Origin of the sequence: Gordonia sp. HS-NH1 (assembly GCF_001418765.1) — a bacterium.
Taxonomy (GTDB): Bacteria; Actinomycetota; Actinomycetes; order Mycobacteriales; family Mycobacteriaceae; genus Gordonia.
The window spans coordinates 1-57,671 of sequence record NZ_LIYC01000003.1 but is presented as its reverse complement, the minus strand read 5'-3'; the positions used below and the strand labels follow the sequence as shown (position 1 = coordinate 57,671).

The 57,671-nt window shown below is 68.8% G+C and carries 46 protein-coding genes, 1 tRNA gene and 1 rRNA gene (1 of these 48 running past the window's edge); 21 read left to right on the top strand and 27 right to left on the bottom strand.

What is annotated here, in order from left to right:
• Positions 1–7,778: the 5' portion of a type I polyketide synthase gene (locus tag AMD30_RS03655; protein WP_055474731.1), read on the bottom strand. It extends 1,492 nt beyond the left edge of the window; 7,778 of the gene's 9,270 nt are visible here — the first part of the coding sequence; its start codon is at positions 7,776–7,778; the stop codon falls past the left edge of the window.
• 566 nt (positions 7,779–8,344) lie between these two features.
• On the opposite strand from AMD30_RS03655, the gene AMD30_RS03650 reads away from it, so the two are divergent.
• Positions 8,345–8,770, top strand: coding sequence for an HIT family protein (locus AMD30_RS03650; protein ID WP_010841677.1), 426 nt, complete (start codon positions 8,345–8,347; stop codon positions 8,768–8,770).
• A complete protein-coding gene (locus tag AMD30_RS03645; protein ID WP_010841678.1) occupies positions 8,767–9,576 on the top strand; it encodes an SIR2 family NAD-dependent protein deacylase in 810 nt (269 codons plus the stop codon). The genes AMD30_RS03650 and AMD30_RS03645 overlap by 4 nt, the downstream gene beginning before the upstream one ends.
• 35 nt (positions 9,577–9,611) lie before the next feature.
• Here AMD30_RS03645 and AMD30_RS03640 read toward each other — a convergent pair whose 3' ends face one another.
• The 3 genes from AMD30_RS03640 to AMD30_RS03630 form a co-directional block, all read right to left on the bottom strand.
• Positions 9,612–13,805, bottom strand: coding sequence for an AAA domain-containing protein (locus AMD30_RS03640; RefSeq protein WP_010841679.1), 4,194 nt, complete (start codon positions 13,803–13,805; stop codon positions 9,612–9,614).
• Between the two features lie 103 nt (positions 13,806–13,908).
• Positions 13,909–14,241: a rhodanese-like domain-containing protein gene (locus tag AMD30_RS03635; RefSeq protein ID WP_014926391.1), complete on the bottom strand. Its 333-nt coding sequence runs from the start codon at positions 14,239–14,241 to the stop codon at positions 13,909–13,911.
• 192 nt (positions 14,242–14,433) lie between these two features.
• Positions 14,434–16,206 carry a DEAD/DEAH box helicase gene (locus tag AMD30_RS03630; protein ID WP_010841681.1) on the bottom strand — a complete coding sequence of 591 codons (1,773 nt, stop codon included), beginning with the start codon at positions 16,204–16,206 and terminating at the stop codon, positions 14,434–14,436.
• Positions 16,207–16,442: 236 nt separating this feature from the next.
• On the opposite strand from AMD30_RS03630, the gene AMD30_RS03625 reads away from it, so the two are divergent.
• The 3 genes from AMD30_RS03625 to AMD30_RS03615 all read left to right on the top strand — a co-directional run bounded on the left by AMD30_RS03625 (position 16,443) and on the right by AMD30_RS03615 (position 20,726).
• Positions 16,443–18,230, top strand: a complete 1,788-nt coding sequence (locus AMD30_RS03625; RefSeq protein ID WP_010841682.1) for an AMP-dependent synthetase/ligase — start codon at positions 16,443–16,445, stop codon at positions 18,228–18,230.
• Between the two features lie 70 nt (positions 18,231–18,300).
• Complete coding sequence (opgC, locus tag AMD30_RS03620; protein ID WP_010841683.1) at positions 18,301–19,557, top strand: OpgC domain-containing protein; 1,257 nt, start codon at positions 18,301–18,303, stop codon at positions 19,555–19,557.
• A gap of 8 nt (positions 19,558–19,565) precedes the next feature.
• Complete coding sequence (locus tag AMD30_RS03615) at positions 19,566–20,726, top strand: trans-sulfuration enzyme family protein (RefSeq protein WP_051129770.1); 1,161 nt, start codon at positions 19,566–19,568, stop codon at positions 20,724–20,726.
• A gap of 19 nt (positions 20,727–20,745) precedes the next feature.
• Here the strand turns inward: AMD30_RS03615 and AMD30_RS03610 are convergent, their stop codons facing one another.
• Both AMD30_RS03610 and AMD30_RS03605 read right to left on the bottom strand, forming a co-directional pair.
• Positions 20,746–22,299: a DUF7782 domain-containing protein gene (locus tag AMD30_RS03610; RefSeq protein WP_051129766.1), complete on the bottom strand. Its 1,554-nt coding sequence runs from the start codon at positions 22,297–22,299 to the stop codon at positions 20,746–20,748.
• A 46-nt stretch (positions 22,300–22,345) separates the two neighbouring features.
• Complete coding sequence (locus AMD30_RS03605) at positions 22,346–23,155, bottom strand: HNH endonuclease family protein (RefSeq protein ID WP_010841686.1); 810 nt, start codon at positions 23,153–23,155, stop codon at positions 22,346–22,348.
• 130 nt (positions 23,156–23,285) lie between these two features.
• On the opposite strand from AMD30_RS03605, the gene AMD30_RS03600 reads away from it, so the two are divergent.
• The 3 genes from AMD30_RS03600 to AMD30_RS03590 all read left to right on the top strand — a co-directional run bounded on the left by AMD30_RS03600 (position 23,286) and on the right by AMD30_RS03590 (position 25,879).
• The gene (locus AMD30_RS03600; protein ID WP_152467722.1) at positions 23,286–24,971 is read left to right on the top strand and encodes a hypothetical protein; all 1,686 of its coding nucleotides are present in this window, start codon (positions 23,286–23,288) and stop codon (positions 24,969–24,971) included.
• Positions 24,972–25,083: 112 nt separating this feature from the next.
• Entirely contained in the window at positions 25,084–25,443 is a 360-nt protein-coding gene (locus AMD30_RS03595; protein WP_193748558.1) for a histone-like nucleoid-structuring protein Lsr2, read from the top strand.
• Positions 25,444–25,597: 154 nt separating this feature from the next.
• Positions 25,598–25,879 (top strand): hypothetical protein, encoded by a 282-nt coding sequence (locus AMD30_RS03590; RefSeq protein WP_010841689.1) that lies wholly within the window; start codon positions 25,598–25,600, stop codon positions 25,877–25,879.
• Between the two features lie 7 nt (positions 25,880–25,886).
• Here AMD30_RS03590 and AMD30_RS03585 read toward each other — a convergent pair whose 3' ends face one another.
• The 3 genes from AMD30_RS03585 to AMD30_RS03575 form a co-directional block, all read right to left on the bottom strand.
• Entirely contained in the window at positions 25,887–27,218 is a 1,332-nt protein-coding gene (locus tag AMD30_RS03585) for an outer membrane protein assembly factor BamB family protein (RefSeq protein WP_231632636.1), read from the bottom strand.
• 54 nt (positions 27,219–27,272) lie between these two features.
• Complete coding sequence (locus tag AMD30_RS03580; RefSeq protein ID WP_010841691.1) at positions 27,273–28,616, bottom strand: hypothetical protein; 1,344 nt, start codon at positions 28,614–28,616, stop codon at positions 27,273–27,275.
• A 62-nt stretch (positions 28,617–28,678) separates the two neighbouring features.
• A tRNA-Leu gene (locus AMD30_RS03575) sits at positions 28,679–28,760 on the bottom strand.
• 100 nt (positions 28,761–28,860) lie between these two features.
• Here AMD30_RS03575 and AMD30_RS03570 point away from each other — a divergent pair.
• From AMD30_RS03570 to AMD30_RS03550, 5 genes are all read left to right on the top strand, one after another.
• Complete coding sequence (locus AMD30_RS03570; RefSeq protein WP_010841692.1) at positions 28,861–29,298, top strand: glucitol operon activator; 438 nt, start codon at positions 28,861–28,863, stop codon at positions 29,296–29,298.
• Positions 29,295–29,645 carry a DUF3817 domain-containing protein gene (locus tag AMD30_RS03565; RefSeq protein WP_010841693.1) on the top strand — a complete coding sequence of 117 codons (351 nt, stop codon included), beginning with the start codon at positions 29,295–29,297 and terminating at the stop codon, positions 29,643–29,645. The genes AMD30_RS03570 and AMD30_RS03565 overlap by 4 nt, the downstream gene beginning before the upstream one ends.
• Before the next feature lie 49 nt (positions 29,646–29,694).
• Complete coding sequence (locus tag AMD30_RS03560; RefSeq protein WP_010841694.1) at positions 29,695–30,801, top strand: glycosyltransferase; 1,107 nt, start codon at positions 29,695–29,697, stop codon at positions 30,799–30,801.
• A 205-nt stretch (positions 30,802–31,006) separates the two neighbouring features.
• On the top strand, positions 31,007–31,624 hold the full coding sequence (locus AMD30_RS03555; RefSeq protein WP_010841695.1) for a TetR/AcrR family transcriptional regulator: 618 nt from the start codon (positions 31,007–31,009) through the stop codon (positions 31,622–31,624).
• Complete coding sequence (locus AMD30_RS03550; protein ID WP_010841696.1) at positions 31,621–32,259, top strand: GNAT family N-acetyltransferase; 639 nt, start codon at positions 31,621–31,623, stop codon at positions 32,257–32,259. Before AMD30_RS03555 ends, AMD30_RS03550 begins: the two co-directional genes overlap by 4 nt.
• A 28-nt stretch (positions 32,260–32,287) precedes the next feature.
• Here the strand turns inward: AMD30_RS03550 and rdgB are convergent, their stop codons facing one another.
• The 11 genes from rdgB to clpS all read right to left on the bottom strand — a co-directional run bounded on the left by rdgB (position 32,288) and on the right by clpS (position 39,857).
• Complete coding sequence (gene rdgB / locus AMD30_RS03545; RefSeq protein WP_010841697.1) at positions 32,288–32,902, bottom strand: RdgB/HAM1 family non-canonical purine NTP pyrophosphatase; 615 nt, start codon at positions 32,900–32,902, stop codon at positions 32,288–32,290.
• Positions 32,902–33,657, bottom strand: coding sequence for a ribonuclease PH (gene rph, locus AMD30_RS03540; protein ID WP_010841698.1), 756 nt, complete (start codon positions 33,655–33,657; stop codon positions 32,902–32,904). Before rph ends, rdgB begins: the two co-directional genes overlap by 1 nt.
• Before the next feature lie 35 nt (positions 33,658–33,692).
• A complete protein-coding gene (locus AMD30_RS03535) occupies positions 33,693–34,457 on the bottom strand; it encodes a cyclic nucleotide-degrading phosphodiesterase (protein WP_010841699.1) in 765 nt (254 codons plus the stop codon).
• Between the two features lie 78 nt (positions 34,458–34,535).
• On the bottom strand, positions 34,536–35,342 hold the full coding sequence (murI, locus tag AMD30_RS03530; RefSeq protein ID WP_193363265.1) for a glutamate racemase: 807 nt from the start codon (positions 35,340–35,342) through the stop codon (positions 34,536–34,538).
• Positions 35,342–35,971, bottom strand: coding sequence for a rhomboid family intramembrane serine protease (locus AMD30_RS03525; RefSeq protein WP_010841701.1), 630 nt, complete (start codon positions 35,969–35,971; stop codon positions 35,342–35,344). Before AMD30_RS03525 ends, murI begins: the two co-directional genes overlap by 1 nt.
• 26 nt (positions 35,972–35,997) lie before the next feature.
• Positions 35,998–36,969 carry a PLP-dependent cysteine synthase family protein gene (locus AMD30_RS03520; protein WP_055474730.1) on the bottom strand — a complete coding sequence of 324 codons (972 nt, stop codon included), beginning with the start codon at positions 36,967–36,969 and terminating at the stop codon, positions 35,998–36,000.
• A gap of 2 nt (positions 36,970–36,971) precedes the next feature.
• Entirely contained in the window at positions 36,972–37,259 is a 288-nt protein-coding gene (locus AMD30_RS03515) for a MoaD/ThiS family protein (RefSeq protein WP_010841703.1), read from the bottom strand.
• Positions 37,260–37,261: 2 nt separating this feature from the next.
• On the bottom strand, positions 37,262–37,669 hold the full coding sequence (locus AMD30_RS03510) for a Mov34/MPN/PAD-1 family protein (RefSeq protein ID WP_010841704.1): 408 nt from the start codon (positions 37,667–37,669) through the stop codon (positions 37,262–37,264).
• A 149-nt stretch (positions 37,670–37,818) separates the two neighbouring features.
• On the bottom strand, positions 37,819–38,919 hold the full coding sequence (locus tag AMD30_RS03505; RefSeq protein WP_010841705.1) for a P1 family peptidase: 1,101 nt from the start codon (positions 38,917–38,919) through the stop codon (positions 37,819–37,821).
• On the bottom strand, positions 38,916–39,491 hold the full coding sequence (gene aosR / locus AMD30_RS03500) for an oxidative stress transcriptional regulator AosR (RefSeq protein WP_010841706.1): 576 nt from the start codon (positions 39,489–39,491) through the stop codon (positions 38,916–38,918). Before aosR ends, AMD30_RS03505 begins: the two co-directional genes overlap by 4 nt.
• Positions 39,492–39,533: 42 nt before the next feature.
• Complete coding sequence (gene clpS, locus AMD30_RS03495) at positions 39,534–39,857, bottom strand: ATP-dependent Clp protease adapter ClpS (protein ID WP_010841707.1); 324 nt, start codon at positions 39,855–39,857, stop codon at positions 39,534–39,536.
• Between the two features lie 19 nt (positions 39,858–39,876).
• Between clpS and AMD30_RS03490 the strand changes: the two genes are divergently transcribed.
• The 5 genes from AMD30_RS03490 (at position 39,877) to glgB (ending at position 48,482) form a co-directional block, all read left to right on the top strand.
• The gene (locus tag AMD30_RS03490) at positions 39,877–41,181 is read left to right on the top strand and encodes a nicotinate phosphoribosyltransferase (RefSeq protein WP_010841708.1); all 1,305 of its coding nucleotides are present in this window, start codon (positions 39,877–39,879) and stop codon (positions 41,179–41,181) included.
• A gap of 97 nt (positions 41,182–41,278) precedes the next feature.
• Complete coding sequence (locus AMD30_RS03485; protein ID WP_010841709.1) at positions 41,279–41,890, top strand: isochorismatase family protein; 612 nt, start codon at positions 41,279–41,281, stop codon at positions 41,888–41,890.
• Positions 41,891–42,009: 119 nt separating this feature from the next.
• Complete coding sequence (locus tag AMD30_RS03480; protein WP_010841710.1) at positions 42,010–44,088, top strand: ATP-dependent DNA helicase; 2,079 nt, start codon at positions 42,010–42,012, stop codon at positions 44,086–44,088.
• A gap of 163 nt (positions 44,089–44,251) precedes the next feature.
• Positions 44,252–46,252, top strand: a complete 2,001-nt coding sequence (locus tag AMD30_RS03475; RefSeq protein ID WP_010841711.1) for a maltotransferase domain-containing protein — start codon at positions 44,252–44,254, stop codon at positions 46,250–46,252.
• A 7-nt stretch (positions 46,253–46,259) separates the two neighbouring features.
• Positions 46,260–48,482 (top strand): 1,4-alpha-glucan branching protein GlgB, encoded by a 2,223-nt coding sequence (gene glgB, locus AMD30_RS03470; RefSeq protein ID WP_010841712.1) that lies wholly within the window; start codon positions 46,260–46,262, stop codon positions 48,480–48,482.
• A gap of 73 nt (positions 48,483–48,555) precedes the next feature.
• Here the strand turns inward: glgB and AMD30_RS03465 are convergent, their stop codons facing one another.
• The 4 genes from AMD30_RS03465 to AMD30_RS03450 all read right to left on the bottom strand — a co-directional run bounded on the left by AMD30_RS03465 (position 48,556) and on the right by AMD30_RS03450 (position 52,511).
• Positions 48,556–49,512 (bottom strand): tetratricopeptide repeat protein, encoded by a 957-nt coding sequence (locus AMD30_RS03465; protein ID WP_010841713.1) that lies wholly within the window; start codon positions 49,510–49,512, stop codon positions 48,556–48,558.
• Positions 49,513–49,607: 95 nt separating this feature from the next.
• Positions 49,608–50,759: an MFS transporter gene (locus AMD30_RS03460; protein WP_010841714.1), complete on the bottom strand. Its 1,152-nt coding sequence runs from the start codon at positions 50,757–50,759 to the stop codon at positions 49,608–49,610.
• Between the two features lie 92 nt (positions 50,760–50,851).
• On the bottom strand, positions 50,852–51,247 hold the full coding sequence (locus tag AMD30_RS03455) for a DUF3817 domain-containing protein (protein WP_010841715.1): 396 nt from the start codon (positions 51,245–51,247) through the stop codon (positions 50,852–50,854).
• Between the two features lie 61 nt (positions 51,248–51,308).
• The gene (locus AMD30_RS03450) at positions 51,309–52,511 is read right to left on the bottom strand and encodes an acetyl-CoA C-acetyltransferase (RefSeq protein ID WP_010841716.1); all 1,203 of its coding nucleotides are present in this window, start codon (positions 52,509–52,511) and stop codon (positions 51,309–51,311) included.
• An 84-nt stretch (positions 52,512–52,595) separates the two neighbouring features.
• On the opposite strand from AMD30_RS03450, the gene mce reads away from it, so the two are divergent.
• Entirely contained in the window at positions 52,596–53,066 is a 471-nt protein-coding gene (gene mce, locus AMD30_RS03445; RefSeq protein ID WP_010841717.1) for a methylmalonyl-CoA epimerase, read from the top strand.
• Between the two features lie 195 nt (positions 53,067–53,261).
• On the top strand, positions 53,262–54,230 hold the full coding sequence (locus AMD30_RS03440) for a hypothetical protein (RefSeq protein ID WP_035717065.1): 969 nt from the start codon (positions 53,262–53,264) through the stop codon (positions 54,228–54,230).
• Between the two features lie 15 nt (positions 54,231–54,245).
• Here the strand turns inward: AMD30_RS03440 and nucS are convergent, their stop codons facing one another.
• Together nucS and glsA are read right to left on the bottom strand one after the other, a co-directional pair.
• Positions 54,246–54,929 carry an endonuclease NucS gene (nucS, locus tag AMD30_RS03435; protein WP_010841719.1) on the bottom strand — a complete coding sequence of 228 codons (684 nt, stop codon included), beginning with the start codon at positions 54,927–54,929 and terminating at the stop codon, positions 54,246–54,248.
• A 68-nt stretch (positions 54,930–54,997) separates the two neighbouring features.
• Positions 54,998–56,431, bottom strand: a complete 1,434-nt coding sequence (gene glsA / locus AMD30_RS03430) for a glutaminase A (protein ID WP_055474729.1) — start codon at positions 56,429–56,431, stop codon at positions 54,998–55,000.
• A 90-nt stretch (positions 56,432–56,521) separates the two neighbouring features.
• Between glsA and AMD30_RS03425 the strand changes: the two genes are divergently transcribed.
• Positions 56,522–57,400, top strand: coding sequence for a universal stress protein (locus tag AMD30_RS03425; RefSeq protein ID WP_010841721.1), 879 nt, complete (start codon positions 56,522–56,524; stop codon positions 57,398–57,400).
• 93 nt (positions 57,401–57,493) lie between these two features.
• On the opposite strand, the gene rrf is transcribed toward AMD30_RS03425, so the two are convergent.
• Positions 57,494–57,610, bottom strand: a 5S ribosomal RNA gene (rrf, locus tag AMD30_RS03420).
• Between the last annotated feature and the right edge of the window lie 61 nt (positions 57,611–57,671).

Below are 57,671 nucleotides of genomic sequence, written 5' to 3'. Positions count from 1 at the left end.
ACCTGCCAGTCGCCGTCGGCGTTCTGCGTGACCCGGGTCTTCTCCGGGTTGGCACTGGCGAATGCTCGCGCCTCGGCCTCGGAGTTGACCGTGAAGGTCAGGTCCTCGTCGACGAAGACCGAGGTCAGCAGCGGCGAGGTGTTGTCGACCATCGCCCCGTCGTCGGCGTAGCGGCGGATACCGCAGCGGGCGACGACCTCGTCGTGGTACCGCTCGGCGATCTCGCTCTCCGGCACCGGGTCTCCGGACGCGGTGTCGTACCAGCCCGGCTTCGGCGCCGAATCCCAGTGCACCAGTCCGGTGTTCCAGGCGAGCTCGAGAACGCCTGCGGCCGACAGCTTCTCGTCGACCTCCATCTCGAAGCGGGTGCGGGCCGAACCGAACGGGCCGAGCTCGCCGGCACCCACGATGACCACGAGGTCCTCGGGTCGGGCATCGATCGACGGCCACTGCGGACGCATCGCCTTCGGGGCGCGCGCCGGTGCCGGCAGCGCCGCGACGGTCGTCGCCGACTCCTCGTCGGTGTCCGCGGACTCCTCGGCGGTCGCCGCCGCGGTGGCCGCGAGCGCCTTGAGGTCGGTCGAGCTGTCCAGCCCGCCGGTGAAGTCGGCCAGGATCGGCGCACTCACCGCGGCCGACCGCTGCTCGGGACTGCACAGCGTGAGCAGGTTCGCCGCCATCTCGTCGGTGCTCCAAGTGCGCACACCCGCCGCCTCGACCGCGTCGACCATCCCGTCGTTGTGACCCATCAGCCCGGTGCCGCGAACCCAGCCGATCAGGGCGTGGGCGAGCGTCGTCTTGGAACCCCAGGACTCCTCGGCCGACCAGCGCTGCACGAGCGCGTCGAGCGAGGCCTTGCTCTCGCCGTAGGCACCGTCGCCGCCGAACATGCCGCGGTTCGGCGAACCGGGCAACACGACGTGCACGCGGGCGGCGATGTCGTGATCGGAATGGACGTCGGCGAGACCGCCGATGAGCCGCTCCACCGACCAGAGGAGCACCTTCATCTCCAGCTCGGCGCGACCGCCGGCGTCGGTGAGATCACCGGCGACCCGAGGTGCGGCGAACGGGAACAGCAGCGTCGGCTTCATCGCCGGCTTCACCACTGCCGTTGTGCCACCGAGGTTCTCCGTCTGCTCCCCCGCGAGCCAGCCGACGAGGTCGTCGACATCGGCGTACGACGCCATGTTCGCCGGGGCGATCCACAGCGCGGCACCGGCCCGGGCGTTCTCGCGGTACAGCTTCTTGTAGAAGGCGAGACGGTCGGAGTTCAGGCGCGACGTCGTGGCGACCACGGTCGCGCCGCCGGCCAGCAGCCCGGCGACCACGCCGGCGGCGATCGAACCCTTGCTGGCACCGGTCACCACGGCGATCTCGCGGCTGTAGGCACCCTTCTCGGGATTCTCCGCAGCGTGCGCGATCGCGCCGAAGACGCGGCCGTGCACGGCGTTTCCGTTCGCGAGGGCCTTGCCCTGCCACCAGGTGGCGTGGTCGGCGACGGTGTCACCGGCTCCGGCGAACCCGCCGACGATGGTGTCGAAGTCGGCGTCGAGGTCCTGCTCGTCGGTCAGCCAGAGTCGGACGAGATCCTCACGGGCGGTTGCCCACCGGTCGTCGATGAGGACGACCTTGGCCGCGTCGAAGGCCGGCGCCACCGTACGGGCCCAGTCCGACCCGAGTTCGGCGCTGACCAGCTCGGCGAGCTCGGCGTTCGGGTCGGCCGCGGCCTCGGCGAGATCGGCGACCTCGGCGAGTCCGAGCTTGTCCAGCAGGGTGTACGCGGCCGAGGCCAGCGCGCCGGACCGGCCGGTGATCTGCTCGGTGAACTCTCCCAGCGCCGCGGCGTCGACCGTTGCGCCACCACCGGATTCGGCGGCCGGCTTGCCGACCGGGATGCCCTTGACCGCACCCACCGCGGACACGGCCTTGTCGATGAGGGCGTCGAGGGAATCGGTGTTCGTCAGCGGGCCGTCGAGCAGATTGCCCAGCGCCTCGCCGCGGACGGACGCGCCGTCCCTGGTGCCCAGCGCCAGCGCGACGGTGGTGTGCAGACCCCACCCCGGACCCAGCTGCCACACACCCGACACGCGGTCGGTGATGTAGTTCTGGCGCTTACCCAGCGGGCCGAGCACCTTGCGGACCTGGTCGCTGACCGCATCGGTGAGCACCGCACCCAGCGGCCGGTAGCCACGGGCGAGGGTCTCCACGGTCGACGACAGCGCGGTCATGTCGGCTTCGGCGGCACCGTCGATGGCGCCGAGTCCGAGCTCGCCGCCGATGTCGAGGAGCAGCTGGTTACGACGCGACGACACACCGTCGCAGAGCGCCTCGATCGTGTCCGCGGACCCGATCTGGTCGACGCGCATCTTGGTCCACAGCGCGATCACGGACTTCACCGCATCCGACGGCGTGAACGCGATGTCGTCGGGACGCGGGCCGGCGGCGGGTGCCGCCGGTGCCGCGGGAGCAGCAGGCGCGGGCGCCGCCGCGGCGGCCGGAGCCGCGTCCGCCGCCGACGTCTCGGCCGCTGCGGGAACGTCGAGCTCGTCCTCGTCGGGCTCGTGCCCGGCGTCCTTGGCCAGGATCGTGTCGGTGTCGCGCTCGACGTTGAGCACCTCGGTGGTGGCCGCGGCGTAGTCGTCGAGCTTGAGGGTGTTGGTGGCCAGACCCGACAGCGTCGGGGCGCCCTTCAGACCGATCTCGACGAAACGCTGGACCGCCAGCCCGTTCCGCTCGGGACCGCTGAACAGCAGTTCCTGGGTCTCGATCCACCGCACCGGGCTCGCGAACTGCCAGGCGAGCAGCTCGATCAGGATCACGCGGGCGAGTTCGCTCGGAGTCGCCTCCCAGGCATCCCAGTCGGCGAGGACCTCGTTCAGCGGATCCGACGGCACGAGTGCCGCGATCTCCTCGACGAAGTCGCGCCCGAGGTTGAACAGGCGCGGCACCAGGTTCGGGATGTAGCGGCCGACCAGGATGTCGATGTCGATGTCGGCCGGGAGCAGCTCGGCGAGCTTGCCGCGGAACTCCGGCACGCCGGCGCGCAGCACGCTGGAGTGGAACGGGACGTCGATACCGGGGATCAGGATGAAGGCGCGCTTGCCGCCGAACTCCGCGCGGCGGCGGTCGATCTCGGCTTCGAGGAGTTCGAGGCCACGAACCGTGCCGGCGATCGCGTACTGCGAGCCGAGCAGGTTGAGGTTGACGACCTCGAGGAACTCCCCGGCCTGCTCGCCGACGCCGGACACGAAACCGGTGACCTCGGCGTCGGCCAGACCGAACTGGCTCGGCCGGATGGCCGCCATCCGGTAGTCGCTGCGCCCCTTCTCATCTCGCGGGACGAGGTGGTGCATTGCCTCGCCGCGCTGGAACACGACTTCGAGGACGGCCTCGAGCGGGAGGACGCCGGCGCACGCGGCGAGCGCGTTGTACTCACCGACCGAGTGACCACAGGTGATGGCGCCCTCGACGAAGCCGCCGGACTCCTTGAGTTCGGCGATCTGCGCGACGCCCAGCGTGGCCATTGCCACCTGGGTGAACTGCGTCAGGTAGAGCACGCCGTCCGGGTGGTTGTAGGTGGTCCCGTTGGCGACGAGGGTGGTCGGGTTGTCGCGGACGACGGCCAGGATCGAGAAGCCCAGTGCCGCACGGGTGTGCTTGTCGGCGCGGTCCCAGATCTTGCGCGCGGCCTTCGACCGCGAACGTGCGTCGAGTCCCATGCCCTTGCTCTGGATGCCCTGGCCGGGGAAGGCGTAGACGGTCCGCGGCGCGGCGAGGAGGCCGGTCGCGCTCATCACCAGGTTGTCGCCGACCTTGGCGCTCACCTCGACGACCTCGCGGCCGTTGTCGAGGCCCACGCGGTCGACGCGCACGGTGATGCGATCCCCGAGCCGGACCATGCCGAGATAGCGGGCGGTCCAGCCGATCAGCGGACGAGGCGACAGCGTCGGGTTCTTGGCGTCGGTCGCGGTGACGACCTGCTGGGCGGCCGCGGACAGCCACATCCCGTGCACGATCGGGTCACCGAGCCCGGCGAGCTTCGCCGCGGCCGTGTCGGTGTGGATGGGGTTGCGGTCACCGGACACGACGGCGAATCCGTTCATCCGGTTCGGCGCGGTGATGGTGGCGGTCCGGATCAGCTTGCGGGTGGCAGGCTGCTCGGCGACGGGCGCACCGCCGGCCCGGGCCGGGTCGGTGAGCTCGGCCGCGCCCAGGCGTCCACGGATCGCGAAGCGTTCGTCGAGCGTCGCTATCGGGCCGGACGGCCCGGCGATCTGCACCGAGACCTCCACGACCCGACCCACCTCGGCGTCACGGACTGCGCCGGCGCGCGCGGTGACGGTGAGTTCGGCTGCGGTGGAGGGAATTTCACCGGTCAGTGCGATCGCGTGGTCGAGGTGGACCAGGTCGAGCAGACCCTCGACGACCGGGTCACCGGCATCGGTCCGCGCGGCGCCGATGACGCTGAACACGCTCGGCCAGCAGGCGCCGACGAGCGTGTCGGGCACCGCGAAACCGAACGGGGCGGTCGGGGTCGTCGGACGCAGGTGCGGCGGCAGCGAGAAACCGGTCACCGCGGCGTGGTCGGCGACCGAATCGGGCTGCCAGGAGACAGTCGTGACCGACGCACCGTCGTTCACCTCGGCCAGGCTTCCGCCGGCGGCCACGGTGAGGATCTCGCGCATCGCGTCCGAGGCGTCGGCGAGGCCGACCAGCGGCGAACCACCGTCGCGCAGGCTCTCACCGGCCAGCAGCGGGATGCGCACGGAGGCGCCCGAGATGGGGACGACGAGGTCGAAACGGGCGGCGTCGGAATCGGAATCGGCGGCGACCTGCTCGAGGAACGCTCCGCTGACGGCGTGCTCGGCCCGCTCGGGTCCGACCACGGTCCAGGCGTCGCGATCGCCGAGCAGCGCGATCGGGCTCGCCACGATCCGGCCCGCCCAGCTCACGTCGTCGGACTCCAGCACCGCGGTCAGCACACCGGCTTCCTCGGCCAATCCGGCGCGGTGCCGGGAGGCGACGGCAGACGGGCGCTCCCCCGCGGCCTGCAGGTCGGCCGCGACCTGCGCCTCGAAGCGGTCGAGCAGCTCGCCCACGGGCTCGTCGACACGGGTTATGCCCGCGACGGCGACCGGCCCGGGGATGACGCACACGGCGTCGGCGCCGTAGCGCGGGTCGTGCGCCTGCCACAGGGAGTCACTACGCCACCAGCGGCGCACGTCCTTGTCGATGACCGGCACGAAGTTGACGGGCTTGCCGGGGGTACGGCAGAGCTCGAGGAAGAACGCGACGTCGGCGGGATGCAGGACGTCGGTGTCGATCTCGGGGTACACGCTGCCGAGCGCGTCGATCGCGGCATGCGGATCGGCGGCAGCGGCGACCTCGGCGAACATCGTCGGGATGGGCCCGGAGTCCTGGGGATGCATGCGCGCCTCGGTGCGCTGCAGCATCTCCACGAAGCGTTGCTGCCAGGTGATGTCGGCCCACGGGACCTGCTCACCGCGGGCGTCGCCGACGGCCAGTGCCGCGTACCGGTCGAGCCACTCGCGGTAGGTCATGGCCGCGACGTCGCCGAAGTACGGCTTCGCGGTGTCGGCCATCGCGGCGATGATCTCGTCGCGGCGGGCCGACACGGCTTCGGCGTCACCGGCGACCTCGTCCAGCAACCGGCCGCAGCGCGACGCGGTGTTGTCGACCTCGTGGATGTCGGCGCCGAGCTGGGAACGGCCCGAGGCCATTCCGGCGGTGGCGTGACCGGCACCGATCCACTCGTCGATACCGACGGTGTCGACGAGGAGTTGCTTGACCTCGGGGGTGGTCGTCGCCTCCTTTGCCGCCATCGCCGCGGTGCCGATGAGGATGCCGTCCAGCGGCATGGCCGGGTAGCCGTGGGCGGCCGCCCAGGTGCCGGTGAGGTATTCACTGGCGCGTTCGGGTGTCCCGATGCCGCCGCCGACGCAGATCACGACGTTGGGGCGGGCGCGGAGCTCACCGTAGGTCGCGATCAGCAGGTCGTCGAGGTCCTCCCACGAGTGGTGGCCACCGGCGCGGCCGCCCTCGATCTGGACGATGATCGGGTGGTGCGGCACTTCGGCCGCGATGCGCACCACGGACCGGATCTGCTCGACGGTGCCGGGCTTGAAGGCGACGAAACGCAGTCCGGCCTCGACGAACTCGTCGACGAGCGCGACGGCGTCCTCGAGCTCGGGGATACCGGCGGAGACGATCACGCCGTCGAGCGGGGCGCCCTGCGCACGCGCCTTCTGCACGATGCGCTTGCCGCCGAGCTGCAGCTTCCACAGATACGGGTCGAGGAACAGCGCGTTGAACTGCGCCTCGCGGCCCGGCTCGAGCAGGTCGGTGAGGGTCGCGATGTTGCGCGCGAAGATCTCCTCGGTGACCTGACCACCGCCGGCCAGCTCCGCCCAGTGCCCGGCGTTGGCCGCGGCGGCGACGATGGCCGGGTCGACTGTCGTCGGCGTCATGCCGGCGAGCAGCATCGGCGAACGACCCGTGAGGCGGGTGAAGGAGGTCTCGACGACGGTGCGGCCGTCGGGCAGCTCGACGAGGGTCGGTGCGAACTGCGACCACGGGGTGGCGACCTCGGGGACGCCGCCCGGGCTGAAGAGGTTGCGCTGTCCGACGCGCAGGGCCGCCGGAACCAGTCCGACGCCCTGCCCGCGGACGAGCGATGCGGTCAGACGGGTGGCGATGTCCCCGGGACCGAAGTCCAGGACCCACTTGGCGCCGCCGGCGACGATCTCGTCGACCGACGCGACCCAGTCGACGTGGCCGACGAGGATGTCATGGGCGTGACGGGTGGCGAGGTCCCGGTCGATGCCGCAGCGATCGGCCCACTGGCCGACCAGCTCGACGGCCTCGGCCATCGCGGGGTGGTGGAACGCGACCGACACCTGCAGCTGGTCGAACTTCGGCGCGAACGGTGCCCCACCGGTGACCCTGCGCTTGCGCTCGTCGGCCTCGGTCGCGGCGATCCGCTCGCAGAGGGCGGCGAACGCGGCGAGGTGCCGCGGCGCGCCGGACAGCACGACCGCGGTGCGGCTGTTCTTGATGGCGACGACCGGCGCGGTCGCCAGATCGTCTTCGTGCAGACCGTCCCGGTACCGGGCCAGGATCTCGTCGACGCGAGCCGGGCTGATGTTGGCCAGGGCGAGCATCGGGGTGCCGTCGGTGGTCACGCCCAGACCGCGGCGACGCGCGATCAGCGAGCCGGCGGCACCGATGAGGTGCGCCACGGCCAGCAGCAGACCCTGACCGGACTCGGCGATCCGGCCCTCGGCGCCGACCGCGTCGGTGGCCAGCGACCCCTGGGAATGCCCGACCACGGCATTCGGCGGGAGCACGGCGGTGTCCAGACCCTGCTTGCGGAGCGCCTCCACGGCGGCGAGCTGGGTGAGCAGCACACCCGGGCCGGAGAGGGTGAAGTCGGCGAGAGCGGCCTCGGCGGGGACGTCGTCTCCCGCGTCGTGCGCGTGGACCCAGGTGAGCGGGTGGAACCCGGACACGCGTGCCACGACGAGCTCGTCGGCGACCGGCTCGACCAGACGCTCGGCGGCGTCGACGATCGTGGCGACACGGTGCTCGAGGTCGGCGTCGACGACCAGCTCGGTCAGCGTGGGCAGCCACGCGCCGCCCTGCCCGCCGAAGCTGATCGCATAGGGCTCGCCCTGCGTGAGCCGCTCGATGAGCGTGGTGGTGGGGCGTTCTGCGTTGGCGGCGCCCTGCGAGCCGGAGCGGAACTGGTCGACTGTCACGGATACTCCTCTGTGGTGGTCGGTCTCAGAGTGTGGATTTGCGGAGTGTGTAGGTGCGGTAGATGTCGGGGGTGTTGTGCAGTTGGTGTGGATCTCGCGTCGGTCACGAGAAACGCTGTCAGCACCCGGTTTTCGTGCGCTGCCGTGAAAGGACTCGTCGACGGCGCGCGCACGACCGGCCGCCATGGCGACACTGCCGGGCCGAGCTAGCTGGTACAACAAATGAACACGCCTGCTGCACAACAGCATTGACGACAACCGACTCGTCGGGAGCCGGCGTCGGCGTGAACGTGACTCCTATGATGACACACGAAAGTGAGGGAACCCTCATGTTTGGCGGTGACCTGTCGGTATACCGGCCAGTAACCGCGCCGGTAACTTAGGGGACCATGTCAACCGGCATGGGAAGGGTCCGAAAAGCGCCAGGCCAGGCTACATACCCGGCGGTATGCCGATGGCCGAGTCTTCGCTCGGTCAACCGTTATGGAAACGTTATGTGATGTGAAGCACCCGCCGCGCGTCGTGACCCGACGTGATCGGACAGCGAGTGACCTAGAGTCGGCCGCATGAGCAGTTGCATCTTCTGCGCCATCGTCGCGGGCACATCCCCGGGGCGCATCGTCTACTCCGACGACGACGTGGTCGGCTTTCTCGACATCCGGCCCATCACCCGCGGACACACCCTTCTCGTACCCCGCGTCCACTCCGCCGGCCTCGACGACCTGGACCCGACGATCGGTGCCGCGCTCTTCCGCGCCGGCCAGCGACTGGCGACCGCCATGAAGACCGGGCCGATGTCGGCCGACGGTGTGAACCTGGCGGTGAACGACGGCCGAGCAGCCTTCCAGACCGTATTCCACACCCATCTGCACGTCGTGCCCCGGCACGACGGCGACAAGCTCAGCTTCGCCAAGGGCTTCCTCGTCCGCCGCGACTCCGACCCCGACGAGACCGCCGCCCTGGTCCGCGCCTGCATCGAGTCCGCCGGATGACCTTCGCCGGGCCGCCCGGCGCGGACTCCGGTACACCGATCCCGGCCGCGGTCACCGACCTCGTGCGCCACGCGGAGTGGATCACGGTGTTCAGCGGCGCGGGCATGTCGGCCGAGAGCGGCATCGCGACCTTCCGGGACGTCCAGACCGGGTTGTGGGAGAAGTTCGACCCGGCCGAACTCGCCACCCCCGAGGCGTGGGCACGTGACCCGGCACTGGTCTGGGGATGGTACCGCTGGCGCGCCCGCGAAGTGCTTGCCGCGCAACCCAATGCCGGCCACCTCGCACTCGCCGAACTCGCCGCCTCACGCACCGTCATGGTCGTGACGCAGAATGTCGACGACCTCCACGAACGGGCCGGTAGCGACGTCGTCAGCCATCTGCACGGCAGTTTGTTCGCCCCCAGGTGTTCGGTCTGCGGGACCCCTTACGACGGACCCGGTGCGCGCCCCGATCCTGCCGACGACCAGCCCGGCGCGGCGTCGGACGACCCCCGTGTGGTCCCGCCCACCTGCCCGCGCTGCGGTGGGGCCGTGCGGCCCGGCATCGTCTGGTTCGGCGAAGCACTGCCCGAATCGGACTGGCAGCGTGCGGATCAGGCGTTTCGCGCATCGGAGGTGGTGCTCGTGGTGGGTACCAGCGGGATCGTGTACCCGGCGGCGGCTTTGCCCGAACGAGCGGTTCGCGCGGGCATCCCGGTCATCGAGTTCAACCCCGCGCCGTCCGCTCTCTCCGACGTCGTGACCCACAGCCTGCGGATGCCGGCCGCGGTCGGCCTGCCCGCGCTGCTCAGATCACTCGGCTGACCGACGGCGTCGGCGGGCCCGGCGGCAGAGGTGCGTCACTCCCCCGCGGTGAGGTCGATCGGTTGCCACCTGACGGCGTCCCGCACCGCGCTGTCCTGATTCTGCACCGCCACGAGCGAACCCGGCTTGCATCCGCGCTCGTCGAGGACGGTCGCGACGTGATCCAGGACGCGATCGGGATCGAGTTCGAACTCCGACTCCCGCACTCGCACGAATTGCCAACCACAGCGGCGCAATTCACGCTCACGCTCCAGATCCGACCGTGCCTGCTGCCCGGTCCCGGCGAACTCGTCGGCATCGCATTCGACGGCCATGCGCGCGTCGGCCCCCAACACGACCAGATCGACGACCCGGTTGTTGACCGTGACCTTCGGGCTCACGTGATAGCCGAGTGCCGTCAGACGGTTGAACACCCGCTGCTCGAGGAGGTTGTCGAACGGGGGCACGCGGCGATCGTCGGGGACGTCACTGGGCATCGCCCCGATCGAGGGTCCCTCGTTGGCCGTGACATAGGACAGCATCGAGTAACGAAGATCGTTGGGCCGCAACTCGTCGAGACCGATCGAGTGGAACAGCCACAGCTGGTCCATGGCACGCGTCGCCGCGACGTTGACTCGGCGTTGGGACTCCGCCCGGCTCAGCGCCGAGATCGCGCCGGCGTCCGAGACGACCATCGACAGGAAGACCACGCGTCGCTCGTCGCCCTGGAAGTCCGGCGGGGACCCGACCCGGATACGCCGCGAACGCCAGGTGTCGGAGTCGATCTCGGCGCGTAGCGCCTTCTCGATCGCCTCGACCTGCTTGACGCCCTGCAACGCGATCACGCCGAAGTCCAGTCCGTCGTAGGCCGGATCGGCCAGACAACCTCGTAAGGCCTCCACGATCGCGGCCACCTCGGCGTCGTTGGTGACACCGTTGCCGGTTCCCGTCGCGGTCCCCTCGACCGCGACCGCCCGCAGCGGTTCGAGCCGGTCGGAACCGTACTGGCGCACCGGGATCAGCGGCGCGGAGCCGTAGAACTGGCGCGACGAGAACTCGATGATCTCCGGCATGGACCGGAAATGCTCGCGCAGACCGACGACGTTGCCGAATCGGCTGCGCAGCAACGAGAACAGACTCGACCGGGGCGTCAGCCCGTCGCGGAGGTAGGTCGGCAGATCGGGCAGCGCGGCATCGAGCTCGGCGAACGCCGAATCGAGTGTGGTGCCGCCCAGACCGGCGGGCGCGCACTGCTTGTCGTCGCCGACCACGATCACCCGCGGCGCCAGCCAGAGGAGGAAGGCACTCGTGATGTCGGCCTGCGACGCCTCGTCGACGATGACCACATCGAAGGAGTTGCGGCGCGGCGGCAGCGTCTCGGCCACCTGACTGATCGACATGATCCAGGCGGGGACGGCGTTCTGCGCCTCCACCATGGCCTCGCGCGCCGCGCGCCGGAAGCGATTGGCGTGCTTGCCTGATCCCTTGCCCAGGTTGATCATGTGGTCGCGATAGGACTGAACGGCCTGCAGCTCGCCGGCGGTGGTGCGCGCCAGCAACTCCCGGATGGCACGCGCGGACGCGAGACGGGTGGTCAGGGACGCGATGTCGACCTCGATCGCGTCGAGCGAGGACTGCAACCGGTCCTCGGCGAACGGATCACTACGGTCCTGTGCCCACGTGTGGGCGAACCGCCATGCCCACGCCGCACCCATGTCCCGAGCGCGCTCGATCCAGATCGGATCCCGCGCGCTCGCCCACATGGTCTTCGCGAGTTCGGGTGCGCGGCTGCGCAGTCGGAGTCCGAGCAACTCGAGGGCGTTCTGCTGCTCGGCCTCGGCCGCGGCGGCCGCGAACGCGCGGCGCGCGTCCCGGATCGCGGACGGGTCGGCCGTGCCGAGTGCCGAGACCAGCGCGTCCCCCTCCGGAGACGGCCCCTTCTCGAGTTCGGTCGTCAGTCCGTACACATGGTCGGCGAGCTCCTGCTCGGCGAGGACCGCGTCGTTGGCAGCGGCGACCGATCGCGCCTGATGAGCGACCTCGGCCACCTCGGCGACGGTGCGCGGCCTCGGCCCGCCAGGACTGACCGCCTCGAGTTCCCGCACCAGGTGTTCGCGCCCGGTGAGCAGCCGCGAGATCCATGTCAGCTGGGTGTCGAGGCGGACGAGGTGGTCGAGCTGTGCCGACCGCGAGCCCGAGGCGTCGACCGGGACGTGCAGGTCCGCGAGGATGCGATGCACCTGGTGGGTCGCGTCGACGACGGTGAGGTGATCGGCGACCCGGCGGAGCGTCGCCTCGTCCCGGGGCGGGCGACCTTCCACCGTGGCCCGGACCGGCGCGTCTTCCAGTGCGCGCTGCTGGGGTGAACGACGCAACCGTCCCCGCCACTGTCCGCCGTCGCGCAGGTAGTCGGCAGCGGCGTCGAACAGTGCGGCGTCCCCGGGCCGGTTCCCGTCGACGACGACGGTGTGCGCACCCAGGTCACGATCCCGGCGAGCCGCCTCGGCGATGACCGGCGACAACGTCGTCACACGCGACCACAGATGTGCGGCTCTCCCGGCGAGCAGCCGGTCAGCCATGTCGATGATCGGATCCGGGTACGAGGCCACCTCGCCGGAGGCCACCGCCAGGTCATCGCAGATGTCCTTGATCCGGACCAGCCGGGCGCTGTCGACCCCGTCGAGCACGGACATCAGTGTCCCGGCACCGGCCATCGGCTCGCGGGGCCGGGCGGCGATCCGATCGCAGATCGCGTCCATCTCCCCCGGCTCGGGCAAGTGGTCTTTCAGGTCGACGAAGCGCTGCGTGAGACGTGAATCGGAGCCCCCGGTGCTCGCGAGCAACTCCGCCAGCCGGACGAACTCGGCCGAGTCCAGCGGCGGAACGGCGCCGTGGACCGGACCCGGCAGCCAGTCGAACGCGGCGGCGTCGGCCCGTACCCGTCGGACGATCTGCGCCGGAGAGCCGCGGTAGTCCCCCGCGACCCATTCGTGGATCTCGGTCTCGTCCGCACGCAGGTCCCACAGTTCGCGCAGAGTCTGATCTCGTTGCCGCAGAGCGTGATCCCGGCGTGCAGCCAGGTCTGCTATCTCGGCGTCCGCGACGCCCGGGGTGAATGACGCCTTGCGTTCGGCGAGCTCGGTCACCGCGTCGACAATGCCCTCGGAACTGTCCTGGGAGACATCGGCGATCGACACCGTGAGTGCCCGCAGCGCGGGCGGCAGCATGTCCCGGAGCACGTGGAGCGCGTGAGCCTTCTCGCTCACCACCAGGACGCGCTGACCTTTCGCCAGCAGCGCCGACATCACGTTGGCGATGGTGTGTGTCTTACCGGTGCCGGGCGGACCCTCGACCACCACGCCGCTGTCGGCGCCGAGCCGGGCGAGCACGTCGCGCTGTTCGACGTTGGACGGCAGCGGGAACAGCGCATCGGCGACCAGCTCCGCGGGCTCGAGAACGCCGGGCGCCCGAAGTGCGGCGAGTCGGTCGGCGGCCTCGATCGGCCGGACGAGCTGCGCCAGTCCGACCGGCACCTCCGAGCTCTCGTCCCGTAGGTCGGCGATGATGGCATCGTAGAAGGCGAGCGAGCTCTCCACCCCTCGGCGGCGCAGGACAACAGCCGGCCGGGCCTCGACCTCGAGGCTCACCCGTGCCGTGTCGACATCGATCGCCTCGCGCCACTCGGCCACCAGCTCGGTGGTCTTCGGAGACAGCACAGAGGTCTGCGCGGACAACTTGCCGCGGATCTTGACCGCTCCCGCGAGATCGAGTCCGTCCACCGCGGCCAGGAGATGCGTGTCGTGCACGGCCGGCGACGAACCCGCGCCGAGGGACAGCCGGATCGTGTCGTCCTCGTCGCGATCGACGACGAGCGCCTGGGTGAGAAGGTGCTCCCGGACGATCGGCGCGGCGTCGTCGTCCGCGGCATCTCGTACCGTGACCAGCGCTGAGGCGACGACGAGCTCGAGCTCCTCGGGATTGTCGACAAGCGCGTCGACGAGGGCGCCGAGCCGGGAAGATGCAGCATCCGGTGACCCGGCGTCGGCCGCCTCGTGCTCGAGCTCCACCACCACCTGGCCTGGAAGGGCATTCGAGCGCACGGGCACCGATGTGGACGGACCGACCCAGACGTGACCGGGATGGCCGGTGATGTCGTGGACGTCACCGGAGCGGGACCGGACGAGGTCGGCCAGAAACGTCATCAGCCGGGTGACCTGATCGCGCAGCATCTCGCGAGCGTCATCCTGCATACCGATGTGTTCCTCTCGTGGCCGGCGACTCCTACGCTACAAGACGCTGGTCAGAGGAACCCGCGCAGTCGCGCGGGACGGCGTCGGATCACCAACCGGCGTCTCAGCCGTTGGTGCGGGAACGCAGCGCGCGGTAGCCGCCATCGACGTAGCGCACGTTGGTGTAGCCGCACTCGGCGATCTGCTCGGCGATCCGCGGGGCCTCCGATCGGACCGACACCACGGCGATCTCGGTGTCGCGGTCACGGATGACCGGAAAGGTGCCCGAGGGTGTGGGGGCGAACCGCGTCGGCACCTCGGTGGGATCGACCACGAGGGCACCCGGCAGGCTGCCCTGATGCCGCATCACCTGCGGACGTGCATCCACGACGACCGCGTTCCCCTCGCGGCTGTGACTCATTGCCTCTGCTGCTGAAATCGCATTCACCACTGACACCGGTGACTCACCAATCCTGTTGCTAGAAATATCCGTGTCTCATCACGCTCGCGTCGACCACCGCGTGATGATCCGCGCTTGGATGACCCCCGCTGACCAGGTTACGGAACGATCTCGAATTGACAAGTTTTCTCACGCAGCTCTCAGAACTGCGCAATTGTGCGCATCTTCTGGTAGATGGGCGCCGACGGCTCAGGAATGACGACCGCGGCCGGCCACGCGCGGCGACGGACGCTTGCCCCAGCTGTCACCGCGACGACCGTCTCGTCCGCCTCCATGACCTCCGGCGCCGCGCTTCGCGCCACCACGTGTGCGCGGCGACCCCATGTCCTTGCGGATGTCGATCGGATTCTTGCCGATCTTCGTGTGCCGCAGATTGGACAGGGTCTCGTTGTCGAGGTCGTCGGGCAGTTCGACGAGGCTGAAGTCGTCGCGGATGCTGATGTTGCCGAAGTCGGCGCGGGTCAGGCCGCCCTCGTTGGCGATGGCACCGACGATCGCGCCGGGCGAGACCTTGTGTTTGCGGCCGACGGCGATCCGGTACGTCGCGAAGCTCGCGCCGGGGCGCCGCGGAGCACGCTCACGCTCCGGGCGCTTCTCGGACTGCGGCGGGTCCGGGGTCATCAGGAACCCGCCGTCCCGCGTCTCGAGTGCCAGCGCTGCGGCGATGTCGGCCATCGTGACATCGTTGTCCCGCGCGTAGTTCTCGATCAGCCCGCGGAACAGGTCGAGGTTCTCCGACGACAGGTTCTGCGTGATGGAGTCGGCGAACTTCGCCACCCGCTGGGCGTTGACGTCGTCGACACTGGGCAGGCCGATCTCGGTGAGCGTCTGCCGGGTGGCGCGTTCGATCGCGCGGAGCAGGTGACGTTCGCGCGGCGAGACGAACAGCAGCGCATTGCCCGACCGGCCGGCACGCCCGGTGCGGCCGATGCGGTGCACATACGACTCGGTGTCGTGCGGGATGTCGTAGTTGACGACGTGCGAGATGCGGTCCACGTCGAGTCCGCGCGCGGCGACGTCGGTCGCGACGAGGATGTCGATCGAACCGTTCTTGAGCTGGTTGATCGTTCGTTCGCGCTGCGCCTGGGCGAGATCGCCGTTGATGGCGACCGCGGAGAATCCGCGGGAACGCAGCTTCTCGGCCAGCTCCTCGGTCGCCTGCTTGGTGCGCACGAACACGATCATGGCGTCGAAGGTCTCGACTTCGAGGAACCGCGTCAGTGCGTCCAGCTTGCGCTGGTGGGAGACCTGCAGATAGCGCTGGGTGATGTTCTGCGCGGTCGCGGTCTTCGACTTGACCGTGATCTCCTGCGGAGAGTTCAGGTACTTCTGCGCGAGACGGCGGATGGCACTGGGCATGGTCGCCGAGAACAGCGCGACCTGCTTGGTGTCCGGGGTCTCGGCCAGGATGCGCTCGACGTCCTCGGCGAAGCCCATCGTCAGCATCTCGTCGGCCTCGTCGAGGACGAGGAACTCGAGTCCCGAGATGTCGAGGGTCTTGCGGTCGAGGTGATCGATGACGCGCCCAGGGGTGCCGACGATGACCTGCGCGCCACGACGCAGACCGGCGAGCTGGACGCCGTAGGACTGCCCGCCGTAGATCGGCAGGACCTTCACCTCGGGCATGTGCGCCGAGTAGCGGCCGAAGGCCTCGGAGACCTGCAGGGCCAGTTCTCGGGTCGGCGCCAGGATCAGGGCCTGCGGCGTCCGCGCCGAGGTGTCCAGCCGGGACAGGATGGGGATGGCGAAGGCCGCGGTCTTACCGGTGCCGGTCTGCGCCAGGCCCACCACGTCGCGCCCCGACAGGAGGGTCGGGATGGTGGCCGCCTGGATCGGCGACGGCGTCTCGTAGCCGACATCGGTGACAGCGGCGCGGACCCGCGGATCGATTTCGAGGTCGTCGAACGAGCCGACAGAGGGGTCGGCCGGGGCGTCGTGCTCGCCGTGATCGGAAGTACTCATGCGGCGGAAGTCTCATTCATCGCCCTCAACTGTAGTGGCCCTCCACCAGAAAGTCGGCATCGTGCCCGTGCGAGGTCGCATCGGCCCCGTGAGCAGGGCATGAACCACGATTGTCGACCGGTGTGATGCATCCCACGAATACTGGTACTGTCAGTGCCACTCATCCGGCCATCGGCCCCGGTCACACGCATACCGATGTCCGGAATGTCCATTTGTTCTCCCGTCTCAGGAGTGCCATGCAGCAGCAGTACGCCACCCCGTCCGATCTCACGATCGACGACAAGGCGACGACCGTCGACACGATCCTGCGCTACCGCGCGGAGCGCCCAACGATGCCGCTCTTCCGCAAGCGCTCGCACAACCAATGGGTCAACGTCACCGCCAAGCACTTCACCGACGAGGTGGACGCGGTCGCCAAGGGTCTCATCGCCTCGGGCGTGCAGCCCGGGGACCGCGTCGCGATCCTCTGCTCCACCCGCTACGAGTGGACCGTCCTGGACTACGCGATCTGGCGCGCCGGAGCGTGCACCGTCGCGATCTACGAGACCTCCGCGCCCGACCAGGTCCAGTGGATCCTCGAGGACTCCGGCGCCACGTTGCTGTTCGTCGAGAACCATGAGCACTACACCCGCCACCTCCGGGTCATCGACGAGACGGCGACCCTCAAGGAAACCCTGGTCATCGACGAGCACGCGCTCCCCACGGTCACCAAGCGCGGCGCGAAGATCGCCGATGCCGACCTCGACCAGCGTCATGCGAACGCGTTGTCGTCCGATGCCGCCACGCTGATCTACACCTCGGGCACCACCGGACGTCCGAAAGGTGTGCTCCTGACCCACGCGAACTTCCTGGCCGAGACCGCCGCGACCCGCGACGCGGTCGGCGCCGGCATGCGCGAGGGCAAGTCGACGCTGCTCTTCCTGCCGCTGGCACACGTCTTCGCCCGCGTCGTCGCGGTCGGTTGTGTGGAGAACGGCGTGGTCCTCGGACACACCAATGATCTGACGAACCTCGTGGCCGACCTCGGCGTGTTCAAGCCGAACTACGTGCTGTCGGTGCCCCGCGTGTTCGAGAAGGTGTACAACTCCGCCAAGCAGAAGGCCTACGACGGCGGCAAGGGGTCGATCTTCGACAAGGCCACCGACACGGCGATCGAATACAGCAAGGCGATCGAGGCCGGCAAGGTCGGACTCGGCCTGAAGCTCCGCCACGCAGTCTTCGACAAGCTCGTCTACGGCAAGCTGCGCGACGCCCTGGGTGGCCAGTGCGAGGGCGCGATCTCCGGTGGCGCCCCGCTCGGTGCGCGCCTCGGTCACTTCTTCCGCGGCGTGGGCATCCCGGTGTACGAGGGCTACGGACTGTCGGAGACCACGGCTGCGGTGACCGCCAACAACGAGGACAACCAGAAGGTCGGCTCGGTCGGCCGACCGATCCCGGGCGTCACCGTCGCCATCGCCGAGGACGGCGAGGTCCTGCTCAAGGGACCGGTCGTGTTCGGCGGGTACTGGAAGAACCAGGCCGCCACCGACGACGCCATCCGCGACGGCTGGTTCCACACCGGAGACATCGGCACGCTCGACGACGGATACCTGTTCATCACCGGCCGCAAGAAGGAACTCATCGTCACCGCCGGCGGCAAGAACGTCTCCCCGGCCCAGCTCGAGGACACCATCCGGGCGCACCCGCTGGTGAGCCAGTGCCTCGTCGTCGGCGACAACAAGCCGTTCATCGCGGCGCTCATCACCATCGATGCCGAGGCCGTGCCCGGCTGGCTGGACCGTCACGGGCTGCCCGCCGACACCCCGATCTCGGACCTGGTCGAGAACGCCGACCTCAAGGCGGAGATCGACGCCGCGGTGAAGGAGGCGAACACCAAGGTCTCCAACGCCGAGGCGATCAAGAAGTTCTCCATCCTCGACACCGACTTCACCATCGACACCGGTGAGCTCACCCCGACGATGAAGCTCAAGCGCAACGTGATCCACGACGCGCACAAGGAAGCGATCGCCGACCTCTACACCTGAGCAGAACTCATCACGACTCGCCGCGGCCCGGGATGCCCCCGGGCCGCGGTGCTGTCTATCGTGCAAGTCAATGAAACGAGACCTGGCCATCGACGCCACCCGTGGGGTGGCGATCTGGAGCATGATCACTGCGCATTTCGCGCATGAATCGACGCTGGCCACTCCGACTCACGCCTATCCCTACGTCGACGGCATGTCCGCGTTCGTGATGCTGTCGGGAATCGTCCTCGGCCTCGTCTACCAACGGTGGGTCACGCGTCACGGCCTCGCCTTCGCCTACAAGCGACTGGCCAAGCGGATCATCGTGCTCTATCTGTGCCAGCTGGCCATCGCGCTCGTCGCGGTCGCGGCCGCCCTGGCCGGCCACCGCTGGCTGACGCTCCTGCTGCCGGTCGACGGCTGGGGCGACGGCATCTGGCTCGCGCTGACGATGCAGTACCTGCCGAGCGGCGGCAACATCCTGCTGCTCTACATGGTTCTGCTGATCTCCGCGTTCGGACTCTTTCCGCTGTTGCGCCGGGGCTGGTGGGTCTGGGTTCTCGGCGCCTCGCTGGGTCTCTACGTGTTCTCGCTGATCTACTCCCCCGGGTGGTTCTACCTGAGCGCCTATCAGGCCGCCCCGCACATCCAGAACGTCGCCGGCTGGCAGATCATGTTCGTCCCCGCCCTGGTCATCGGCTGGAACTGGTCGCGCTGGCGGGTGCCGGAGTTCGTCGACCGGTGGCTCGTCGCGATCGTCGCCGTCGCCCTCGCGGTGGCGTTGTTCTTCCACTTCGGCATCGACTACGGCCCCTGGGCGCACCTCGAGCCGTACGTCGCCGACAAACTCGACTTCCGTCCGGCCCGGGCGATCGGCGCGTATCTCGCGATCCCGGCCGTCTACGGGCTCTTCCGGCTACTACTCAAGTGGTGGCATCACGACTGGCTGCGTCCACTCGTCATGACCGGGACCCGCAGCCTCGACTCCTATGTCATCCAGGCGATCGCGCTCGTCGTGGTCCCCATCCACATCGCGCACCGCCCGTGGGACACGGTCACGATGGACGCCGTCGCGCTGCTGGTGTTCGCCACCTGCTGGGGCTGGGCCGAGTTCCGCTACTTCGCCCACGTCGACAAACTGCACAAGCTCCCGGTTCGGGCGGTTCGCCTGATACGTCCGCACCGACCCGAGATCACCCCGGGACCCGGGCCCGGCGTACCCACCCCGGAGACGTCGGACGCCGGCCGGGGAGCCGGACCGCTCGTCGACGACCAATCGGAGGCGGACCGGACCGGCCCGAGTCGAACCGGGGCACGTACCGAGGAACCGATGGGAGTTCATCCGTGACGGGTGAGATGACACGCAGTGTGCATGCCGGGAACGACTCGTCGGGCCCGTCGGTGCGGACTCCCATCACGATGGCGAACTCGTATCACCTGCCGCCCGAACCCGAGACGATGAGCTGGTCGGGCACCGAGCAGCTGTTCTACACGCGCAACACCGGCGCCAACCAGGTTGCGTTGCAGGACAAGCTGGCCGCACTCGAAGAAGCCGACGACGCCGTCGTCCTCGCCTCGGGGGTGGCCGCCCTCCACGCCGTGTTCTTCACCTTCCTGTCCGCGGGTGACCACGTCGTCGTATCCGACACGACGTACGAGGCCACCTGGAAACTGTGGTCGGATCTGCTGCCGCGGAAGTACGGGATCGAGGCCACCTTCGTCGATGTCGGGGATCTCGACGCGACCCGCGCCGCCCTGCGCCCCGGAACCCGCATGCTGATCGCCGAGACGATCGCCAACCCGACGACCAAGGTCGCCGACATCGGCGCTCTCGCGCAGATCGCCTCCGACGCCGGCGCGCTGCTGCTCGTCGATTCGACCTTCACCCCACCCGTGCTGTACCGCCCGCTCGCCGACGGCGCCGACCTGGTCGTGCACTCGCTGACCAAGTACATCAACGGCCACGGCGACGCGATGGGTGGTGCCGTGCTCGGCCGGCCGGAACTGATCTCACAGATCCGGGAGCAGGCGATGGTCGACGTCGGCGGCGTGATCTCGCCCTTCAATGCGTGGTTGATCGCGCGCGGCGCGATCACCCTGCCGCTGCGGTTCGCTCAGCACCAACGCAACGCCGAGCGGGTGGCCGCCTTCCTCGACGAGGACCCGCGTGTCGCCTATGTGCGCTACCCGGGACTGGCGTCGCACCCCGAACACGACCTCGCGGCACGACAATTCGGCGGTCGCGGCTTCGGGGGCATGATGGCGTTCGCGGTCCGCGGCGATCCGGCCACCCAGAACCGCTTCGTCTCGGCGCTGACGACGATCACCTCGGCGGTGTCACTGGGTCACGACGAGTCGCTCATCGTGCATGTCGGTGCCGACGGGCCGCGGGTCGCCGCCTACCCCCAACCGTTCCGCGAGTGGGGACACTTGCGGTTCTCGGTGGGACTCGAGGATGCCGACGATCTCGTCGCCGACCTCGCCGCGGCACTGGACGCGACCTTCCCGGTTCGTTGAGCCTCCGCCGCAACCACTCTCAGGTCGCCTCGTAGAGAATCCCCCGGCCGATCGCTTCGCGGACCACGGGCAGCGCGGCCTCGGCGAGAGCATCGGCGTCGATGCCGTGGAAGTCGGCGAGGAGTTCGAGCAGGACGCCCAGCGGAACCTGTCCCCGACAGCCGGCGAGCAGCGCGCGCGAGATCTCGTCGACGCCCATCACGGCGCCGGGCCCGCCGGGCCGCCGGACAGCCGCCGATACCTGTTGCCAGCCCTCGTCACCCGGCAGCGAGTGTTCCTCGAGCATGACCGGCGCCGCCGACAGGCGCCGCGCGAGCAATTGGTCGTCGGAGGTCTCACGCAGGTAGCGACGTCGCGCCAGGAACGCCTGCGCCTCGTATCCGGTGACCTCTTCGCCTGCGCCGGTGATCTCCTCGATCACGACGTCGGCATCGCGGTCTTCTCCCTCTAGCGGGGCCCGGGCGGTGATCGACCCCATCCCGATGGCGACGATGCCGTGGGCGTCGAACCACTCGAGCCACTCCGATCCTCGTCGCGCGGCGGTCGATTCGTCCTCACCGGCATCGGACAGCCACAGGGAGACGTAGCTGATCGGGTCGGCGACCTCCCGCTGCACGACCCACGCATCGAGTCCGGTGCCGGCGAGCCACGAACCGACCCTCTCCTGCCACGGTTCGCCGTCGCGGATCACCCAGTTGGCAAGGATCTGGGCGGTACCACCGGGATTCAGATGCGCGGGCAGGTCGCGGACGAGTTGCTCGCACAGTCCGTCCCCGACGACGCCGGAGTCGCGGTAGATGTAGTCCTGTCCACCCGCGCCGACGACGAACGGCGGATTGGACACGATGAGGTCGAATCGTTCCCCGGCGACGGGTTCGAACATGCTCCCCGCGCGCAGATCCCACGACATCCCGTTGAGGCGGGCGGTCGCGGCGGCCAGCGCCAGCGCCCGCTCGTTGGTGTCGGTGGCCACGATCTGCTCACAGTGGGCGTCGAGATGCAGTGCCTGGATGCCGCATCCGGTACCGATGTCGAGCGCGCGGCGGACGGGTTCGCGGATGACGGCGCGGGCCAGCGAGATCGACGCGCCGCCGATGCCCAGGACATGGTCGCGAGCAACGGGTCCGGGCCTCATCGCGGCGTCCTGATCGGCGACGACGAGGTAGTCGCGGGTGTCATCGGCGTGCGGGCGGATGTCCAGGCGGGCGCGGAGCCGCGAACCGTCGACCCGTGCCAGCACGCCCTGGGCGACCAGCACGTCCGTCCCGGACGTCGGAAAAGCCGCGGCGACAGCGTCGTCGGGTTCGTCCGAACCCAGCAGGAACAGTCGGATGAGAGTGGCGAGCCGAGCGTGCTCGCCGGTGACCTCGCGCGTGACGGCGAGGGCCGGCCACCAGACGCCCCGGACGAGTGCCTCGTGGGCGTCGGTGCCGAGCAGGTCGGTGACGCCGTCGTTCGTGTATCCCGCCGACCGCAGATCGGCACCGAGCGCCGCGACCACGGTGTCGACGGTCAGCGGATGACCGGTCGCGTCGTCGGCGAGTGGCTGGGGTCGTCCCTGATCCGCGGTCACGGTCGCCAAGGCTACCGACGAGGCGGCCGCCCGTGGCCGGACGGGTTCAGCACGAGGCGAGGACCCGTCGCATGGCGTCGCGTTCGGCTGGGGTCACCCACAGTCCGTAGGACTTCTTGACCTCGATCTGCCGGCCGACGTAGGTACATCGGTACGCCTTGTTCGGCGGGAGCCAGGTGGCGGCGTCGCCGTCGCTCTTCTGCTGGTTCACAGTCCCGGAGACGGCCTGCAGATTTCTCGGATCGTTCGCGAACGCGATGCGCTTGCCCGCAGCCCATGAGGCAGCACCTTTCTGCCAGGCGTCCGACAGTGCGACGACGTGGTCGACCTGAACGAGCGCCGACGTCTCCTGTCCCCGCGTGAACGGGATCGTCGTACCGGTGTACGGGTCGGCCAGCGTGCCGGCGAGGACTCGACAACCGTCGGCGTGGAACGTGATCCCGGTGAGGTCTCGCCGCAGGATGTCCTCCCGGGTCCGGCAGCCGTTGCGGCCGAATTGCACGTCGGCCGCGTCGTCCCAGGCCCTGCCGAACCGGGTCCGCGCATAACCGGTCTTGGGCGCGCGACCCTTCACGTCAAGCGAGGCGAGGTCGGTCAGCGCACGATCGGCGGCGGGAGCCGAGGTCTGGGGTTGCGGTGACGGTGACGCAGACGAACCAATGGCGGGAGAAGTCGGTGTGGGTGGTCCCGATCCGGGCGCGGTGTCGATACCCGTCCCGGTCACGAACAGAGCGCTCGCCCCCACGGCGACCGACACTGCGGCGATCACCACCGACAACCATGCCGCTCGACGTCTCACCTCGGAATCGTTGCACGACGCACCGACAGTGCCGCCGGTCACCCGGTGCGCGGACATCCGCCGCGCACCTTAAGATTCGTTCGACTAACTTCCCCTTCGCGGACTGCACTGGTCGCGCACGACGCCGCGGTGGCGCACGGGCGTCGCTGTCGCCGGGGTACCAGACGACTATTCGGGTAGTGGGTGCATGAGTTCAGGTCGGGGCAATGCAGCACGGCGGGTACAGCCATGGGTTCTGCGGATCGTTGCCGTGTTCACGTTGACGATGTCGTTGCCCACCCTCGCCGGCGGGACGAGCACGGCCGCGATCCTCGGCAGCACGGCACCGTTCTCCGTGTCGCCGTTGCGCGCGACGCCGGTCCACGAGCTGACTCCGACGGTCGACCCGGAAACCGAGACCTACCCGGAACGGCTCGAGCGCATCGACAGCCTGACCCGCCCGCTGCTGCCGACGCCAAAGTCGCTCGACAGTGCCGAAACACGCTGCGCAAGCGGTGATTTCACAACCCTGTCCGTGGTGTACGACTCGATCTTCGAGTCGGTCTACGACGTCTTGCCGCCCTCCTTGCGGGCGTCGGCGCGCGCCAGCCGCATTGCGGCACACCGTGACATGAGCCGGTTGCACATCTCGACCCTCGCCGTGACCGAGCATCCGCTGACGCTCGGCGCCGACGACGACGATCCCGCACTCGACTACCGCGACCCCATCTCGCAGCTTCTCGTCTCTAACCTCCTCAAGATCCGCGACGGCAGACACGCCGAGGCGATCCCGCTCGGGAACATAACCGTCATCCAGGCCGTGGAAACGGTGTGGCTGTACATATTCACCACGGTCCTGATCCCCGCACGGCTCCTCGTCGGGTCGGCACCCGACCTCGGCAGCCCGTTCGCCGGCACCGATGCCGACGGCCTGGCACAGTTCGTCACCTACAACTGGCTGATCTCCGCCTTCGTCTTCTCGGCCGAATTCGCCGTGAAGGCCCTCCTGCGCGCCACCGCGAAGACCGTTCTCGACCAGTGCGTCGCACGTGTGACCGAGGAGCAGCGCGCCCAGGCCGGGCGTCCGAGTGACACCGTCCGCTTCGACATCCCGATTCCGCCGATGGTGGCCGAGATCGCCGACCACCTAGCGCTGGCCGATGTCGAGACCTGCACGCCGATCGGCTCTCTCACGCTCGGTCGGCTGGTGCGGTACGTGTCCGAGCAGGCACAGGAGAACAACCCCGCCGATGCGCCGCCGATCCGCGCCGAGACCACCCGGATCCTCGGCGTCATGCGCGGAATCCGCATCCACCACAACCTGATCCCGCTCGACCCGGCAGAAGAACGATCGGTCGGCGAACTGGGCGCGTCATTGTTCGGCTCGCTGATTCCGGTCTTCGGCGGCGCCCCGCTCGACATACTTCTGGGCATCGGACACAACCTCGGCCATGGGGCGGACCCCTGGGAAACCGTCTCCCTCGACGAGCTCACGGTCAGCAAGCCGATCACCGCGGCGCATTACGCCTACAAGCTCGCGCTGCACCTGATCCGCGAGGTCGGCAACGTCATCGAGCCGTCGATCCTCGGTGACAGCCCGCTGCGTCCGACCCGACTGCTCGTGACCGTCCTGGGGCTGCCGATGACCTACGGGCTGGTGACCGCGCATCACGTGATCCGGTCGATGTGTCTGCGTGCCGACGACACCTCCGGGAGCGGCTTGGGCGCCGAGGCGAATCGGCGGATGGCGACCGACTCCACCCCGCGTCCCGGTACAACTCGCAATCGCGAATCCCCCCGACCGTCGGCGTCGAGAAGATCAGAACGGCCGCGCGCGACAAGCTCTATTCCGCACCCCGAGCCGCCCCGATTCGGCATTCCCGGCCTGAATTGACGCATTCGATCCGCATTCGGCGGACTCATCTCGCAGCTATTCGACGTGAGTCCCGACACCAGGAATGCAGACGTCCATGATTCCGGCGAGTTGATCGACTACCGTGAACACCGTGTCGAAAATTCAGACGGTGACCTTTGTCGACGACCTTGACGGTCGCGAGCTCGATCCCCAAGACGCGCAAACGGTTTCGTGGTCATGGCTCGGAGTCGACTACGAACTCGACGTGTCCTCGGCCAATCTCGACAAGATCGAACAGGGAAAGGTGACCGTCGCGAAATTACTCAAGGCCTCGACTCGGGTCGGCGGCCGACGGCGGTCGCCATCAGCTCGGACGAAGACGAATTCCGGCGGCAGTGGCCCGTCGGCGAATGCCTCCATTCGCGAATGGGCAGCCGACAACGGTTACGAGGTGTCGGCCCGCGGCCGCATTCCGAACGACGTCGTCGAGGCATACAACGCCGCGCACTGACAGAGGTACCTTCAACCTGATCGCCAGGACCCGCGAGGGGCCTGGCGATCGGCGTCTTGTCACCGCACCAGCGCCATGCGGTTCACTATCGCAACCTAAATCTTTGTTACTGTGGGAGTTGCGTACGTGACACGGGACTGCGAGGGGGCGACCGATGAGCAAGGCCGACGACAGCGACACCATCGACGACCATGCCGGCGACGGCGGTGGGCCTGTCGCGAAAATCTCCGCGCGCGTACGTGTCACCCTCGACGACGGGTCGGTCCGCGAGGGCGAGATCGTCGACGACTTCGCCGACCTCGCACCCGATGACACCGCCGTCGAGGCCCGTATCGACAACGACCACGTGGCCCGGCTGCGGAGGTGGGCCATATCCACCGATGATCACGACATCGTCTTCGCTGATGACGATGCTGTCGAGGTCATTCCGGCATAGCCGGGGCTCACAGAGGTGCGAGCCTGATCATCTGGCGGTCCGACGAGAAGATCCACCCGTCACCGTAGGACTCAAGCGCCCGGCCCGTTGCGAACTTCTCCGGGTCGGCATCGATGGCGAGGAACGGCGCCGTCCACGCGACCTTGCCGGTGGTCACGTCGACAGCCGTCAGTGCGACGCCATCACTGCCGGTCAGCAATCGATCGCGGTACGCGTCTGGAGTCACGGTGGCGTTCGCGTACTCGCCCCACACGTTGTGCCACAAGCGCTTACCTGTCTGAAGGTCGATGCCACTCTCGCTGCCGCTGTTGCTGTCGAGGAGGTATGCAACGCCGTCGACGACCGCTGTCACCGTTCCCGTTGCGTTGGTGTCACCCGATACAAGATCGCTGTTGGTCCACAGGCGCTCGCCGGTCTCTCGATCGTAGGCGGAGTCGCCGAGTAAGACCGGGTCGGCGGTGGTCACGGACTCCAAGCCCGGTCGTTGCACGGCGGGGTGTGAGCTGGACACGATCACCTTCCCGTCCGGACCTCTCAGCAACTGCTCGGACGCACGACCGGCGGACTCGCAACCGGTGTCGGCGTGGACGAGAAACCCGCCCGCCAGCAGCGACGAGGTTCCGACGCATTGTGTGCGGTTGCTCCACAACTCGGCGCCCGAGTCGGCATCGAATTGGGCGACGTCGCCTCCGGTGCGGATCAGACCGACCCCGTCGATCACGGTGAGGGCCTCACTGCTGTGCACCTCTTCGTAGGATGCGCCGAGGTCGAACTGGCCGGTCCAGTGGGCGGACACATCGTCGAAGGTGCCCGAGTGGACTCGCACGTCGTCTTCTTCGACGCTGCCCTCGGCGACGTACAGGGCGTCCGGCGTGGTTGTGATGGCGAAGATGCTCTCGGCCACCGTGCGCCGTACCGACTCCCCCGAATCGACGTCGTAGGTGACGAGTTCATACTCCTTGCGCAGTGCGTGGCAGTAGATCTTGCCGTGGAGCGGGATCTCACTGCAGCTGACGAGGTCGTGAGCCGGAGCCTGCCAGCGCACCCGTCCGGTTCTGGCGTCGATGCCGACCATCACGGGATCACCGAGAGTTGTTCCCTCGTTGGGGGTTCCGACGACGGTGAGGAGCGTGTCACCGGACCGGATCATCCCGGGCTCGCTGGCCGTGAAGGCAGTGCCCTCGCGCGGATCGGCGAACGCGGCGAACGGACGACCGAGGTCGTCGGCGGGATCGAGGGCCCAGGCGACACCTGGCGTATCCGCAGTGGTCCCGGTGATCTTCTTGACCGATGTCGGAGCACGATCCCACCACACCACCGTCGCCGCGGAGACGGTCACGACCGCGACCACCGCAGCGACAACCAGAGCCCGAGTACTTCGGTCCCGCATCGGTCAGAGTTCCAATCCTGGTGTCACAGCGATGTTCTCGAGCTCCTGAATCGACATCGGCTCGCTCGGCGAGGCCGCCGTGGAACTGACCGAGATCCGCGTGCCCGTCGGGCGGGTCACGACCACGGAATGGGTCGTCCGCCGAATGGGTTTCCGCGGGTCGGTCGTCGACGAACCCGATTGCCAGGTGACATCTGTCTGCACCACAGTCCCGTCGGCAAGTGTGCGTGTCTTCTTCTGACTGCCGCGGCCCGGAACCGGGCGTTCTCCAGTTGGGACCGGCTGACCACCGACGATCGTGACATCGATCCCCACACCACCTCCGAGATCCGCCACACCGGTGCACAGCATCCCTTGTGCGGACCGGCCGGCCGGCACCATCGGAGGCAACCGTGCGCCGCCCAGATCGACGGTGGCGAGTGTGTCGTCGAGTTCGCGTGCTCGCTCACGTGTCACGGGTGGTCCCTCGTAGGACTCGAACCCAGTGGCGCAGTCTTCCATCGGCACCGGCGTACCCGGGGCGACCGGAGTGCTGACGCGTAGCCCCGGATCGACGACGATCCGCACCAGGTCGTCGATCGTCAACGGAACCGAGCCGCTCTTGTCCCGCTGGTTCGTACCGGTTGCGTCACTGGCCCACGCGATGATCCATGATCCGTCCGGCACGTACGCGCGTGCCGTTCGGCTCAGGGCGCGGACTCCGTCCACTTCCTGCCAGGTGTCGTGGACGTCGACCACCACCCCGTCGGGCAGCGTGCGACGCTGGTCGAGTTGACCAGGGACACATGCCGGAACCGCGTCCGACGAGCGCTGGACTTGGACGGACACAGTGCCCCTGACGTCACCACTGACCACTTCTCCCGAGGCGACGGTAGATCCTCGGGGCTCAGGGTCCGGGTCACCGAGAGAGGTGATCGGCTGAAAGATCAGCGATTGGCTGGGGCCCGCGAAGGCGATCTCGGCGCGGGCCGGGAGCGCTGCTGCGAGCGCGGCGGACATCGCGGTTGCTTTCGGCCCACTGAACCACGGGAAGTCCGGATTGTCGTACGAAGAATTTCCCATCCCGGTGTACGCCGTGTAGCCCGACGCGTCGGGAACTTCGACGACGTCGCATCCGGGGATGGGCGCGTTCTGGTCAAACGGCTCACTGACCACATCCGGCGTCTCAGGTGCGGCGGTGTCGGTCGGCAGGGACTCAGACGACGGGGGCGGTGCGGTCGTGAGTTCGGGATCGGGCGACGGAAGCACGAGGCCGACAACCACAAACGCGAGAGCGACGACCGACACCAGTACCAACGCGTAAGTCCAGACCCGCTTCCATGGCGACGAACTCGTGTCGTCCACCATGTGCGCGCCCCGCTTTCGCCGACGGTCGCCGTCTCGCCGGGCGGCGCCGAACAAGTACAGAGTGCGCGAGGGGGGACTTGAACCCCCACGTCCTTAGACACTGGAACCTAAATCCAGCGCGTCTGCCAATTCCGCCACTCGCGCGTGGGCGTGACGCCGGCCGAAGGCGGCGAGTCACGCAGTGTAACGGCGACCACCCTACCGGCCGCGTTCTGATCACCGCAGGCCAGGTACCGTCGTAGGCATGTCCCCCACCCGTCGCCGCACCCACCGGCCCGCGCTCACGGTCCTGGCCGTCTCGGCCGCCGTGGTGTGTCTGGCGCTCGCGTGGTGGCAATGGTCACGGTACGAGTCCGCCTCCGGTTCCGGTCTCAATCTCGGCTATGCCCTTCAGTGGCCGGCGTTCGCGGCAGCCGTGATCTACGCCTACCGACGTTTCGTCATCCTGGAAAGCGATCCCGACGAAGCTCGCAAGGTCGGTTCCGGTGACTCGATCGCAGAGATTCCCGAGGGGATTCTCCCCGAGCGCCCGACGACGCCCAGTGCGTCCTCGCTGGCGTCGTCGGACCCCGCGAACGACACTGCTCTTGTCGAGTACAACCGCTATCTGGCCGAACTCCGCGCCGCCGACGAACACTCGGCGGACGCCCGACCCGCTCCCTCATCGAAAGGCCCGCAGTGACCGAGACCGAATCCACCACCCCCGCCCTCGCCGCCCCGGTGGAGAAGGTCCGCGGTGCGTTGTTGCGGTATCGCGTCCTGGCCTGGATCACCGGCGTGTGGCTGTTGCTGCTCGTCGTCGAACTCGTCCTGACGTACGGCTTCGACAACCACGCACTGGACTTCGTGCCGTTCGTGCACGGCTGGGTGTACTTCGTCTACCTCATCATGGCGATCGACCTGGCGATCAAGGTCCGCTGGAGTGCGGGCAAGACCATCATCACGGCGATCGCCGGCACGATTCCCTTCTTGTCCTTCTGGTTCGAGCACAAGCGCACCCAGGAAGTGAAGGCGCAGTTCAACCTCTGATCTCCTCGTGCTGGACGTTCGTTCACCCGGGTCCGGCTGACTGGACCCCGTGCAGATCGTCCAGCTCGCGAACTTCTACGGCGGACGCTCCGGCGGTCTGCGCACCGCGGTGGACCGCTGGGGTGCCGGCTACGTCGAAGCAGGTCACGACGTCGTCCTGATCGTTCCGGGGGCCGACTCCGGCGAAGAGGTGCTGGCCTCGGGCGTCACCCGGATCACCGTTGCCGCACCACGCATCCCGGCGTCGGGCGGTTACCGCCTGGCCTCGGCCCGACGCGTCGCCGACGTCCTCCGCCATCTTCGTCCCGACGCCCTCGAAGTGTCCGACCGCCTGACGCTCCGCGGCTTCGGCCGATGGGCGCGCACTCGGGACGTCCGTTCGACGATGGTCTCCCACGAGCGTCTCGACCGGCTGCTCGGCCAGATCATGCCCGGCCCGACGGCACGCGCGCTCGCCGACCGCGCCAACGCGGCCACCGCCCGGGACTACGACACCGTCGTCTGCACCACCGACTTCGCCGCCGCCGAGTTCGACCGCGTCGCGGCGACCAACGTCGTACGCGCCCCACTGGGTGTCGACCTCGACATCTTCGACCCGCGACACCTCGACCCGGACTTGGGCGCGCGGTGGTCCGACGGCACCCGAGCTCTCATCGCCCACTGTGGACGCCTCTCGGTGGAGAAGCGTGCCGACCGCAGCATCGCCGCGCTGAACAGGCTCCACCGCTCAGGGACGCCCGCGCACCTGGTGATCGCGGGCGACGGGCCGATGCGAGCGCCGCTGCAGCATCTGGCGCGTGGACTCCCGGTGACATTTCTGGGTCACCTCTCGGACCGGAAGCAGGTCGCCGCACTCCTTGCCAGTGCCGACCTCTCCCTCTCCCCCGGACCGCACGAGACGTTCTGCCTGTCCGCACTGGAGTCGCTGGCCGCCGGTACACCGGTCATCGGTTCGCGATCGTCGGCCGTCGCGAGCCTCGTCGACGACACGTGCGGGGCGGCTGCCGAGGACTCCGGGTCGGGCTTCGCGAGTGCGATCCGCCAGGTACTCAGTCTGCCTCGCGTCGATCGCGAACGAGCGGCCCGGCACCGGGCCACCCAGTACCGCTGGCCCGACTCGGTCGCGCGGATGCTGGGCGTCCACGCGGGCAGCTGAACGACCTCTGCCGCAAGCGTGCACAGTGGATGAAATTCGACGCACGGTCGACGAGTTACGACGCACAGTCGACGAGATCGAGCGCACGGTCGACGGAGCGGGTGCGTCCACCATCTCCTCCGCGTCGGCCTGCTCTTGAAACTGTACCGTCCGGACGGTATAGTAAAGGCGAGGTCAGACGAGACCCCACCAGAAGGAGGCCGAGATGGCACGCACGTCCGGGCGCACCGCCGCCGAAACGCGACGGCTGATCCTCGACGCCGCCGCTCGTCTCATCGCGCGGCACGGTACCGCCGTGTCCGTCTCCGAGATCGCCGCCGCGGCCGGGGTGTCCAAAGGTGGACTGCTGTATCACTTCCCCGCCAAGGAGGGCCTTCTCGAAGAACTCGCGGCCGACCTGATGGCTCAGTTCAGGTCCGACGTCGACCGGGTCGCCGGCCAGGAGGACGACGCACCGGGACGGCTCACCAGGGCCTACATCCGGGTGAGCTTCGCCGACGCCAGGGACTCGGCCGGACTTCGTGATCAGATCGCCCTGGCGGCGAGCCTGATGTACGAACCAGGTCCCGCCGAGCTCGCTCAGCGAGACGCCGACCACTGGCGGGCCGCCTTGTCCGACGACGGCCTCGACCCTGCCATCACGAGACTGATCATCGCGGCCGCCGACGGATCGAACACCGCCCCTCTCTGGGGCGCGGTCCTCGACGACACCGACCGCGCCGCGCTCGAAGCAGACCTCCTCGCCCTCACCTACGGCGCGGGGACGTTGTCACCCACCTCATCAGCCACACTCCACGACACACCCGCAAAGAAGGGATCATGACCGACATCACCTATCGCCCATACCGTTCCACCGACGCCGAGGACGTCAAGAAGATCATCGACGAGGCGTTCTACATCCACCGCTACGTCCACGGTCGACGCGTTCTCGACAGCGCGCTCGAGGTCTATCTCCGCGAGCAGTTGGTGGCGAGCACCTGGAGTCGCGTCGCGGAGAAGGACGGCCACGTGGTCGGGATCATCCTCGGGCGAGTCGACGGCGAGCCGCACCTCGGCGAGCGGACGAAGAACCGCGCGCTTCTCTGGGCGCACACCGCGCGAGCCGCGTTACTCGGTCTGCCCCAACGGAAGGCCCTACGCGCCCTCTTCGCCTTCGAAGCCGTGGCGCACCGGCTGGGTACGCAGACCGGCGAGTCGCTCGACGACGAACTGACCCTGTTCGCCGTCGCCTCCTCGACGCGCGGGCACGGCGTCGGAGCGACGCTCTACCGTGCGTTCCTGGACCATCTGCGAGACCGCGGTCGGTCGGACTTCCACCTGTACACCGACTCGCTGTGCACGTTCGGATTCTATGAGCGGCAGGGGATGTCGCGGGCCGCAGCCGACGACGTGGACATCCTGCTCGACGGCGAGCCACACACCTTGGGGGTCTACCTCTACACGGGCACCGCGAGCTGACCGCGGACCGGGGCCGACCCGAACGGAGTCACCCCGCGAGTGCTCGCAGCGCGGGCACCAACTGCGCCAGCGCTTTTCCGCGGTGACTGAGACCGTCCTTCTCCCCCGGCGACAACTCCGCCGCCGACCGGCCGTCGGCGATCTCGTCGTCGGGGGCGAACAGCGGGTCGTACCCGAAGCCGTGCGGCCCGCGTTCCTCCCGCAGGACTCGACCGCGCCACTCGCCGCGCACCACCGTCTCGGTCCCGTCGGGCAACACCAGTGCGCAGGCCGACACGAACGCCGCGCCACGGCGTTCGTCCGGGGTGTCCGACAATTGGGCGAGCAGGAGCGCGTTGTTCGCGGCGTCATCGCCGTGCCGGCCGGACCAGCGCGCCGACAGCACCCCGGGCATGCCGTTCAGGGCATCGACCGCGATGCCGGAATCGTCAGCGAGACAAGGAATTCCGATGGCCTTCGCGCCGGCGCGGGCCTTGATCAGCGCATTGTCCTCGAAGGTGGCGCCCGTTTCGGGTTCCTCCGGGTAGTCGGGTACGGCGTCGAGACCGACGACCTCGACTCCCGTGATGCCCGCGGCATCGACGACGCGCTGGAGTTCGGCGAGCTTCTTGGCGTTGCGGCTCGCGAGCAGGACCGAGGACATCACGCCCGCCCGGGGAGTTCGCCCGGGTACGGTTCGGCCAGTACCGCGCGCTGCGCATCGAACAACTTCTCGGTGCCGATGGCGGCCACGTCGAGCAGCGCGTCGAGCGTCGAGCGCGGGAACGTCGCCCCCTCGCCGGTGCCCTGCACCTCGACGAGGGTGCCGGCGTCGGTGGCCACGACATTCATGTCGACCTCGGCCCGCGAATCCTCCTCGTAGGGAAGGTCGAGCCGGACGCGGCCGTCGACGACACCGACGCTCACCGCGGCGATCGCGCACGAAAGAGGTTGCGGGTCAGACAGTTTGCCCGCCGCACGAAGATAGGTGACCGCATCTGCCAGCGCGACGTAGGCGCCGGTGATGGCCGCGGTTCGGGTACCGCCGTCGGCCTGCAGGACATCACAGTCGACGGCGATGGTGTTCTCGCCCAACGAGCCGAGGTCGATACACGCGCGCAGCGATCGACCGACCAGTCGGCTGATCTCGTGCGTACGCCCGCCGACCCGACCCTTGACCGACTCACGCGACGACCGGTCGTGCGTGGCGGCGGGGAGCATCGCGTACTCCGCGGTCAGCCACCCGAGCCCGGAACCCCGACGCCACGGCGGCACCCCGTCGGTGACGCTCGCGGTGCACATCACGCGGGTCTTGCCGAACTCCACCAGGACCGAACCCGCCGGGTGGCTGGTGAAACCGCGGGTGAACGTGATGGGACGGAGTTCGTCGTCGGCTCTGCCGTCAGCTCGTGTGGTCACGGGTCTCACTGTAACGACCGAGGCGAACCCGTCTCCTAGGTGAGGTCGAAGACCTGTCCCTGGCTGACGAGCTCGGTCGGTCCGGAGAACGTACTGCGGGCCTCGGCGAGGATCTCCGCCGAATCCGACCACGGCGCGACGTGTGTGAGCGCGAGCGCACGGACGTTGGCCTTGGTCGCGGCCTCCCCCGCCTCGATCCCCGACATGTGCAGGTCCGGCGGGCGTTCGGAGGGTGCGTGCGTCCAGGACGCCTCGCACAGGAACAGGTCCGCGTCGGCCGCGAGATCGATCAGTTCGTCACACGGTGCGGTGTCCCCGCTGTAGGCGACGACCTGTCCCTCGGGACCGGTGATCCGCAATCCGAACGTGTCGGGCGGGTGGTTGACGTTCATCGCCCGGATCCGCATCCCGCCCAGCGTGACCTCCTGGTCGTCGCTCCACTCGTGGACGTCGAAGGTGTCGGTGATGTCGTCGAGCTGTCCGGGGAACTCCGACGACCCGTAGCCGATCCGCATGGCGGTGCCGTGCGGGCCGTACAGCGGTGCGCGCTGCCTGGCCGGCTCCGGGGCATATCGGCGCCAGACGAGCATCGCGGGCAGGTCGAGACAGTGATCGGCGTGGAGGTGACTGAGGACGACGGCGACGTCGTTGGGATCGGTGACCCGCTGCAGTTCGCCGAACACACCCGGACCGCAGTCCACCAGCACCGGTTGTTCACCGGGGACGGAGAGCAGATAGCCCGAGCATGCTGCTCCCGGCCCGCCCACACTGCCCGAACACCCGAGGACCGTGAGACGCATAGGCCCCACTGTGCCACGATTTCGCACCCGGGCGTCGGCATACGGGTCACAAGTGCGCGGCGAAGCGCCGGCGTCTCCTCACACGTGCTGCACGGCTCCGATGACCGGACCGAGGAATCGGTTCGAGAGCTTCGCGAAGAGGTCCGGATCGCCTGTCGCCTGGAAGACGCGGGTGGCGTCGCGGCCTGTGTGCGGATGCAGCAGGTCGGCCTCGGTGAGGACCCGGAAGAGGTCTTTCGCGGTTTCCTCGGCGCTCGACACCAAGGTCACCTCGTCGCCCATCGCGAGCTGGATCACCCCCGACAGCAACGGGTAATGCGTGCAGCCGAGGACCACGGTGTCCACCCCGGCCTGCTGCAGCGGCTCGAGGTAGCCCTGCGCGAGCCCGAGGATCTGCCGGCCGCTGGTGATCCCGCGTTCGACGAAGTCGACGAATCGTGGACACGGCACCGCGGTGATCACCGCGTCACGTGCCGCGGCGAACGAATCCTGGTACGCCCGTGAGGAGATCGTGGCCTCCGTGCCGAGCACGCCGATCCGGCCCGTTTTGGTGGCGACCACCGCGCGGCGGACCGCGGGCAGCACGACCTCGATGACCGGGATGGGCGCGTAACGCTCGCGGGCATCGCGCAGGCAGGCCGCCGACGCGGTGTTGCAGGCGATGACGATGGCCTTCACGCCGCGTTCGGCGAGATCGTCGCCGATCGCGAGGGCGTGCCGGCGGATCTCCGGGATGGTCAGCGGTCCGTACGGCCCGTTGGCCGTGTCGCCGATGTAGACGATGTCCTCGTCCGGCAGTTGATCGATGATGGCGCGCGCCACCGTCAGTCCCCCGACGCCCGAATCGAAGATCCCGATGGGTGCGTCCTGGCCGCCCGCCGCGATTATGGCGCCACCCCCGGTGTGCCGGCCGCCGGTCTACGGCGGTCCCGCGCAGCCAGCGCCCACGCGGCGAACACACCGGCGATCGCGCCGAACAGGTGTGCCTGCCAGGAGATCAGCGGATCCGACGGCAAGACCCCCCAGAGGATCGACCCGTACACCAGGAACAGGACGAGCCCGCCGAGGATCTGCCACAGATCGCGGTTGAACAGCCCCCGGACGATGAGGAAGGTGAGCCAGCCGAACACGATGCCCGACGCCCCGACAGTCACCGAGTACGGCGCCGCGAACAGCCAGACCCCGACTCCCGACACCGCCCAGATGATGCCGGTGACGATGAGGAATCGCCGCGTCATGAGCACGAGGAAACACAGCACCGCGCCGGGCATCAGGTTGGCGAAGAGGTGCGGCCAGTCGCCGTGCAGCATCGGCGCCCACAGGATGCCGTCCAGTCCGTCGACCTGCCGTGGCTGGATGCCGTTCTGGTCGAGGTCGTAGCGCGTCGCCGCGTCGATCGCCTCGATGACGAACAGCACCGCGACGATGCACACCGTGATGATCGCCGAACGCAACCACAGCGGGCGCGCTCGCCGTGTGGGCTGCTGCCCGACCGGCGGGGTGTACGAGCTCATGGCCTAGGAGTTCCTCGGTAGCGGGGTCATGCCCAGAGCTGACCTTCGAGAGCCTGCTCCGCGTCGTCGAGACTACCTTCGTAGGCCCCGGTCGACAGATACTTCCATCCGGCGTCGGGGACGACGAACCCGATGTCGGCGCGGGTACCGGCCTTCAGCGCCCGCCTGCCGATGCCGCGGGCCGCCTGCAGGATCGCGCCGGTGGAGATCCCCGCGAAGATGCCCTCGAGTTCGATCAGTTCCCGGACCCGTGCGACCGCGTCGACGCCCGTCACCGAGAAGCGCCGGGTCAGCACCGAGTCGTCGTAGAGCTCGGGGATGAATCCCTCGTCGATGTTGCGCAGACCGTAGACCTCGTCGCCGTACCGGGGTTCGGCGGCGACGATCTCGACGTCGGGGTTGCGTTCGCGCAGGAGCCGTCCGACGCCCATCAGGGTCCCGGTCGTCCCGAGGCCGGCGACGAAGTGGGTGATCTCGGGCAGGTCCTCGTACAACTCCGGTCCGGTGCCCTCGTAATGCGCCGCGACGTTGGCCGCATTGCCGTACTGATAGAGCATCACCCAGTCGGGGTTCTGCGCGGCGAGTTCCTTGGCCACCGCGACCGCGGTGTTCGAACCACCCGCGGCGGGCGAGGAGATGACCTGAGCGCCGAACATGCGCAACAGCGAACGGCGTTCCTCCGAGGTGTTCTCGGGCATCACGCAGATCAGTTCGTAGCCCTTGAGTTTCGCCGCCATCGCGAGCGAGATGCCGGTGTTGCCGCTCGTCGGTTCCAGGATGGTCGAGCCCGCCCGCAGCAGGCCGTCGCGTTCGGCCTGCTCGATCATGCGCAGCGCGGGCCGGTCCTTGATGGACCCGGTGGGATTGCGGTCCTCGAGCTTGGCCCACAGCCGGACGTGCGGGCCCTCGTCGGAGTCGTCCCAGCGCGGTGAGAGCCGCTGCAGACCGATGAGCGGTGTGTTGCCGACCGAGTCGATCAGGGAGTCGTAGCGTGCCACGCTCAGCCGCCGGCGACCGCGGGCAGGATGGTCACCTCGTCACCGTCGTCGATCGGGGTTTCGAGGCCGCCGGAGAAGCGCACGTCCTCGTCGTTGACGTAGATGTTGACGAAGCGGTGCAGTTTCGCGGTGCCGTTCTCGTCGGGCGCGACGAGACGTTCCTTCAGGCCGGCGTTGCCCGATTCAAGGTCGTCGATCAGCGCGGCCAGCGTCGAACCCGACCCCTCGACACGCTTCTCCCCGCCGGTGTGGGTACGCAGGATCGTCGGGATGGATACGGTGACAGACATTCTCAGCTCCTGATCTCGATCTCTTCTTCGGTGACCGCACCGTCGACGATGCGATAGCTACGGATCTCGGTGGCCTCCGGGTCGCGGGTGGACACCAGCACGTAGTGGGCGCCGGGCTCACCCGCATAGGAGATGTCGGTGCGGCTCGGATACGCCTCGGTGGCGGTGTGCGAGTGGTAGATGACCACGGGCTCCTCGTCGCGACGGTCCATCTCCCGCCAGACCGCGAGCTGTTCGGCCGAGTCGAAGCGGTAGAACGTGGGCGACCGCTCGGCGTTGACCATCGCGATGAAGCGCTGCGGATCGTCGGAACCCTCGGGGCCGGCGATCACCCCACAGGCCTCGTCGGGATGATCGGCGCGCGCATGCGCGACCATCGCGTCGACCAGCTTCTGCTCGATCTTGAGCATCGGTGTCCCGTTCTCCTGTTCAGCGATGTCCGTAAGGTCTCTCGCGGTTGTCCCCATTGTGGCCGATCTCCGGAACGCAACATCGGCGCCGCGACACCTATTCCGCCCCGCCTGTTCCGCCCCGACTGTTCTGCCCGACGCGAACGCGGTCAGCGGAACGCCGACGGCGCCGCCTGCGCGTAGGTGGGTATCGATGCGATCGAGTCCGCCGCGAGGACCGCGTCGACGATCGCCCGTTGGACGACGTCGGCCGCGACCCGGCACACCTCGGCGACGACCGCGACATCGGCGTGCATGCCCGCCGGCGCCGGAACAGGCGACGACGACCGGACAGCGCCGGTCGCGATGCCGAAGACGGTGTCGCCGTCCAGCGGCGAGTGCGCCGGCCGGATCGCCCGCCCGAGTCCGTCGTGTCCGGACATCGCCAGTCGCTTGGTCATCGGGGCGTCGAGGACGGCATCGGTCGCCACGACACCGATGGTCGTGTTGAGAACCGTGTGTTTCGCGGCGAGATCGGCGAGGCGGTCGAGGTCGGCGGCCGACGGCCTTTGCAAACCGAGTTCGGCGAGTGCGGCCTCGCCCAGGTCCCACGGCAGCCCGGTCTGCGGGTCGATGACCGCACCGACCGGGTTCGCGACCATCAGTGCGCCGACGGTGATCCCGGCCGCTGGCCCGCTGTCGATCGTCACCGACGCCGTCCCGACCCCGCCCTTGAGTGCGCCCGCCCGGGCGCCGACACCCGCGCCCACGCATCCGACGGCGAACTCGGTGCCCGCCGCCCGGACCGCCTCCGCCCCGAAGTCCGCGTCGGGCCTGCGATCCCACGCACCGACCGGCAGGTCGAAGATCACCGCGGCGGGGACGATCGGCACCACGTGGCCCCGATCATCGAGTGGTAGGCCGACCCCCTCGGCTTCGAGCGCCCGCATGACCCCGTCGGCGGCGGCCAGACCGTAGGCACTGCCTCCGCTCAGCACGATGGCGTGTGCGGTCTGCACGGTGTTCGACGGGTCGAGCAGGTCGGTCTCGCGCGTACCCGGACCGCCGCCGCGGACGTCCACCGCGGCGATCGCGCCGGGCGCCGACACCCGCACGACCGTCGTTCCGGTGGCCCAGCCGTGACCGTCGGGAGCCTCGGCCGAGCCGGCCACGCGCGCGTCGGCGTCGACACGATGCGCATGCCCCACCGAGATGCCGGCGATGTCGGTGATGCGGTTGCCGGCGCGGGCCGGTCGTCCGGATGTGCTCACATCAGCGCTTCCACGAGAAGGTCCTGCATCACCGTGAGCCAGTGGTAGACGTCGAGATGCGCTGCGTGCGGGTGATCTGGCGGCAGCTGGTCGGGGGTGTCCTCGGAGATCCCGAGCATCGCGCCGAGGGCCAGCCGCACGTCGTTGAGCGCGGTGAGCCAGGCCGAGGCCTGCTCCGGGGTGAGGACGAGGTCCCCGCCACCCGCCGGGAGGGTGTCGAGCAGGACCCGGGCCGCGCCGAGCTTGGCGTCGATGATCTGCGGCTCGTGCACGCTGCGCAGCGCCGAGTTCAGCTTTCCGTTGACGACCTCGGCGGAGAGCTGGTCGTCCTGGTCGGGGCGATGGAAATCCGGGAGAAGACGTCCCAGCGTGACGTCGTCGGGGGCCTCGTGGTGACCGACACGGATGCCGGTGAGCGTCGCGAGGTCGTCGTGGGGTGCGGAATCGGCCCGTTCGGTCAGCAGTTCACACATCGAGGTGACCATCGATGCGAGCAGTTCTGCCTCGTGCGCGTCGAGCTGCGATGCGATCCGCAACGTCTCGCCGCGCCCCTTGCGTTTCCAGGTGCGCACGCGTTCAGTGTGCCCGGGTCGTGCGGGAGGCGGACCGGCCGGTCACGAATCCCGCTGCATCGTGGCCCACAGACCGGCGGCGTGCAGCTTCGCGACGTCGGCCTCGACCTTCTCGCGGTCGCCGGAGGACACCACGGCCCTTCCCTCGGTGTGGACCTGCATCATCAGTTCATTGGCCCGGGACTCGGAGTAGCCGAAGATCTTCTGGAAGACGAAGGTGACGTACCTCATCAGATTGACCGGGTCGTCCCACACGATCGTCATCCACGGCTTGTCGAGTCCCGGCGCGCCGTCGGCGACCTCGGGTTCGGCAACCGCCGTACCGCCGGGGGTAGCCTCGTGCGCACGAGTTTCGTCAGGCGCCATAGGGACAGGGTAAGCGATTGTGAGCATCGACAACACCGCGCTGCTGACCGATCAGTACGAACTGACGATGGTCGCGGCAGCGCTTCGCCACCCGGTTGCGCACCGCCAGTGCGCATTCGAGGTCTTCGCTCGCCGACTCCCCGACGGCCGGCGCTACGGCGTCGTTGCCGGGACCGGCCGCGTACTCGACGAACTCGCGGCCTTCCGATTCGGCGACGAGGAGATCGCCGTCGTCGAACGATTCCTCGATTCCGACACGGTGGCCTGGCTGCGGGACTACCGCTTCTCCGGCGACATCGACGGCTACCGGGAGGGTGAACTCTACTTTCCCGGGTCGCCGATCCTCACCGTCCGCGCGACGTTCGCCGAGGCCGTCCTGCTCGAGACCCTCATCCTGTCGATCCTCAACCACGACAGTGCGATCGCCTCGGCCGCGGCTCGCATGGTCAGCGCCGCCGGGTCGCGGCCGATCATCGAGATGGGGTCACGGCGCACCCACGAGCGCGCGGCCGTCGCGAGTGCGCGCGCCGCCTACATCGCGGGCGTCGCGGCCACCTCGAACCTGGAGGCGGCGCGGCGCTTCGGCGTGCCCAGCGCCGGCACCGCTGCCCACGCGTTCACCCTCGGCTTCACCGGACCCGACGGGCCCGACGAGAAGGCCGCGTTCGCCGCGCAGATCGAGGCCCTCGGCGTCGGGACGACGCTTCTGGTCGACACCTACGACATCACCCAGGGCGTGCGCAACGCCATCGAGGTGGCCGGACCCGGCCTCGGTGCCGTGCGCATCGACTCCGGAGACCTCGGCGTGCTGGCCCGCCAGGTACGCGCACAACTCGACGACCTCGGGGCGACGGAGACGAAGATCGTGGTCTCCGGCGATCTCGACGAGTACGCGATCGCCTCGCTGCGCGCCGAGCCGGTCGACACCTACGGCGTCGGGACGTCGCTCGTCACCGGTAGCGGAGCACCGACCGCGGGGATGGTCTACAAGCTCGTCGAGGTGGACGGCCTCCCGGTGGCCAAACGGGCGAGCCACAAGGAGTCGCGCGGCGGCGCCAAATCGGCCGTACGCGCCGCCCGGTCCAGCGGCACGATCGTCGAGGAGATCGTCTATCGCGCCGGTGGTACCCGCCCCGCACCGGAGAAACACGGCGTGCGGGACCTGCAGATCCCCCTCGTCCGCGGCGGCACGCCCGTCGAGTCGCTGCCGTCGCTCGCCGATGCGCGCGCACATCTCGCGGCCGGCCTGGTCAGTTTGCCGTGGGAGGGTCTCGGCCTGTCCCATGGAGATCCCGCGGTCCCGACCCGCTACGAACTCGGCTGAACCGAACCGCACAGTCCCAACCCATCGACGCCGGCAATTTGGCGATGGGCCCCGACGCCAGGAGGAACCCGATGCCCCTCGACGACAGGAGAAACGGATGAGCGCCGAACGCAGCGACGGCACCCGGCCCGCCGACGCGCTGATCGTCGTCGACGTGCAGAACGACTTCTGCGAGGGCGGCGCCCTCGGGGTGAACGGCGGCGCCGCGGTCGCGCGGGCGGTCACGTCGATCCTCGACGAGTACCGGACCGTCGTCGCGACCCGCGATTACCACATCGACCCCGGTGACCACTTCTCCGACGACCCCGACTACGTCGACACCTGGCCGCCCCATTGCCGTGTCGGCACCGACGGTGTGGCGTTCCATCGCGAGTTCGACGCCGGCGCGGCCCACGAGATCTTCTCCAAGGGCGAATACAGCGCCGCGTACTCCGGTTTCGAGGGGGCGGCCGAGGACGGGTCGACCCTCGCCGTCTGGCTGCGCGAGCGGAAGGTCAAGACGGTCGACATCGTCGGCATCGCCACCGACCACTGCGTGCGGGCGACCGCGCTCGACGCGGTGGCAGCCGGATTCACCACGCGGGTCCTTCTCAACTTCACGGCCGGCGTCGCGCCGGAGACGACCTCGAAGGCGCTGTCGGCGCTGCGGGAGGCAGGTGTCGAACTCGTGGGCGACCTGCTCTACGACGGGTCGAGCCACACCGGGTAGCCCGCCGCGATCTCGACATCGAGGGAACCGACCGGGACCGCGACACGTCTGAACACAACACCCCGTACCCGGCCGCGTCTCCCACCGCGACCACAGCAAGGACAACCGGAACCCACCTCATGCCCAACACACCCCCGGTGACCGACCTGCTCGACGCGGCGGTCACCGCACTCGGCGGTCGTCGCCGCGACGGCCAGGTCGCGATGGCGTCCGCGGTCGCGCACGCCATCGACACCGGTGAGCATCTCGCCGTCCAGGCAGGCACCGGCACCGGTAAATCGCTGGCCTACCTCGTGCCGGCCATCCGGCACGCGGTCGAGAGCGGCCGGACCGTCGTGGTGTCCACGGCGACGATCGCCCTGCAGCGCCAGCTCATCGAACGCGATCTCCCCCGCCTGGCCAAGGCGCTGAAGAAACCGATCGGCCGGGAGCCCACCTTCGCGATCCTGAAGGGCCGCGGAAACTACTTGTGCCTGAACAAGATCCACTCCGGCACCGCCGATGAGCCGGACACCGAGCTGTTCGACCCGTTCGAGTTGTCGCGCACCGGCCGCGAGGTGACGCGCCTTCGGGGGTGGAGCAGCGACACCGAGACCGGCGACCGGGACGACCTGGTCCCGGGTGTGTCCGACCGGTCGTGGCGACAGGTCAGCGTCACCGCCCGCGAGTGCCTGGGCGCGGCCAACTGCTCCTACGGCGAGGACTGCTTCGCCGAGCAGTCGCGCCGGCGGTCCGGGAAGGTCGACGTCGTGGTCACCAACCACGCGCTGCTGGCCATCAACGCCACCAGCCCGGCGAACGTCCTGCCCGAACACGACGTCGTCATCATCGACGAGGCCCACGAGCTCGTCGACCGGATGACCTCGGTCGCCGCCGACGAGTTGTCGGCTGTCTCGGTGGCGCTCGTCGCGCGCCGGTGCGGGAAACTCGTCGACGAGGAGACCGCCGATGCCCTCCTGGGCGCCGGTGAGCAACTGGGCGACCTGCTCGACGCGGCCCCGATGCGCCAGTGGACCGGTCTGCCGGCCGACGCGACCGCGGTGCTGGTCATGCTCCGGGATCGACTGTGGCAGGCACGCACCGCCATCGGACCCGTGCGGATGGCCGGCGCCGACGACGGCGCGGCCGCCGCCCGATCCGCCGCGCTCACCTCGCTCGAGGACATGCACGACACCGTCGTCCGGGTTCTCGGTGCGTTCGACGAACCCGACGAGGCCAAACGACGCGACGTCGTGTGGGCGTCGCTGGACACCTCACGCCGCGGGACCGAACCCCGGCCGGTTCTGCACATCGCGCCGCTGTCGGTCGGCGGCCTGCTGCGCGCCTCGCTGTTCGCCGACGCCACCGTCGTCCTCACCTCGGCGACGCTCACGATCGGCGGGTCCTTCGACGCCCTCGCCGCCACCTGGGGACTGCCCGCGTCGGGGCGCGGAACAGACCGTCCGGTGACGGACGAGGCGAACGTCTCCGATGTCACTGCGAGCGGCAAGGCGGTTCCGTCCGATTCGGGTTCGGCCCGCTGGACCGGCCTCGACGCCGGTTCGCCGTTCGACTACCCGCGGTCGGCGATCCTCTACGTCGCGCGCCACCTCCCGCGGCCCGACCGCTCGGGTATCTCGTCTCGGGCGATGGACGAGATCGCCGAGCTCGTGAACGCCGCCGGCGGTCGTACCCTCGGCCTGTTCTCCTCGATGCGTGCGGCCCGCGAAGCGGCCGACGCGATCCGCGACCGCACGGACCACCCGGTGCTGTGCCAGGGCGACGACACCACCTCCACCCTCGTCCGGCGGTTCGCCGACGACCCCGCGACCTGCCTGTTCGGCACGCTGTCCCTCTGGCAGGGGGTGGACGTCCCCGGACCGTCACTGAGCCTGGTCCTCATCGACCGCATCCCTTTTCCTCGTCCCGACGACCCGTTGCTGACAGCTCGGCAGCGGGCAGTCGACGCCCGCGGCGGCAACGGATTCCTCTCCGTCGCGGCCAACCACGCCGCCCTGCTCCTCGCCCAGGGGGCCGGACGGTTGCTGCGCTCGGTCGACGACCGCGGTGTCGTCGCGGTCCTCGACTCCCGGTTGGCGACGGCCGGTTACGGCGGCTATCTGCTCGCGTCGTTGCCCCCGATGTGGCGGACCACCGACCCCGCGGTGGTCCGCTCGGCTCTCGCCCGGCTCACCGATCCCGCGCGCTCGGTGGGCTGACCTCGACCGACCCCGGCAGTCCCCGTCCGGCCGACACGGCGCGCGGACCATGACAAGACAATCCCGTCCGCGGGGCACTAGGTTGGGAACCGGTGATACCAACGAAGGCGAGACCGACAGCGCACCCCGGCCAGTCACGGGAGCTGACGACAGGAGGCTCCACGTGATCGGGCGCATGGGTATCGACGACATCGCACCCCTTGTGTCAGCAGGCCAGCAGCCGGCGAAAGCTGTTGTGGGAGAATACTTCCCGGTCAGCACCACAGCCTGGCGTGAAGGACACGACGCCATCGGTGTCACGCTGCACGTCGAGACACCCCGACGCGAGTCCTTCGACGTCCGAATGGTTCCGGCACCGGAGCCGGACACCTTCAACGCGGCCTTCGTGCCCGACGCCGTCGGATTCTGGACCTACCGCATCGAGGCCTGGAGCGACCCGTACGTCACCTGGCGCTCGGCCGTCATCAAGAAGCTCGACGCCGGGCAGGGCGCCGCCGACCTCGCCAACGACATCGAGACCGGCGCGCGGGTACTGGACACCGCAGCCGACCTGGTCGCCGGTGATGACCGAGAACTCCTGCTCGACGCCGCGCGCCAGCTCCGCGCACGTCGTCGCCGTGTCGAGAACCGGGTGGGTCTGGCGGTCTCCGACGAGGTCGTCGAACTGCTGACCGCCCATCCCGTCCGGGAGCTCGTCACCAAGAGCCGTACCTACCGGGTGTGGGTCGATCGCAAGCGCGCCCTGTTCGGCTCGTGGTACGAACTGTTCCCGCGCTCGACCGGCGGCTGGGACGGTGAGGGCAATCCCGTCCACGGCACGTTCCTCACCGCCGCCCAGGATCTGCCGCGCGTCGCGGACATGGGCTTCGACGTCGTCTACCTGCCGCCGATCCACCCGATCGGCGAGATCAACCGCAAGGGCCCCAACAACACCCTCGTCGCGGGACCCGAGGATGTCGGTTCGCCGTGGGCCATCGGATCCTCCGACGGCGGGCACGACGCCATCCATCCCCTCCTCGGCACCGAGGAGGACTTCGAGTACTTCGTCGGCCGGGCTCGCGAACTCGGCCTCGAGGTCGCTCTCGATCTGGCCCTGCAGTGCGCACCGGATCATCCCTGGGCGCTCGAGCATCCGGAGTGGTTCACCACCCAGCCCGACGGCACCATCGCGTTCGCGGAGAACCCGCCGAAGAAGTACCAGGACATCTACCCGCTGAACTTCGACAACGACCGCAACGGCATCTACCGTGCGGTCCTCAAAGTCGTCCTGCACTGGGTCGGGCTCGGAGTCGACATCTTCCGCGTCGACAATCCGCACACCAAGCCGCCGAACTTCTGGGAGTGGCTGATCAGTGAGGTGAAGAAGCGGCACCCCGACGTTCTCTTCCTCTCCGAGTCCTTCACGCGGCCGGCGCGGCTCTACGGCCTCGCCCGGCTCGGCTTCAGCCAGAGCTACACCTACTTCACCTGGAAGACGCTGAAGTGGGAGCTCGAGCAGTTCGGCCGGGAGATCGCCGACCACGCCGACGAGGCCCGCCCCAACCTCTTCGTCAACACCCCCGACATCCTGCACGAGAGTCTCCAGCACGGCGGTCCGGGCATGTTCGCACTGCGCGCCGCGCTCGCCGCGACCCTGGCCCCGACATGGGGTGTCTACAGCGGATACGAGCTGTACGAGCACGTCGCCGTGACCGAGGGCAGCGAGGAGTACCTCAATTCGGAGAAGTACGAGCTGCGGCCCCGTGACTACAAGGCGGCGGCGAGCCGCGGCGAGTCGCTCGAGCCGTGGATCACCTCGCTGAACGAGATCCGGCGCCGGCACCCCGCACTGCAGCAGCTGCGCAACATCCATTTCCACCATGTCGACAACCCGTCGCTGATCGCCTACTCGAAGATCGACCCGGTGTCGGGCGACCGGGTCATCGTCGTGATCAACCTGAACCCGTTCGGTCCCGAGGACTCCACGGTCTGGCTCGACCTGCCGAAGCTCGGCTTCGAGTGGTACGACCGCTTCCCCGTCCGCGACGAGGTCTCCGGCGAGGAGTACTGGTGGGGCCAGGACAACTACGTCCGGCTCGAGCCCTGGCGGTCGGTGGCGCACATCCTCGCCTTGCCGCCCCTCGAACCTGTTGCCGCACAACAGCTCGCCTATCGGATCCAGTGAGGTAACAGTGACCGATCGCACCGATCCGCCAGACCTACCCGACCCCTACGCGACCGACCACGACCTGCGTCGGCTCGCGGCGCAGACCCATCCCGATCCACACGCCTTCCTCGGCGCCCACGACGCGCCCGGCGGCGCGACGATCCTGCGCACCTTGCGCCCGAACGCGATCTCGGTGTCGGCGGTCATCGGCGGAGTCGATCATCCGATGACCCGCCAGACCGACGACCTGTGGGTGGTCACCGTGCCGATGGCCGACCTCATGGACTACCGGTACCGCGTCGTCTACCCCGATTCCACCGGGAGCACCTCGGAGTTCGTCGTGGCCGACGGTTACCGGTTCCTCCCGAGCCTCGGCGACGTCGACATCCATCTGTTCAGCGAGGGCCGCCACGAGGAACTGTGGAACGCCCTCGGTGCGCGGGTGACGTCGTACACGACCGCCGACGGCGACGTGCACGGCACCGCCTTCTCCGTGTGGGCGCCGAATGCCCACGGTGTCACCGTGATCGGCGACTTCGACGACTGGACCGGGCGGGTTGCACCGATGCGCAGGGTCGGGGTCAGCGGGGTGTGGGAGGTCTTCATCCCCGACGTCGGCGACGGGACCCACTACAAGTTCCGGGTCCATGGCGCCGACGGCGTCATCCGCGACAAGGCCGACCCCATGGCCTTCCGCACCAGCACGCCCCCGGCAACCGCGTCCCGGGTCACCGTGTCCGAACACGTCTGGACCGACGACGCGTGGATCGCGCGCCGGGAACGGTCCGCGCCCGAGCGTGAGCCGATGAGCGTCTACGAGGTCCACCTCGCGTCGTGGCGCCAAGGCCTCGGCTACCGCGAACTCGCGCACGAGCTGGCCGATTACGCCGTCGAGAAGGGCTTCACCCACGTCGAGTTCCTGCCCGTCGCCGAGCACCCGTTCGGCGGCTCCTGGGGTTACCAGGTCACGTCGTACTACGCGCCGACGGCCCGCTTCGGAACGCCCGACGACTTCCGCTACCTCGTCGACCACCTGCACTCCCGGGACATCGCCGTGATCGTCGACTGGGTGCCGGCCCACTTCCCCAAGGACGACTGGGCGCTGGCCCGATTCGACGGCACCCCGCTGTACGAGCATGCCGACCCGATGCGCGGCGAGCAGCTCGACTGGGGCACCTACGTCTTCGATTTCGGCCGGCACGAGGTCCGCAACTTCCTTGTCGCGAACGCCCTGTTCTGGTTCAGCGAGTTCCACATCGACGGTCTCCGCGTCGACGCGGTGGCCTCGATGCTCTACCTCGACTACTCACGACCGGCCGGGCAATGGCGCCCCAATGTGCACGGCGGCCGTGAGAACCTGGAGGCGGTGCAGTTCCTCCAGGAGACCAATGCCACTGTGCACAAACATTTCCCGGGCGTGATCACGGTCGCCGAGGAGTCGACCGCCTGGCCGGGCGTGACCCGCATGACCGATCTCGGCGGGCTGGGCTTCAGCTTCAAGTGGAACATGGGCTGGATGCACGACACCCTCGACTATCTGTCCCGCGATCAGATCCACCGCAGCTTTCACCACCACGAGATCACCTTCTCGCTGGTGTACGCGTGGAGCGAGAACTTCGTGCTGCCCCTCTCCCACGACGAGGTCGTGCACGGCAAGGGCACGCTGTGGACGCGGATGCCGGGCGATTCGTTCGCCAAGGCCGCGGGAGTGCGCGTCTACCTCGCCTACATGTGGTCCCACCCCGGTAAGCAACTGCTGTTCATGGGACAGGAGTTCGGGCAGACCGGCGAATGGGCCGACAACCGGAGTCTGGACTGGCATCAGCTCGAGGGCTGGGAGGGCGAACTGCACTCCGGCATCTCGGCCCTCGTCACCGACCTGAACCGGATCTACCGGTCCCGGCCGGCGCTGTACACCCAGGACATCGATCCGCTGGGTTACGAGTGGATCGACGCCAACGACACCGCCAACAACGTGATCAGTTTCCTCCGATACGGCACCGACGGATCGGTCGTCGCGTGCCTGTTCAACCTGAGCGGCTCCGACCGCGCCGACTATCAGGTCGGGTTGCCCTCGGCCGGTGTCTGGGACGAGATCCTCAACACCGATGCCGACGCCTACAGCGGTGCCGGGCGGGGCAACATGGGGTCGGTCACGGCGGATGGGTCGTCGTACCACGGACGTCCCGTGTCGGCTCGGGTCATGCTGCCCGCCAACTCGGCGATCTGGCTGGTGCCGCGGGAGTAGTGGTGTGTTTCGGAATCAGTCGCCTGGTTCCGAAACACACCACTCAGACTCCCGCGGCAGTGGCCTCAACCCGTCAGTAGAGGGCGCTGGCGAGCTTGCGCCGGGCGCTCACGACGAACTGCTCGGCGGGATCGAAGAGTTCGAACAGCTCGAGCAGCCGGGTGCGCGCCCGGGTGCGCTCCTCCCCCGCGGTCACGCGCACGACATCGATGATGCGGTCGAACGCGGCTTCGGGCTGTTGGTTGAGCAGCAGGACGTCCGCGGCCGCGAGCTGCGCATCGACGTCACGCGGGGACGCCGTCTCCACGATGGCGGGATCGTGCGCCTGCGCCCGCAGGATGAACTCGAGGTTCCGCGCGGCGGACACCGCTTCGAGGTTCTCCGGCTCGGCCTCGGCGATCGCCCGGTAGTCGGCGAGTGCGCCGTCGAAGTCGCCGTCGTTCAGCTTCGTCTCGGCGGCGACCAGCCTCGGGTCCTCGGGCTCCGGCTCGGGTGCAGGCCCGTCGGGCACGCCCGGGAGGATGTCGCCGATCTGGGCGAAGATGTCGTCGATCCACTGGGTGATCTCGGCCTCGGAACGCACCCCGTTGAAGGCGGTCACCGGCTGTCCCTGCACGATCGCGACGACCATCGGGATCGACTGCACCCGGAAGGCCTGTGCGATACGGGGATTGGCGTCGACGTCGACCTTCGCCAGCACCCAGCGCCCGCCCGACTGCGCGGCGAGGCGTTCGAGGACCGGCGACAACTGCTTACACGGCCCGCACCATTCCGCCCACAGGTCGATGACCACGAGTTGCTGCATCGACCGGTTGAGCACCTCGGCCTCGAACGTCTCCTCGGTGACGTCGAGGACCGCGGCCGCCGCGGTTCCCGCACCGGCGGCCGGCGACTGCCCGCCCTGGGCGGGCGGCTCACCGGGCGCGGCAGGTCGTGCTGCGGCCTGCGACTGGGCCCGTTGCGCTTGTGCGCGTTCGGCTTCGGCCCGCTCCTTGAGTACGCCGAGATCCACCGCGCCGGACATGGCCATGGCTGCTGCCGCCTGCTGTCGGGCCGCGGCGGCGGCCTGCTGACGATTGGTTGGTCGCGTCACCCCTCCAGTGTGTCACGACCGCCCACGCGGAATCAGATGACGTCGGGCGAACGCGTTCCGTCCGGTGCGGCGGTGCGCGTGCGGTCCGGGCGAACGACCGGTGCGAGCACGACGGCGAGGACGAGCGCCGCCACGGCCGCCAGCAACCCGGTGTTCAGCGAGGTCCGGCTGCTGATGAAGCCCACGACCGCGGGGCCGGCGAGCATGCCGAGGTATCCGCATCCGACGACGGCGGAGATCGTCCGGCCGCTCGACTCCCCCGACAGATTGCCCGCCGCGGTGAAGATCTGCGGGATCAGCCCCGCCAGACCCAGTCCGAACACACCCCATCCCACGATGGCGAGCGCGGGTACGGGCGAGAGCACCGCGATCAGGATCCCGGCGGTGCCGAGCAGGCCGCCGTAGCGGACGACCGCCACCGGTCCCACCGACCCGACGACCGGATCGATGACGAATCGCGCGACGGTCATCGTCGCGCTGAATGCGCCGAACGCGATGGCGCCGACGGCTTCGGCGGAACCGAAGGTCTCGACCACGTGCAGTGCACTCCAGTCGTAGGCGGTGCCCTCGGCGAGCATGAGTGCGAACGCGACCACCGCCAGCAGCACCAGGCGGCGCCGGTCCACGGTGTGCCACCACTTCCCGGACGCGGGGCCGTCGGCGTCTGCACGGCGTGCACTCGCATCGTCGGTCCCCACCTCGCGACCGGCCAGACCGCGCGCGTTCCACGCCACGACGCCCACACCGGCCACCGCGGCGCAGGCCACCGTGGGGATGACACCGACATCAGCCCACAGGGTCGCGGCCACCACCCCGGATCCCACCAGGCTGCCCGCCGAGAAGAAGCCGTGGAACGACGACATGATCGGTCGGCGGTGGGCCCGTTCGACCACGACCGCCTGCGCGTTCATCGACACGTCCAGGCAACCGTTGGCGAAGCCGAAGGCGACGAGCGCGGCCGCGAGGGTGAGCGCGTCGACGGCGAGCACCGGCGCGATGATCACCGCCGACAGCAGCAGCGCGGCCCCGATGGTCACCGGGCGAGAACCCCGGCGGTCGATCAGACGTCCGCAGACCTGCATCCCGACGAATGCCGAGGCGCCGAGCAGGAGGAGCAGGCCGCCGAGCTGATCATGATCGACTCCGGTGCGCGCGCTGATGACCGGGATGTGCGCCACCCACATCGCCGCGAGAAACCCGTTGAGTGCAAAGATCGCCCCGACGCTGCGGCGTGACCGGCGTAGCGTCGGGGCGATCGGAGGCGAGGTCGGGACGGTCAGGCCGTCGCCTGCCTGGGTGCGCGGTCGGTGGACAGCTCGGCGAGATGACCGTTGCGTCGCGCCCACCACTCGAACACGATCGTGCCGAACGGCGGAATGCTCGACGCCAGCGCGAGCAGGGTGACGATCGGGATCCCGATCCGGCGCGAACCCACCGGCAGCTCCCACTTCACGGAGTTCCACTTGAGCTGCACGGCCGTGAGGAGAGCGACGACAACGAAGAGCACGAAGACGATTCCGTGGATCATTCCCGGCTTGGCGATCGCCTCGTCGTCGTCGTTGACCCGCTTGACGACCATCGCGACCAGCAGGACAGCCCAGGTGATCGCCTCGGCGACGGCGACGAACCGAAAGCGCTTGGCGGGTGTGGTCAGGTCGAAGAAAGACAGCATGGCCCTCATTGTGCCGAATCGGACAGCAAACTACTACAATATGTCGTAGACATCTCGTTCGTCATGCCTTGGGAACCCGGACGATCAGAGCGTCACCCTGGCCGCCGGCACCGCAGAGCGCGGCCGCACCGACGCCGCCGCCGCGTCGCTTCAGCTCGAGCGCGAGGTGCAGCGCGAGACGCGCACCGGAGGTACCGATCGGGTGGCCGACGGCGATCGCGCCGCCGTTGACGTTGACGATCTCCGGGTCGATCCCCAGCTGCTGGGTCGAGGCCAGACCAACGGCGGCGAAGGCCTCGTTGATCTCGATGAGGTCGAGATCCGCGGGCGCGATGCCCTCGCGGTCGCATGCCTTGACGATCGCGTTGGCCGGCTGCGCCTGCAGGCTTGAATCGGGACCGGCCACGACGCCGTGGGCGCCGATCTCCGCCAGCCAGGTCACGCCGAGTTCCTCGGCCTTGGCCTTGCTCATGACCACGACGGCCGCCGCGCCGTCGGAGATCTGCGACGAGTTGCCCGCGGTGATAGTGCCGTCCTTGCGGAAGGCCGGACGCAGGCCGGACAGCGACTCGGTGGTCGTGTTGGCCCGGATGCCCTCGTCCTCGGCGAACTCGATCGGGTCGCCCTTGCGCTGCGGGATGGACACCGGGACGACCTCGTCGTCGAAGAGGCCGTTCTTCCACGCGGTCGCGGCGAGCCGATGGCTGCGCGCCGCGAACTCGTCCTGCTGCTCTCGGGTGAATCCGTCGGCGTCGTTGCCCTGCTCGGTCAGCGCCCCCATCGGCTGATCGGTGAAGGCGTCGAACAGTCCGTCGAAGGCCATGTGGTCGACGAGCTCGGTGTTGCCGTACTTGAAACCGCCGCGGCTGCCCGGCAGGAGGTGCGGCGCCTGGGTCATCGACTCCTGGCCGCCGGCGACGACGACGTCGAACTCGCCGGCCCGGATGAGCTGGTCGGCCAGCGCGATCGCGTCGATGCCCGACAGGCACATCTTGTTGATGGTCAGGGTCGGGACGTCCCAGCCGATACCGGCCTTGATCGCGGCCTGTCGAGCAGGCATCTGTCCGGCCCCCGCCGTCAGCACCTGGCCCATGATCACGTACTGGACCTCGGACGCGGGAACGCCCGACCGCTCCAGCGCACCCTTGATCGCGACCGCACCGAGGTCCACTCCGCTGAAGTCCTTCAGCGAGCCCAGCAGGCGGCCGAAGGGTGTGCGTGCACCGGCGACGATGACCGTTGTCGTGTCGGCAGTCGAAGTCATGAAGAGAACCTCCGGGGTGTGAGAAAAGGGGGCCAACCGAGCGCCCGCTCTGTGCGCTCAACACCTCAACGCTACCGTTGTCCCATGTCTTCCTCTGCAACGGACCCCAGCACCACCGCACTCATCTCCGACCTGATCGTCGCCATCGATCACGTGGGCATCGCCGTCCCCGATCTCGACGCCGCCAAAGAGTGGTATGCGACCCACCTCGGGTTCGAGACACTGCACCAGGAGACGAACGCCGAGCAGGGTGTCGAAGAGGCCATGGTCGGACCGGCCGGTGGCACCGGCGCGGTGATCCAGTTGCTCGCACCGCTCGACGAGTCGTCCACCATCGCCAAGTTCATCGACCGCAACGGTCCCGGGCTCCAACAGCTCGCCGTGCGGGTGACCGACGTCGACGCGGTCACCGCACGACTCACCGAAGCCGGCGTCCGCGTCCTCTACCCCGCCGCCAAGCGAGGCACCGCGGACTCGCGGATCAACTTCGTGCACCCCAAGGACGCCGGCGGTGTGCTGCTCGAACTCGTGGAGCCAGCCGCCACCGCGCACTGACCGGTCGCGACTGCCGAAAGTCGCTGCCCCGCTGACCAACTCAGCATGACCGACCGGACGGACCCAACGACGGCCCGACCGGTCGGCGCGTCCACGCGGTCGTCCTCGCCACGACCGCGTGGACCGCAAGAATCGTCGCGCGCGTCGTCGCCGACGCCGAGGAGATCCCGCGAGCTCTCCGATACACTGGCCGCCATGCCAGGTCCAGCACGGCAATTGCCCTTCGCGATAGTGATGCGCGGTTATGACCGTGAGCAGGTCGCCGACCACCTCCAGCGGCTCGACGCCGATCTGCGCGTCCTCGCTGCCGATCGCGATGCCGCCACCGCCAACGCGCACGAGCTCGCCGCGCATCTCGAGGACGCCCGCGAGGAGATCGCCGAACTGCGCCGCGAGGTCGACAAGCTCTCGGTCCCGCCGACCACCGCACAGGGCATGAGCGAGCGACTGTCCCGCATGCTGCAACTGGCGTCCGACGAGGCGTCGGAGATACGCGCCGAGGCCTCGGCCGAGGCTGCCGAGACACTGTCCATCGCCCGCCAGGAGGCCGCCGACATGCGGTCCTCCGCCGCGACCGACGCCGAGCGTGTCCGCGGCGAGGCACGCACCGCCGCGAAGAAGCTCGTCGACGAGGCCGCTGCCAGGGCGCGGCAGGTCAAGGAGACCGCGGCCGCCAACGAGTCGGAATCCGCCCGCCTCATCGCCGAGCGGACCGCCGCGATGGAGGCCGAACACACCAAGACGATGCAGGCCGCGAAGGACGAAGCCCGTCGTCTCGTGGAGAAGGCCAAGGCGGAGGTCGCCGAGTTGGAGGCGGTCAGCGCCGCCGAGCGCCGCGCCGAGCGCGAACGCCACGACGCCGAGCTGGCCGACCAGCGCGAACGCGCCCTGGACGAAGCCGCACACATCCGGCAGACCGCGCTCGACATCGCCACGGAGCGGCTCGACAGGTCTCGCGAACTCGCCCAGGCGGCCGATCAGACACGTCAGGACATCGCCGCGAATCTCGGCCGGCTCCGCGAGAAGCTCGCCGAGCTGCCGGAGCTGCTCGCCCAGCCCGACGACTCCGAGTACGCCGTCCTGTCCGACGCCGACGACCTCGAGCTCCTCGACCGCAAGCTGTCTCCGGAGGCGCGGTCGTCGGAGTTGCGCTCCAACGCCTGACCGGCTCGGCGTGCTCTAGAAGAGCCGGAACTCCGTGCTCTCCGCTCCCCGCAGTTCGTCGTAATCCAGCACCACACAACGGATTCCGCGATCCTCGGCGAGAGTCCGGGCCTGCGGCTTGATCTGCTGGGCGGCGAAGACCCCGGCAACCGGGGCGAGCGTGGTGTCGCGGTTGAGCAGCTCGAGATAACGGGTGAGCTGCTCGACGCCGTCGATCTCACCGCGCCGTTTGATCTCGACGGCCACGGTGGCACCCGACGCGTCTCGACACAGCAGGTCGACCGGCCCGATCGCGGTCATGTACTCGCGGCGGATGAGGGTGTGGCCCGGCCCCAGCGTCTCGACGTGCTCGGCGAGCAGTTCCTGCAGGTGCGCCTCGACCCCGTCCTTCACGAGCCCGGGGTCGACACCGAGCTCGTGCTGGGAGTCGTGTTCGATCGACGCGATGGTGATGCGGAGTTCTTCACCGGCCTTGTTGGTGACGACCCAGTACGCCTGCGCCTGCGTTCCGTCGGGAACCTGCGCCTCGGTGAGCCAGCACGGCGGGCTCATCCAGTTCAGTGGCTTGTAGGCACGGTCGTCGGCGTGCACGCTCACCGATCCGTCGGACTTGATCAGCAGCAACCGCCGAGCCATCGGCAGATGAGCGGTCAACCGCCCCACGTAATCGACCTGACACTCCGCGATGACGAGACGCACGTGCCCACCCTAGGGCATCGGAATCGAGTTCCCCTCGACCCCCGGCGGTCGCGTCGCCCATGCCGCGGTCACTGGTCGTAATAGTGCTTCAGCAGAAACGTCTCGGCGTCGATGACCGCGTCGTCCATCGTCGAATGCACATGTGGAAGCGCAGGATCGAAGCCCTGGAGTTCCGGCGGCGCATCGAGATCGGGCACCGCCGCATCGTTGCGGTGCCGGTCGACACTGGAACGGACGACGCCGTCGGGGTCGACGAGAGCCGCACGCCGCCCGCTGTCGTCCAGCAGTCGTTTGATGCTCAGCACCATGGTGCGTGCGACGGCGTCGATCACCCCGATCCGCGAGATCTCGACGATGACCACGGTGTACTCGTCGAGGTCGGCTTCGAGGCGTCGCTGCACGCTCTCGGCGCCCGCGAAGGTCAGGTCACCCTGCAGTTCGTAGACGCGGATCCGGTCGCGACACGTCCGGAGGTAGCTGCGCTCCTGTTCGCCCCACTCGGCGCTGACGGGAGTGTCGGCGAGGTCGTACACCGAGCGGATGGTCACGCGGCTCTCTCGTGTCACGTTGAACATGTGCAGCCCGAGGTCTGTCGACAGATGGCGGCATACATCCACTCCGCGGACGCTGTTGCCGTGGGCGTCGAGCCGTGGCGAGTACACGCCGATGCCGAGCTGGCCCGGGAGCACCGCGAGGATGCCGCCCCCGACGCCGCTCTTGGCCGGCAGTCCGACGGAGGTGACCCAGTCACCCGCGCCGTCGTACATGCCGCACGTCGTCATCACGCTCAGCAACCGCTGCGCGGTTTCATTGGAGAACACCGTCCGGCCCGTACGGGGATTCATCCCGCCGTTCGCGATGGTGGCGCCGATCCCGGCGAGGTCGTCGGTCGTCACCCGGATCGAGCACTGCCGGTAGTAGAGATCGAGCGCCGCGTCCGGACTGGTCTCGAGGGCGCCGAAACTGTCGAGCATGTACGCGATGGCTCGATTGCGCGAACCCGTCGCGGACTCTGAGGCGTAGACCTCCTCGTCCATGACCAGATGCCGGCCGGCACATCCCGAGTAGAACTCGAGCACCTCTCGGAACGCGGCATCCACCGCGGCGTCGTCGACATCCCGCGTCGGCGGGAGGAGCATCGACGCGGCGAAGATCGCCCCGGCGTTGATCATCGGGTTCTTGGGGCGGCGACGATCGTCGACGCTGATCTCGTTGAACGCCTCCCCCGACGGCTCCACGCCGATCTTCGCGTCGACCGCCGCGGTGCCGTGCTTCTTCAGGATCATCGCGTAGGTGAGGGGTTTGGAGACCGACTGGATCGTGAAGGTCGTCGCCGAATCACCCTGCGAGTAGGTGTGCCCGTCGTGCACGCACAGCGACAGCCCGTAATCCTCCGGGTCGACGGCGGCGAGTTCGGGGATGTAGTCGGCGACGTGCCCGGACCGATCCGAGTGGCATTCGTCCATGATGTGGCTGAGGTATCCGTCGACGAGGGATCGCATGCCCCCATCTAAGCGTGTCCCCCGACGTTGCGTCCCGATGACTAGGCTGGCGACGAACGGGGACCGGGATAGAGACGTTTGGGAGTACGGATGAAGCTGCTCGTCGCCTACATCGCCACCTCGGGGGGCGAGGACGCGGTCGCACTCGGTGCCTGTCTCGCGCGCACCTTTGACGCCGAACTCGAGCTCTGCATCGTCATCCCTCCCGAGCCCGAGAGTGCCGACCCGTCCGAACAGGTGTCGGTGGAACGGCTCTCCGACGCCCTTGACAGCGCCGCCAGACGTTGGCTCGACGCGGCCGCGGAGAATCTGCCCGACGACATCGAACTCACCACGACCATCGCCGAACACCCCAATCCGGGTGAGGGACTCATCGTCCAGGCCCAGCGGACCTCGGCGGACATGTTGGTGATCGGCGGCGCCGGCGGCGGCATCCGCGGGCGGCATACGCTCGGGACCGTCGTCAACGACATCCTGCACTCGGCGCCGGTGCCGGTCGCGGTGGCCCCACCGGGGTTCGCGCATCTCGGTGCCGACGAGGTTCGGGAGATCTCGGTCGCCATCGGCGATCGACCCGGGACCCCACTGCTGTTCGAGACGGCGCTTCGGAGTGGTGTTCGTGCCCACCGGCCGATCCGCTTGATCTCGCTGGTGGCAGTCGACGACGTGCAACCATGGCGCACCGAGCCGGAGGAGCGGGCACTCGATCATGCGCGCGAGCATGCGCGCCGCAGCCTGGAAGCAGCCAGAGAGCAGCTGCCACAGGACTTCCCGGTGAGCTCAGTAGTTGCCCAGGGATCCACGGTCGAGGAGGCCGTCGGTTCGCTGGACTGGCAGGACGGCGACATCGTCATGGTCGGATCCAGCCGGCTCGCGGCGCCCAACACCCTGTTCCTCGGCACGACCGCGGCGAAGATCCTCCGCGCTGTGTCCGTTCCGATGATCGTCGTTCCCAAGGGCACCGACTGAGTCAGGGGCCCGAATCAGGGGCACAGACCGAGTTGAGCTGGATATGAGAAATGCCCCGCAACCAGGGGGTTGCGGGGCATTTCTGGATGTTGTGTTCGGCGGTGTCCTACTCTCCCACACTGATTAAGGTGCAGTACCATCGGCGCTGGAGGGCTTAGCTTCCGGGTTCGGAATGGGGCCGGGCGTTTCCCCTCCGCTATAGCCGCCGTAACTTTGTGAAACAACCACACACGATTGCTTGTTTATAGCTTTCGTGTGTTGTTTCAGAAGT

Bases quoted from the DNA above. Each gene is read 5' to 3' on its own strand.
- AMD30_RS03590 (WP_010841689.1), top strand. From the start codon at position 25,598: ATGAGCAAGGCCGACGACAGCGACACCATCGACGACCATGCCGGCGAC.
- AMD30_RS03615 (WP_051129770.1), top strand. From the start codon at position 19,566: ATGACACGCAGTGTGCATGCCGGGAACGACTCGTCGGGCCCGTCGGTG.
- AMD30_RS03440 (WP_035717065.1), top strand. From the start codon at position 53,262: ATGCCAGGTCCAGCACGGCAATTGCCCTTCGCGATAGTGATGCGCGGT.
- AMD30_RS03450 (WP_010841716.1), bottom strand. From the start codon at position 52,511: ATGACTTCGACTGCCGACACGACAACGGTCATCGTCGCCGGTGCACGC.
- AMD30_RS03645 (WP_010841678.1), top strand. From the start codon at position 8,767: ATGACCTTCGCCGGGCCGCCCGGCGCGGACTCCGGTACACCGATCCCG.
- AMD30_RS03570 (WP_010841692.1), top strand. From the start codon at position 28,861: ATGTCCCCCACCCGTCGCCGCACCCACCGGCCCGCGCTCACGGTCCTG.
- AMD30_RS03460 (WP_010841714.1), bottom strand. From the start codon at position 50,759: ATGTGGGTGGCGCACATCCCGGTCATCAGCGCGCGCACCGGAGTCGAT.
- glsA (WP_055474729.1), bottom strand. From the start codon at position 56,431: ATGCGATCCCTCGTCGACGGATACCTCAGCCACATCATGGACGAATGC.
- AMD30_RS03465 (WP_010841713.1), bottom strand. From the start codon at position 49,512: ATGGCCATGTCCGGCGCGGTGGATCTCGGCGTACTCAAGGAGCGGGCC.
- AMD30_RS03485 (WP_010841709.1), top strand. From the start codon at position 41,279: ATGAGCGCCGAACGCAGCGACGGCACCCGGCCCGCCGACGCGCTGATC.
- AMD30_RS03630 (WP_010841681.1), bottom strand. From the start codon at position 16,206: ATGAGTACTTCCGATCACGGCGAGCACGACGCCCCGGCCGACCCCTCT.
- opgC (WP_010841683.1), top strand. From the start codon at position 18,301: ATGAAACGAGACCTGGCCATCGACGCCACCCGTGGGGTGGCGATCTGG.
- AMD30_RS03525 (WP_010841701.1), bottom strand. From the start codon at position 35,971: ATGAGCTCGTACACCCCGCCGGTCGGGCAGCAGCCCACACGGCGAGCG.
- AMD30_RS03515 (WP_010841703.1), bottom strand. From the start codon at position 37,259: ATGTCTGTCACCGTATCCATCCCGACGATCCTGCGTACCCACACCGGC.
- mce (WP_010841717.1), top strand. From the start codon at position 52,596: ATGTCTTCCTCTGCAACGGACCCCAGCACCACCGCACTCATCTCCGAC.
- AMD30_RS03600 (WP_152467722.1), top strand. From the start codon at position 23,286: ATGAGTTCAGGTCGGGGCAATGCAGCACGGCGGGTACAGCCATGGGTT.
- AMD30_RS03625 (WP_010841682.1), top strand. From the start codon at position 16,443: ATGCAGCAGCAGTACGCCACCCCGTCCGATCTCACGATCGACGACAAG.
- AMD30_RS03555 (WP_010841695.1), top strand. From the start codon at position 31,007: ATGGCACGCACGTCCGGGCGCACCGCCGCCGAAACGCGACGGCTGATC.
- AMD30_RS03605 (WP_010841686.1), bottom strand. From the start codon at position 23,155: ATGTCCGCGCACCGGGTGACCGGCGGCACTGTCGGTGCGTCGTGCAAC.
- AMD30_RS03580 (WP_010841691.1), bottom strand. From the start codon at position 28,616: ATGGTGGACGACACGAGTTCGTCGCCATGGAAGCGGGTCTGGACTTAC.
- AMD30_RS03550 (WP_010841696.1), top strand. From the start codon at position 31,621: ATGACCGACATCACCTATCGCCCATACCGTTCCACCGACGCCGAGGAC.
- AMD30_RS03535 (WP_010841699.1), bottom strand. From the start codon at position 34,457: ATGCGTCTCACGGTCCTCGGGTGTTCGGGCAGTGTGGGCGGGCCGGGA.
- AMD30_RS03640 (WP_010841679.1), bottom strand. From the start codon at position 13,805: ATGCAGGATGACGCTCGCGAGATGCTGCGCGATCAGGTCACCCGGCTG.
- clpS (WP_010841707.1), bottom strand. From the start codon at position 39,857: ATGGCGCCTGACGAAACTCGTGCGCACGAGGCTACCCCCGGCGGTACG.
- AMD30_RS03510 (WP_010841704.1), bottom strand. From the start codon at position 37,669: ATGCTCAAGATCGAGCAGAAGCTGGTCGACGCGATGGTCGCGCATGCG.
- rdgB (WP_010841697.1), bottom strand. From the start codon at position 32,902: ATGTCCTCGGTCCTGCTCGCGAGCCGCAACGCCAAGAAGCTCGCCGAA.
- AMD30_RS03650 (WP_010841677.1), top strand. From the start codon at position 8,345: ATGAGCAGTTGCATCTTCTGCGCCATCGTCGCGGGCACATCCCCGGGG.
- AMD30_RS03425 (WP_010841721.1), top strand. From the start codon at position 56,522: ATGAAGCTGCTCGTCGCCTACATCGCCACCTCGGGGGGCGAGGACGCG.
- AMD30_RS03455 (WP_010841715.1), bottom strand. From the start codon at position 51,247: ATGCTGTCTTTCTTCGACCTGACCACACCCGCCAAGCGCTTTCGGTTC.
- AMD30_RS03480 (WP_010841710.1), top strand. From the start codon at position 42,010: ATGCCCAACACACCCCCGGTGACCGACCTGCTCGACGCGGCGGTCACC.